Raw genomic sequence first — 52,191 nt, 5'->3', positions numbered from 1 at the left:
GGCACATCGAGAACCTGCAACACTGGGTGCTTGACGTCACTTTTAGGGAAGACTGTTCAAGGATTGGTGACCGTGAAAACGCGAAGAAGATGGCGCTATTTCGTCGTATCGTGCTGAACCTTTTAGAGCAGCATCCGCTAAAAGCCAGCAAACCAACCAAGATAAGAAAAGCTGCATGGAATGGCGATTTTAGGAGCGATATTTTCTTTGGTTAAGAGATTTAACAAAGCTTAATCCCGCCCTGCCCCCTAAGAGGTATATTTTTAGCAGGGTTAAATCACTAAGTTTGACCATGGAGATGTCGTGATTTACAACAATAATGCAACACGGAGATGAGATGATGAAGAAGATGACAGGTAAGTCCTTTGCACTGAGTGCACTGGTTGCCGCCAGCTTCATGGCAGCGGGCGCAATGGCGAGTGATAAAACAGAGCCTCGCAACGAAGTTTATAAAGATAAATTTAAGAATCAATATAATAGCTGGCATGATACCGCAAAGAGTGAAGAACTTGTCGATGCGATTGGGCAGGATCCTAATATGGTGATCTTGTGGGCTGGCTATGCATTCGCAAAAGATTACAACGCTCCTCGCGGCCATATGTATGCCGTGACCGACGTGCGTAATACCCTACGTACTGGTGCGCCGAAAAATGCGGAAGATGGTCCATTGCCTATGGCATGTTGGAGCTGTAAGAGCCCTGATGTACCTCGCTTAATTGAAGAGCAAGGTGAAGATGGCTACTTCAAAGGTAAATGGGCTAAGGGTGGCCCTGAAGTCACTAACACCATTGGCTGTGGTGATTGTCATGAAAAAGGCTCACCAAAACTGCGGATCTCTCGTCCTTATGTAGACCGTGCAATGGATGCTATCGGTACGCCATTTGATAAAGCTTCGAAGAAAGACAAGCAATCTATGGTGTGCGGTCAGTGCCACGTTGAATACTATTTTGAGAAAAAAGAAGACAAAAAAGGTTTCGTCAAATTCCCTTGGGATATGGGCATAACTGTTGACCAGATGGAAGTTTACTACGACGGTATCGAGTTCTCCGATTGGACTCATGCGCTGTCTAAAACACCTATGTTAAAAGCGCAACATCCAGAGTATGAAACTTGGAAACTGGGTATTCATGGTAAAAATAATGTCAGTTGTGTTGACTGCCATATGCCAAAAGTGACTAGCCCTGAAGGTAAGAAATTTACCGATCATAAAGTGGGTAATCCATTTGACCGTTTCGAAGAAACCTGTGCAACTTGCCATAGCCAAACGAAAGAATTCTTAGTTGGCGTCACTAATGAACGTAAAGCTAAAGTTAAAGAAATGAAACTGAAAGCGGAAGAGCAATTAGTGAAAGCGCACTTCGAAGCTGCTAAAGCGTGGGAATTGGGTGCAACTGAAGCTGAAATGAAGCCTATCCTGACCGATATCCGTCATGCTCAATGGCGCTGGGATTTAGCGATTGCTTCCCATGGTGTTGCTGCTCATGCTCCTGAAGAAGCCCTACGTGTTTTAGGTACTTCAGTGAATAAAGCGGCCGATGCCCGAGTTAAGTTAGCACAGTTATTAGCGAAAAAAGGCATCACAGATCCAATCGCTATTCCTGATATCTCTACCAAAGCTAAGGCACAAGCAGCATTAGGTATGGACATGGATAAAATGAATGCAGAGAAAGAAGCATTCAAGAAAGACATGTTACCTAAGTGGGATGAAGAAGCGAAAAAACGCGAAGCCACTTATAAATAATACTTAAGTAGACTTCAAAATAATAAAAAGCTCCTATATAAGGAGCTTTTTTATATCCTTTATTAAAGTGTAAATATTAAATTTTTATTTCAATTCTATATTTTTTGCATTAAGGTGTGCGCCGCTAGGAGAGCAGGTTCGTTTAAATTTAAATGGATATTAATGATAATGGAATAAGCAACACTGAGATTGTTTCTTCGTTATCTTCATCTTTTACTCCTAGCTTATAATCATATAAGGGAATACTTTGATGAAAAAAATTACCGCGCTAGCAATATTATTAGGTTTCGTAAGTGTTAATGCCGCTGCTGCACAAGATAATCCATATCAGCATGAAGCAGGCCTAAAATATAGCGCAAATTCTGAAGAGTTCAGCGATGGTCTGTGGAACGCGAATTATCGTTACTACATTAGCCCAGTTGACCAAACTAAAGGTCCTTATGCGCTTAATGGATTTTTAGCTCAAACGTCTAATGTTGGCGTTAATTACAGCAATTATGATGAATCAGATTTAGATACCATTGGTGTTGATGGCACTTATGTATTTGCTTCTAAATGGTTTATTGCTGCTAACTATCAACGTTCTGAAATCGGCAGTTTTGACTGGAACACTTACGGTGCAGAAGTCGGTTATTACTTCAATGATAGCTCTGCAGTATCTGCTTTCTATAACGATGGCAGCGATAGCATCGAAGAGTCATACGGTTTAAAAGTGCGTAGCTTTATTGCACTGCAATCAACTACAGGTGTTGATTTGAGCGCAAACTGGACACATCAAGATTCTGACGACACATTCAATTTAGGTGCTGATTGGTATGTGACTAAGTCATGGTCTGTTGGTCTAGGCTATACCGATGATGGTCATGACGATACTTTCGTATTGAAAACCGCTTATTGGTTACGTCTGTCTGATAGCTTCTCTGCAAACTTTGAGTTAGCTAGAGAATTAGATTCAGATGCTGATGGTGTATTTATTGGTTTAGGTTTGACTGGTCGTTTCTAATTTAATGTATTTAACGATTTTTTAATATAAAGGTCACAAGTTAATGTGACCTTTATTATTTTACCCTAAATAAATTTAAGACTATTTTATCAGTTTTAATAATGCCCTAAAGCGCTCGCCTTGGGCTTGATGTTGTAATTCAAATAATAGCGATTCCACGTTAGTTAATAAGGCGCCTCTGGCCGTCATCATCTGAATACCCAGTTTTTTATTATCGGCACTGCGTGACGAGACGCCATCTGCGACGAGATGCACCGAATATTGCTGTTCGATAAGGTCACAACAGGTTTGGTAAACACACACATGGGTTTCAATACCCGCCAGTATGACGTGTTTGCGATTCGTCTTAGTTAATGCCTTTGCAAACGTGTCACAGTGCCAGCCGCTAAAATGCTGCTTGGCAATGGGTGAGCTGGTTTTCGCAAGTAAGGTTTGTAGCTCAGGGCTAGTTGCTCCGAGTTTATCGGGTAGCTGTTCTAACCATAGTATTGGAATTTCAAATAATTGTGCGCCTTGGATTAAGGTCTGTAGTTGTTGATGCAGCTTGTCACTGTTATCCATGATTTGTGCAAGTTTTCCCTGCACATCGACGATAACGAGAACACATTCTTCTGGTTTTAACATCGGGCCTTCCTTTTGCGCTTGGTGATTGTCTTAGTGATGATCTTCGCTTTTGTCTAAGAGCTTGTGTTGTGATGCTCGAGATTTCATCTCGATTTACGCTTCCCCCAGTAGACCCTAATTTAACCTTGTTACCAATAGGCCTAAGGTCGAATAGCTGTCGCACTTAAACTGCTCACTAAAAGAGTGCATCGCACCAGTTAGTGCTCGATTATGGTGCGTTTTTAACCTTAAAAAATAGTGTTAAACAATTTAAACCAATAATAATCAATAGATTAAATTGTTGGCCTAATGATTGAATTACCTTTGATACAAGTTAATAACAATTGCGTTTTTTTGGAGGTCAGGATGAAACTAGTCAGCGCTATCATCAAGCCGTTTAAGTTGGATGATGTCCGTGAAGCTATCGCCGGAATTGGTATTGAGGGCATGACGGTGACCGAAGTGAAAGGTTTTGGCCGTCAGAAAGGGCATACAGAGTTGTATCGCGGCGCCGAGTATCAGGTGGATTTTTTGCCAAAAGTAAAACTAGAAATTGCCACTAAGGCTGAAAATCTCGACATGTTGATTGAGGCCATTACCACTGCGGCCCATACGGGGAAAATTGGTGACGGTAAGATCTTCGTCGTTGATTTAGAACATGCTATCCGTATCCGTACGGGTGAACTTGATACTGAAGCGCTATAAGGGGCTGACAATGGAAGAATTAACGAAATTAGGCGGCACAGTCACTGAACTACGCTTTGCACTCGATACCTTTTACTTTTTGATTTCTGGCGCTTTAGTCATGTGGATGGCGGCGGGATTCGCTATGTTAGAAGCGGGTTTAGTTCGCTCTAAAAATACCACTGAAATTTTAACTAAGAACGTTGTGCTGTACGCGATTGCCTGTGTGATGTATCTGTTGGTTGGCTACAACATCATGTATGTGGATAACACTGAAGGTGGCTGGTTACCGTCAATTGGCACCTTAATTGGTTCGCAATCAGCAGATGCGAGCCATGCATTAGAATCTGACTTCTTCTTCCAAGTTGTATTTGTGGCAACGGCGATGTCAATTGTCTCTGGTGCTGTGGCGGAACGGATGAAGTTGTGGGCTTTCTTGTTCTTCTCTGTGGTGATGACAGCGGTTATCTATCCAGTAGAAGGTTATTGGACTTGGGGCCAAGGTTTTATCGCTAAACTGGGCTTTGTAGACTTTGCTGGTAGCGGTATTGTGCATATGACGGGGGCGACCGCGGCGATTGCTGGCGTGATATTGCTCGGTGCGCGTAAGGGTAAATACGGGCCTAATGGCCAAGTGAATCCTATTCCAGGCTCTAACTTGCCAATGGCAACCTTAGGTATGTTTATTCTGTGGATGGGCTGGTTTGGCTTTAACGGCGGCTCGCAATTAATGGTGTCGGATGCGGCGAATGCAAGCTCAGTGGCGAAAGTGTTTGTGAATACCAATACTGCAGCGGCTTTTGGTGCCATCTCAGCTCTTATCGTGTGTAAGATGATTTGGGGCAAAGCGGATTTGACCATGATCCTTAACGGTATTTTGGCTGGATTAGTGGCGATTACGGCAGATCCTCTCTCGCCTTCATTGTTAATGGCGGGTGTGATTGGTTTAGTGGCGGGCGGTGTGGTGGTGTTCTCGATTGTGGGCTTAGATCGCATTAAGATTGACGATCCCGTCGGTGCGATTTCAGTACACGGTGTGGCTGGTTTCCTCGGCTTAATGTGTGTGCCATTATCCAATGCTAATGCAACTCTTACCGGACAGTTGACGGGCGCAGCGATCATTTTCACTTGGGTATTCTGCTCATCATTTGCAGTCTGGTATGTGATTAAGATAACCATGGGGATCCGTGTTACTGAGGAAGAAGAATACAACGGTATGGATGCTTCTGACTGTGGTATTGATGCTTATCCTGAGTTTGTTACGGTCAAAAATGCGGGCTGATTAAACTTGCACATTAATGCGTGATTCACCTTGATGCTTAGCTTGGATCGAGTGATAGTGAAGCAGAGCCTAGGCTCTGCTTTTTTATGGGTAATCACTGTGATTGAAGTTTAAGCACAGGGTCATAAGCTTAATTACTGAGCAATTCTGTTTTCTTGCATAAATTAAGGAGTGTTCTATGAGCTTGAATATAAAAACAATAGGTCAATTTTCGCGACTAAGTCTTATCGTCATTTCTGGCTGGATATCGGTTTCTGCCTTTGCAGGAGAAGTGATCGTTAATCGCTCAAGTGAGCCTGTCGATGCCTTTGCCGTGCGTGATCAAGTGCTCAAGGATTTTGAATGGCAGGAGTCGCTTCGTCGCCAGCAGCAAATCCAAATTCTGCAGGCTTTACCCTCAGGTTGCGTTACGGTCATGAAACCCTATCGACATTTTACCTGTGGAGAGCATAACTATCGGCCGTATCATTATCAGCAGCGTGAGTTATACATAGAAGTTGACCGACCTTCACAATAGTTAATTCGTTAAATTATTTGCAATTATTTTTAATCGATCGCGATTATCATTTTTTGTAACCATTTTATGTCGTCTTTTTCGCCATTTGTAATAAGCTCAAATAGGAGCTAATGGTGTGGGAGGGCGTATGTCGAAACTATTCCGAGCCGTATACTTGAGTACGATCTTGAGCGTTGTATTCAGTCAATTGTTTGCTTGTAGCTCGACGACCATTGAGCCTAATCCGTCGGATCTTGAGTCGTTACTTGCCGATTCACTGTTTACTCCTGTGGCCGATATTCCTTCTGTTGCTGATATCTTTTATCTGCCCCCCGAGGTTGTGACAGACGTAAAACGTCGCTATGGGATATACACTTTGTCACACAATAACAACATGTTAGCCAATGAATGGTTAGCTAGTTATATCAATGCGAGTCAAACCAATAGCGCTAACATTGATTTTCGATATCAAAATAATCTGACCCAAATTGCCCGTGAAACCTACGCCCAAAGGGCGGGTAATTGCATGTCTTTAGTGGTCATGACTTCTGCGTTAGCGGACATATTGAATGTGAGTGCTGAGTATCAAGATATCGCGATAGAACCCGTATGGGATAAGCAAGGTGATTTCTATTTAATCAATGGGCATGTGAATTTACGTTTATTTCCACCTGAAAACGCACATTCAGTTTATGTGTCATCTGCAGCTGTTTTAGTGGACTTTATGCCGGAGCGAGCTCTACGGGGATACGGTAAAACCCAAGTGGATCGGCAGACCTTAATCAGTATGTTTTACAACAACATGGCGGCAGAGTCTTTGGTGAACGGTGATTTAGACAGGGCCTATGCCTTGATCAAAGCGGGTTTAAAAGTCGGCCAGTTTGTTCCTTCACTCAACACGCTCGCCATTATTTACCGGCATAAAGGTGATGAAAAGCGGGCCGAACAGGTTTATCGCTATGCACTCAAGTTTGATGCGAAAAATCTGACAACGCTTTATAACTTAGCCTTGATTTTAGGGGAGCAGGGGCGGCTTGATGAATGGGCCGAAATTAATAAAGTGCTTGAATTAGCGCGAATACGTAATCCCTATTATTACTATGATATGGGGCAGCAAGCCTATGATGAGCATCAATACAACGAGGCCTTGGCTTGGTATCAAAGGGCGTTGGCAAAAGCGGATTATCGTCATGAGTTCTTCTTCGGTTTATCTAAAACCTACTGGGCGCTGGGGGACGAAAAGCGTGCCAAACTGAATATGGATAAAGCCTTGGCTTTGAGCCGAGATGAGTCAGAGCGTCAACGCTATCAGAGCAAGATACAAGTCATGTTACAGCATTAGCATTTGCCCGCTTTTTTCTATGGAGAGCTGGTCATCAATTATGCTTATTACGGGTAAACATCTTTGCTTGCTAACATAGGGCACCTAAATACACTTGCAGCAAATATGTTTATTCCTTTTTATCCGCCATATTCGATTTTGTTCATCAAGGCTGTGAGTTAGCTGGCATATTTGAATTTTGATTTTTTTAAAATATATTAAAACAATAAGTTATATTTGATTTTTTGAAATGGAGACAACTTGGTTGCATTGGCGCCTGAGACTCGATAAATTGAACCCAGTATTGCAGTTGAGATCCCTTATCGCAGCGATAGAAATAGCCTAAAACACCAGCGTTGGAGCAGTAAAATTATGTATTACCAAAATGATGACGTTCGCATTAAAGAAGTAAAAGAGTTACTTCCACCTATCGCGATTCTTGAACGATTTCCTGCTTCCGAAAAAGCCTCTGCGACTGTGTTTAATGCGCGTAATAGTATCCATAATATTCTGGCTAAGTCTGATGATCGTCTCTTAGTGGTGATTGGCCCTTGTTCTATCCACGATCCCAAAGCTGCGTTGGAATATGGACAGCGTTTGGTCTCACTGCGTGAACGTTATAAAGATCAACTCGAAATTGTGATGCGAGTGTATTTTGAAAAACCAAGAACCACAGTGGGTTGGAAGGGGCTGATTAACGATCCTTACATGGATAACAGCTTTAAACTCAATGATGGTTTACGCACCGCCCGTAAATTATTAGTGGATTTGAACGACAGCGGTATGCCAACCGCGGGTGAGTTTCTTGACATGATCACCCCACAATATATGGCTGATTTAATGTGCTGGGGAGCCATTGGCGCCCGTACGACAGAATCTCAGGTACACAGAGAGTTAGCCTCGGGTCTTTCTTGTCCGGTCGGCTTTAAAAATGGTACTGATGGCACGATCAAAGTTGCTATTGATGCGATAGGTGCTGCCAATGCACCACACCATTTTTTATCTGTGACTAAGTTGGGCCATTCGGCGATCGTTTCGACTAAGGGCAATCCTGATTGCCACATTATTTTACGGGGTGGCCGCGAGCCCAATTATAGCGCGCCGCATGTCACTGAGATTAGCCAGCAATTGTTAAAAGCAAAGCTTGCCGACAACATCATGATCGACTTTAGCCATGCGAATAGTAGTAAAGAGTATCAACGTCAGTTAGTGGTTGCTAAAGATGTAGCTGGTCAAGTGGCGGCGGGAAATACTGCTATTTTTGGTGTTATGGTAGAAAGCCATTTAGTGGAAGGTCGTCAAGATCTTATTGAAGGTCAAGAGTTATGCTATGGGCAGAGTATTACCGATGCGTGTATTGGTTGGGATGATACCGAGCGTCTGTTAGCCATTTTGAATCAAAGCATTATCGAACGCCGTCAGGTTTAATTATCTGCTCGAGCGAACATAAACCGCAACTATACCTGAGTTAGCCGTTAACGATTGCGGGTTAAGTAAAAACAAAGGCGCTATCCCGGCGCCTTTGTTTTATCTATTTATTGCTTATTTCAACAATGTATTCATTTGCTTTGGCTAAGCTACCAAAGGCGGCAATAAGGTTGTTTCTACCTTTATCTTGTATCTCTGGATTGCCTGATTCGATCATCATCCACACCCAAGTTTGGATCAGTGGTAATGGCGGGTATTGAACTTTAGCGGAATCCAACATAAAGCTTCCTTTGATCTTAATTTAATTTGTTTATCTTAATTCTCGCTAGAACTTGGGCGTATGAATCGCAAAATCTAGCGCGTAGAGGTTAACAAATTCTATTGATTTGTATAACCGCCTCCATGGCATTTTGGGCAAAACGGCAAAAATAATCAACAGCAGCAACTTTGTGCCAAGCCTTCTTCCATTGCACTCTTATCCTCTTACATACGGCTCTGAGGTTAAGTAAAACGGTACATGCCTGAACACAAATTAGTATAAATTCATTTATTGTGAATACGCCAGTGTAATGCGTAAGTATGATGTTTTGGCTTTAAATGCAATCAAAATAGCAGATGAGTATGTCGTGAATAAGTCTATTTGTCTGTCAGGAAAATCTGATTGATTTTATTCAGACTTTGCTAGTTTCGCTTAGCTTATGTCCGGTGTGAACTGTTACAATTGGCATAACTCATTCAAGGTTATGTCCTATGCGCCCAACGTTATATTTTGAAGGTCCAGTCGATAAATTAAACTGGCACGTCATGAAACTGCTTTGGCCTTACTTATTGGAATACAAAGGCCGTATTACGTTGGCGATGTCATGCCTCATCATCGCTAAGCTGACCAGCGTGGCTCTGCCTTTTATTCTGAAGCATTTGGTCGACACCTTAGATGCCGATAAAACTGCGCAAGCCCTCAGTGTGCCCGTAGGATTAGTGTTGGCCTATGGCGCGGTACGTCTACTAACGGCGATTACGGGGGAGATCCGCGATACCTTGTTTGGCCGCGTAACAGAGCGGGCGATCCGCCGTTTAGGCTTAGCGGTATTCGACCATTTACACCGACTTGACCTCGATTTTCATCTAGAGCGCAAAACTGGTGGCCTATCCCGTGATATTGAACGCGGCACCAGCGGCGTGAGTTTCCTCATGCGTTTTATGGTGTTCAACATAGTGCCGACCTTGCTCGAAATTGTCATGGTGATTGGCATTTTCTTTTATAACTACGGCATTGCGTTTGCTGCAATCACTTTTGTTGCTGTGCTGGCTTATATTATTTTTTCTGTGGTCGCGACCGAATGGCGTACTGAGTATGTTCGTGATGCGGCCAAGGCTGACTCGTTATCGAATACCCGCGCCATTGACAGCTTGCTGAACTATGAAACGGTAAAGTATTTTAATAATGAAAAGTATGAGTCGCAGCGCTATGACCAAGCGCTTGAACAGTGGGAGATAGCTAAGCGTAAAAACCGCTTATCTTTGTTTGCGCTCAATGGTGGACAAGCTGTCATTATCGCTTTGGCTATGACGGCTATGATGGCGCTGGCGGCATACAGAGTTACCTATGGCGATATGACCTTAGGTGATTTTGTGTTGATTAATGCGTTTATGATGCAGCTCTTTTTACCCCTTAACTTCTTAGGTTTTGTGTATCGCGAAATTCGCGGCGCGTTAGCCAATATTGAGCGCATGTTTAGCCTGCTCGATAAACATCCTATGATAGTCGACTTACCCCAAGCACTCGATTTTCAACCCACTAAGGGTGAGTTGATATTTGAAAATGTTAATTTTAGCTACGATGAGCGGCAAATTCTGCGGGACGTGAGTTTTAAGGTTGAAGCTGGTAAAAAGGTGGCTGTTGTAGGTGATAGTGGTGCAGGTAAATCGACCCTGATTAAACTGCTATTTCGATTTTACGATGTGGACCAAGGTGCGATTAAAATCGATGGACAAGATATCCGCCATCTCACCCAAGATGCGCTGCGGCGTGCCATTGCCATAGTGCCGCAGGATACCGTTCTGTTTAACGATTCATTAGTCGAAAACATACGTTATGGTCGTCCGAGCGCGACGGATGAAGAAGTGCGTAACGCGATTAAACTGGCGCACTTAGAGCAATTTATTGCATCACTTGCCCTTGGTTGGGACACAAAGGTGGGTGAGCGCGGCTTAAAGCTATCTGGCGGAGAAAAACAGCGGGTCGCGATAGCAAGGGCCATTTTGAAGGGCTCGCCAGTGCTGGTGTTTGATGAGGCGACATCTTCACTCGATAGTCGCTCCGAGCAAGCTATTTTGTCGGCACTGCGGGAAGTTGCTAAGGGGCACACTAGCCTAGTGGTGGCTCATAGGCTATCGACCATAGTCGATGCCGATCAAATTGTGGTATTAAGCCAAGGAGAAATAGTTGAGCAAGGTAATCATCAGACTTTGCTGTTGGCAAATGGTCTCTATGCCAAATTATGGCGGATACAAAATGAGCAACAACATACTCCTCTGAGCAGTTAATAGCGCAATACAGTTCAGTCTTTATTCAGCTTCGGCTCTCTATACTCAATGCCAACACATCAATCGGAAGAGATCTGGCATGGAAAATATTACACTGAGAGCTAATATTGAAGGCAAAGAAGAAAAAGTCGCCACTGATTGGTATGCCATCATGGCGACATTGAAAAAACGTGGTGTTGATTATGATTCATTGCAACGCATTCATGCTGAGTTGAACGCGGGCCTGTTGGTGACCACTCGGCGACTTACCTTGGCTAAAGTCAATCCTGAAATGGTGCTGGCAGGTGTCATCCGCGATATGAACGCGCCGACAAGTGACTTTATGGGTATGCGTTAGGTGTGTTCGCTAGTGCTTTAGTACAGTTTAGGTGATAACGTCCGAGAATAGAGGTGAGCCTCTATTCTTGATGGCTCTAGAGAGACTCCAGAGATAAAATATGGCTGAATTAAGCTACGCCGTTCAGCTTCCCCGCTTTCCAACCTTCACATAAAAGATTCAATTTAGGTACTGACTCATCTATCAAAGTGAGTCGAATGATCTGCCCTTCGCGAAAACACACCAGTTCACCTTCGATCTCGGTCAGGCGATTACAGCTCTTACAGCTAGTGCTTACAGTTTTACTGGCGGGCAGTTGGCTTACGAAGCTAGATTTCAAAGTGTTTCCTTAAGTTCAATTGTGGGTAAGACATTTGAATAATGTCTCACGTCACGGATCTTACCTCTTTTGTGATACGCATTCAAATATACCTTATGTAAACCCTATATAGACGAAAGTTGTATTCGCCATTAACCGCGAGGGTTCGTGGCTACTTATCCATATGTGCATAGTATTTATCGAGTGAAATGGATAAACCGCTATCGAGCACAATTCGGACATGTGAGGGTTTGAGTTGTCTTGGTTCTGTCACTCCGCAAGAGTGCGCAATTAAGGCTAAGTCATGGTGTAAATTATGATTATAGCTAGCAACACGAGCCGATTTATCCCTAGGATCGAGTCCTTGTTGTAGTTTGGGATTGTGCGTTGTGATGCCCGTTGGGCAGGTATCTCTATTGCACTGTAAGGCTTGAATACAACCGAGGGCGAACATATTGCCACGGGCCGATGCGATGAAGTCTGCACCTAATGCCAAAGCCCAAGCAACTCTTGATGGCACAATAAGTTTACCCGAAGCGATGACTTTGATGCGTTTACGTAAGCCTCGTTGGATCAAGACATTAACTAGGATAGGTAAGCTTTCCTTCAGTGGTAATCCGACATAATCCATTAAAGGTTGTGGTGCAGCGCCTGTGCCACCATCGGCACTGTCTAAGGTAAAGAAGTCGGGGGCAGAGTCTTCGCCACGACGTTCGATTTCATCACATAAATCTTCGAGCCACTGTACGTCACCGAGTACGGCCTTAATGCCCGTTGGTTTACCTGTAACTTCACGTACTCGTTCAACCATATCCAAAATATCGTTCACGGATTTGAATTCAATATGACCATTAGGGCTAATAGAGTCATAACCCTGAGGAATACCGCGAATATGGGCAATTTCAGCCGTGACTTTGATCCCTGGTAAAATGCCACCTTTGCCCGGTTTAGCTCCTTGACTCATTTTAATTTCGAACATTTTGACTTCGGGATGAATGGCTATCGACTTGAGCTTTTCATCGTCTAAATGTCCTTGCTCATTACGTACACCGTATTTGGCCGTTCCAATTTGAAAGACGATATCGCAGCCACCTTTTAGATGATAAGGGCTCAAGCCGCCTTCACCTGTGTTAAGCCAGCAACCCGCCTGCGCCGCACCGTGGGAAAGGGCGGTAATTGCTGGGCGCGATAGAGCCCCAAAGCTCATGGCTGAAATATGACAAATGGCTTGAGTCGTATAGGGTTGGCGGCAATTTGTGCCAATTGTCAGTGGATGAATGGGTGTGATCTCTTCATCTTGGGTTGGGAAGGCGGTATTCATAAACATAATAGTACCGGCGTTATCTAAGGGGCGAGTCGAACCAAAGGCGATAGTTCTATCAACATTTTTAGCCGCGCGGTACACCCAGCTGCGTTCAGCACGGTTGAAGGGCAATTCTTCCCTGTCTTGGGCGAAAAAGTATTGTCTGAAAAACTCACCTTGTTTTTCAAACAGATATCGAAAGCGACCAATTACAGGATAGTTATGTCTTACCGCTTGTTTGGTCTGCATTTTATCTGCGATATACATGTAAATAACCGCGAGTACTGCGAGTCCTATCACAATCAAAAACAGCCCTGAAAATAGATCGAGTCCCCACATAAACCAATTGAGTTCACTCATGTTATTTATCCTTATTCTTGTCCGTAACGGGTGGCGATCAAGCTCGCAGGTTGGTCATCATTAAGAGAGAGTAAAAACAGCTGGCTATAGTCATCTTCACTGATCGCTTGGATCTCTGGTCCGCCAAGGGCTTTAATGATCAGTGGGACAGTGTTTGAATGCCCAACGATGAGTGTATTGCCCTTTACAGCATGCACTTGTTCAACAATGTGTTGGATATGTCCTTCGATAGGTTTGGCTGCTTCTACTATCGTCACAGGTAAATGGCGATCCTCGGCGATGGGCGCGAGTGTTTGTTGGGTTCTTAGGTATTGAGTCGCAATAAGTTGCGAAAGCGGCGTGCGGCTCAAGGCAGTGATCAGTGATGCTGCGCGTATTTCTCCCTTGGGTGATAACTGCGGGTTATTGGCTGGCGTGTCGGCTTTTTCCGCATGTCTGACTAAAATAATTAGTCTGCTTTCAGCATGAGCTTGGCTAATGGGAGTAAAGCCGAGGCAAGTGAATATGACGAGGCTTGTTAGCAGGCTAAAGCGTTTTATATTGATACCCAGATTATGCTTAAAATAGTGCTTAAGGATTAGTGTAAACCCGTGAAAGCGGAAATGACTCAAACTGCGGCCTGCTGCCATGGTGTAACATCCTTTTCTATTGGCTTATGTCTAAGCTCAGCGATAGTAATGATCTGCATTGCGGTGGGTTGGCGCTTTATGCACCTTATTTAAGAATGAACCCACTTAATTTATGTGGGCCTTATCATGGCCTTGTGGTCAGATGGTACTTCAATTCTAAAAATTACTAAAGCTGGTTAAATTTTGGTCGATAATTAAGTCGACCCGAATTGAATGGATAGTCATCATGGAAATCAATAAACCCCCTCAAGTGCAAAGTACCCCTTTGCCACAGAAAAAATATGCTGAAAACGCGGCGTCTAAGGGCACCGAAGTGAGTGATTCGAAGGACGCGAAAGCCACAGAAGTAACCTCGAAGCAAACCGCGCAGCAAACGAGCAAGCAGCTGATGAATCAAGCGATTTTATCGGCACAGCAAGATGTGAATATCAAGTCAGGCGATCAGTCTATGGCCTTGCTTTATCGCGCAGCGATAGAGTCGATTAATAAAGAATTAGCGCCCACTATGGGCGAGAACGCGATTCAGACGGCTTACGATAATGGCGTAGATACTTCTCCAGAAGCGACTGCAGATCGTATCGTGAGTTTTGCGACGCAGTTTTTTAGCATTCACCAACAACAAAATTCGGGAATGAGTCTAAGTGATCAACTCGATAGCTTTATGGGGATTATTGGCGGTGCTATCGACAATGGCTTTAAAGAGGCTAAAGATATTCTGTCCGGCCTTAAAGTATTGCAGGGTGATATTGCCGATGGTGTCGATAAAACCTACAGCTTAGTGCAAGAGGGGCTGCAAGCCTTTAGAGATAGCTTTAACAAGAAGACTGATGAGACAGTATCGAGTCCGAGTTAATACCTCAGTATTTTCAGTTCTATATTCAGCGTTATAGTCATAAGCCCCTTATATAAGGGGTTTTTGTTGTGCAGAAAAAAGTCTATGCTGGAAGCCTATTTAACGTTTCGCTTGAGGGCAAGTTATGTGGATTAGGGGACAAGTGATAGAACGTATTGATTGGAGTGATAAGTTATTCTCATTGCGCATTGCTGCCGAGTTAGCTCCATTTATTCCTGGTCAGTTTATCAAGTTAAGTCAAATGCAAGATGATAAGCGTGTGGCTAGAGCCTACTCCTTAGTAAATTCTCCCGATAAACCCTATGCCGAGGTGCTCGCCGTTGCAGTAGAGGATGGCCTGTTATCGCCTCAATTACACAACCTTGCAATAGGCGATGAAATTGAAATTACCTCAACCGCGACCGGTTTTATGACCTTAGCTGAAATTCCTAAGGGTGAACTCCAAGGGAAGCATTTGTGGTTTTTAGCCACAGGAACAGCAGTAGGGCCATTTTTGTCTATGCTCGACACCGATGAACCTTGGGAGCGTTTTGAAAAAGTCGTGCTTGTGTATGGCGTGCGCGAGGCACAGGATTTGGCATATCTTGATAAGCTGCGTAATTTAGAACGCAAATACCCTGAACAATTTACATTAGTCTTGAGTGTGACCCGTAAACCCTTTGCCGATGCTTTGCAGTGCCGCATTCCCGAGGGAATAGTCTCGGGTGAAATCGAAAAAAAGGCAGGATTAACCTTAAACGCAGCTGACTCTCAAGTTATGATCTGCGGCAATCCGGGTATGATTAATGGTGCGCAAGCCGCTTTACTCGATAAAGGGTTAGTGAAGAATTTACGCCGTGCTCCTGGGCAAATTACCGTTGAAAAATACTGGTAATCTCAATTTTACATAGAAGGCGAGAGTAAACTTGTTGCCGTTCTTGCCCCTAAAAAGCCATAGCGTTTAATGCAAACAAAAGGAAATTTTTGATGAAGTTGTTAAGTTCTCAAGCTTCGCCCTATGCCCGTTGTGTAAGAGCCTTAATCCAGTATCTAGGGATTAACAATATTGAAGAGCAGTTAGTTAATCCCTTTGAAAACAGCGCAGAATTACTCGATGCTAACCCGTTAGGACAGATCCCGTGTCTTATTACCAACGATGGTGTAGCACTATTCGATAGTGAAGTGATCATGCGTTACCTAGATGCAGAGCTTGGCGATCGTAAGATGTTTGGGATCTCAAATAATAACTGGGTGCTGGAGTGTCAGTATTCTTTAGTCAAAGGCTTAATCGATAGCGCGGTGAAATTACGCCAAGAGCAAATGCGTGAAGAAGAAGGCGTGAGATCAGTATTTTGGACTGCACGTTTTGAACAAGCACTGCTGCGCGGCCTTATGCAGATTGAGCTTCAAACTGTGATCACCCAAACCACGATTCAAGCACCGCAATTAGCCTTGATTTGCTTACTCGATTATGTGGATTTTAGACATCCAGAGCTAGATTGGCGTAAGGTTGCACCTGCGACAGCACTTTGGTTCAGTGAAATGCGTGATTTACCTGCATTTATTCAAACTCGTCCCCAATAATCCGCAGAGGATGCTCAACCGTCGGTTGCGCGTCTTCCTTTTGGCCTATCACGGCGATTTTGTTCACCAAAAGCGCCGAATAATTCACGAGTAACCCCATATTCTACTCTGCGATCATTGCCTAGTTGGCGCCTGTCTTCATGGTGTTGATAGCGGCATTGGCAGTTTGCCATAGTGCATTCTTCCATCGGAATTTCGGGCGCATCTTTCGATAAAAATCGTTTTCCAGAAAGCGCTTCAATCTGCACACAGCAACTGCCGTTATTCACTATGCTCACACTGTGAAAACTGTGAGTCTTATTAATACTGGGATCTGCAGCTTGAGAAGAGTGTTTATGTCTTTTGGGACTAGTATTGAGTTTGAATAAGCCAAATAGCGCAATTGCGGCTACGCCTAGTAGCAAAACAGTTAACATAACGCCTCCTGAAAGCATTTTAATCAAATTAAGGTTCAGTTTAGTTTGATTTGAGATAATCTCAAATTTTCAGATTAATACCATTAAAAACATAAAGTTAATTAGCTGCTTGCTCTCAAGTTCTGTATCTATTACTCTTGCGAAACTGATAAGCATTATCATTAATGCGTTAGTGTTCAAATTTTACTGAACACGTCATCACTTTGGGGAGAATTCGGTAATGAAATGGGTAACTTGCGCGGCTGTTGTTGGGTTAATGTCGGTTGGGCATTCAGCGAATGCAGATGATAAATTAACCGTTTATTCTTATCGTCAAGCTTTCTTGGTGGAGCCTATCCTGACGCGTTTCACCGAAGAAACTGGCATAGGTGTGAATTTGGTATTTGCTAAAGACGGTATTGCCGAGCGTCTCGTCCGTGAAGGCCGTTTATCCCCAGCGGATCTTGTGCTGACGTCTGATTTTTCACGTTTAGTTGAATTAGTGGATAAAGATCTAACCTCTCCAGTCAAAAATCCCCTGCTAGAGAGCAATATTCCTGCGCAGTATCGCGATCCCGACGGCCAGTGGTATGCCCTGACTATGCGGGTGCGAAATCTCTATACAGCCAAGGATCGTTTAGGCCAGCAACCATTGACCTATGAAGAATTAGCCGATCCCAAATATAAAGGAAAGATTTGTACTCGCAGTGGTAAGCATCCATACAACATAGCGTTAGTCGCATCTATGATTGCTCATCACGGTGAAGCTGAGGCAAAAACTTGGTTACAAGGCGTGAAAACTAATTTAGCCCGCAAACCTCAGGGGAACGACAGGGGGCAAATTGCCGCAGTAAAAGAAGGTGTGTGTGAGATCGCCATTGGTAATAGCTACTATTACGGCAATATGTTGCAGGATCCTGAGCAAAAGGCGATCGCCGAAGCTGTGACGCTCAACTTCCCGAACCAAGCTGACCGCGGTGCCCATGTGAATGTGTCTGGTATGGTACTAACTCGCCATGCGCCTAATAAAGCCAATGCGATCAAATTGATGGAGTTCTTATCCGCCGATGTGGCTCAGAAGGCCTATGCTGATGTGAATATGGAATATCCAGTGAAAGCCGATGTGGCACCTTCATCTTTAGTGGCTTCATGGGGTAAGTTTAAGTCAGATCAATTGCCCATTTTTAAGTTGGCAGAATATCACCAAGCGGCGGTTAAGTTATTAGATGAAGTGCAGTTTGATCTCTAGCTCCAGTGCTAGCGACAAAATGCAGATTTAGGTTATCAGCGCCAGTGATTGGCGCTGTGACGTTTTAAGGATTGACATGATTTTAGGATTAGCCAGAAGCTGGTCGCTTGCTGGTTATGCCGTGGCCGCCTTGCTGGTATTGCCACTATTTGCGTTGATATTTCAAGCTTTTCAGCCTGACGAAGCCGTGTTTGGGCACTTGATGGCAACGGTTCTGCCGACATATATCATTAATAGTTTATTGCTGATTTTCTGGGTGAGTCTGGGGGCGTTATTACTCGCGTTACCTTGCGCTTGGTTGATGGCTCGTTGTGACTTTGTAGGCAGGCGATATTTGCAATGGGCGCTATTATTGCCCCTCGCTATGCCTGCGTATATTGTTGCCTACGTCTATACCGATTTACTCGATTATGCGGGACCAGTGCAGCGCGGTCTTCGTTCGATATTTGGTTGGGATTCACCGCAGGATTATTTCTTCCCCGATATTCGTACCTTAGGCGGCGCGGCGTGTATGTTGTCGCTGGTATTGTTTCCCTATATTTATCTCTTGGCGCGTACCGCTTTTATGGAGCAATCCTTAAGTTTGGCGCATGCTTCGCGCATTATGGGCTGTTCACCGTGGCAAAGTTTTTGGCGTTTATCTTTGCCTATGGCAAGGCCTGCGCTCGCCGTTGGGGTGGCTTTAGTGGCGATGGAGACGGCCGCTGATTTTGCAACGGTTAACTATTTTGCCGTGCCCACCTTAACGACAGCCGTGTATGACACTTGGTTGGGTTATGGCAATTTGACCGCCGCCGCTAAGTTATCGGCGATTATCTTGCTGGTGGTATTTAGTCTGATTGGATTTGAGCGTTTTGCCCGTCGTAAACAGCAGTTATTCCAAAAACAATCACGTATACAAGCCACTGACTTGTATCTACTCTCGATGACTCAAACCTTGGTCGCACTCAGCTTTTGCGGCATGCTATTGCTATTAGCCTTTCTGTTACCTTTCGGGATTTTATTATCCTATGCGATTGGTTACTTTGAACAAAGCTGGGATAAGAGTTTTTGGCAATTGAGTCTTAACAGCCTCAGTCTTGCGCTGATCACCAGTTTACTCTGTTGCTTAATCGCCTTACTGCTTATGTTCGTTCGCCGGATAAGCCCAAGACAGAGTGATGCTTTGCCCTCACGGTTAGCTTCGACGGGCTATGCCTTACCAGGCACTGTGCTGGCTATTGGGGTATTAGTGCCTTTAACTATGTTAGATTTTGCGATTAACGATCTGGCGGATCTTGTCGGCATAGCAGGCCCTGGTCTTATCCTGACAGGCAGTGTGATGGCATTGATTTTTGCTTTTTGTGTGCGTTTCGTGGCAATAGCGATTGGCAGTGTTGAAAGCAGTTATAAACGCATCTCGCCATCGCTAGACATGGTGAGCCTGACCATGGGGCAAACTCCTAGGCAACTTTTGCGGCGGGTGCATTTGCCTTTACTTGCCAAGGGATTGTTTGCGGGCGCTTTATTGGTGTTTATCGAAAGCATGAAGGAACTGCCCGCTGCGTTATTGCTGCGGCCTATCGGCTTTGAGAATCTTGCAACTTATGTATTCCAGTTTGCGTCCGATGAAAAACTCGAGCACGGCGCATTAGCTGCTATTGTGATTGTACTGGTGGGTTTAGTGCCGCTTATTTATTTAAACCGTTCATTGGAGCATCACAGCTGATGACAAGTACGCTCAAGCTTAAGCAAATTCATAGCGATTATCAGGGCCAGCAAGTACTTAAAGGTTTGAGTTTAACGCTCGCTCAAGGGGAAATCCTGGCGTTGTTAGGCCCAAGCGGTTGTGGCAAGACGACCTTATTACGTGCGGTTGCTGGATTACAGGCCATAAGCCAAGGTGAAATCCAGATTAATGGCCGCATAGTGAGTGGCGATAGCCAGTTTGTACCTAGCGAGCAGCGCGGCATCGGCATGATTTTTCAAGACTATGCGCTTTTCCCTCATTTGACTGTGGCGGAAAATATCCTCTTTGGGGTGGCTAGATTGTCGGGCGCAGAACGTCAGGCACGTTTGGATGAAATGCTAGCCTTGGTCAAACTTGAAGGGTTGGCACAGCGTTATCCCCATGAATTATCTGGCGGTCAGCAGCAGCGAGTTTCGATTGCGCGGGCACTTGCCTATGAGCCGCAGTTATTGCTGCTCGATGAGCCTTTTTCCAATATTGATGCCCAAGTGCGCTACGAGATGATGGCGGAAATTCGCAGCATCTTAAAACAGCGTAATGTCAGCGCGGTGTTTGTTACTCATAGCAAGGATGAAGCCTTTGTATTTGCAGATACTTTAGCCATCTTTAATCAAGGCATCATAGTGCAGCATGGTAGTGCCGAAGCCTTATATGCCGCCCCAAACAGCCGCTATGTGGCGGACTTTTTAGGTAGCGGTAATTACTTACCTGCAGCAGTGTTTGATGGGCACAGTGTTGTCACTCCCATAGGTCATTTAACGAGCCTCACGCCATTAAATTTGCCGAGCGAGTTCAGCGGAACAGTATTCTTGCGACCACAGCAATTGACGCTCAGCGCAGATGAACAGGGCGTTGGTACTATCACTGAGCGACGTTTCTTAGGCGCCTTTTGTCATTATTGGGTCAAAATTGAGGCCGCTTCCCATGCTTATTATGTGGAGGTGCGTAGCCAAATGATGCAGCTAAGTATCGGTCAAAAGGTTGGGGTAACGACAGAGCCGCATTCGCTTGTGCTGTTTGAATCTTCAGCATATTCAAACTGTGGGGACCCAATCTAAGCGATGAGTATTTATTCAATGCTGATATAGCATAGCCAACTAAAGTACGACATTTTTGCTTACGTTTAACTTGGGTCTATGCGGTATTGGTTGGTGATATTTTCGACCATCCTTGCTACTTTTATCCTCCGGTTTTGGAGGAATTATGATAAAAACAATAAATTCAATTTGCACCCTCGTTATTGTAGCAACGGCAATATCGTCTTCAGGAGTGATGGCCATGGATAGGATCACAGGTAAAGCCTTCGCAACGCGATCAGAAGTGTATGCAACCCAAGGGATGGCGGCGACCAGTCAGCCTTTAGCCACGCAAGTCGCTATTGATATACTCAAACAGGGCGGCAGTGCGGTCGATGCAGCGATTGCCGCTAACGCCATGTTAGGGTTAGTCGAGCCAACGGGCTCGGGTGTCGGCGGGGACTTATTTGCTATCGTTTGGAGCGCAAAAGATAAACGCCTCTATGGTCTAAATGCATCGGGGCGCAGTCCCAAATCCTTAAGTTTAGAAAAGCTTAAATCCCTCGGATTAGACTATTTACCGCCGCTTGGACCTTTGCCGGTTTCTGTACCGGGCACTGTGGACGGTTGGTATGAGCTGCATAATAAGTTTGGTAAATTAGCTATGGCTGATAACCTCGCGCCTGCCATTCATTACGCCCGTGATGGTTTCCCTGTGTCAGAGTTGATTGCCTATTACCTTGATGGTAGTGGTAAAAAACTGGCTAAATTCCCCGGTTTTAAAGAAACCTATATGCCTAATGGTAAGATGCCTGCCGTAGGGGAAATCTTTAAAAATCCCGCGCTTGCTAACACCTATGAGAAAATTGCCAAGGGCGGCCGAGATGCTTTCTATAAAGGTGATATTGCCAAAAGTATCGATAAGTACATGAAATCCCAAGGTGGTTATTTAAGTTATGATGACTTAGCGAGCCATACTAGCGACTGGATAGATCCCGTTTCGGTGAACTACCGTGGTTACGATGTGTGGGAACTGCCACCTAATGGTCAAGGCATTGCGGCGCTACAAATCTTAAAAACTATGGAGCCCTTTAATGTGGCTGCCATGGGCTTTAATAGTCCTGAATATGTTCATTTATTTGTCGAAGCAAAGAAACTCGCCTTTGCCGACAGAGCTAAGTTTTATGCCGACATGGCCTTTAATAAAGTGCCCGTTACCGAGCTTATCTCACAGAAATATAACTATGATCGCGCTAAGTTGATTGACCTTACAAAAGCAGCCAAGAGTGTCGATGCGGGTAATCCAGCGTTGCAACATGGCGATACTGTGTACCTGACTACCGCCGACAAAGATGGCAACATGGTGTCACTCATTCAGAGTAATTACCGTGGTATGGGGTCAGGGATGACACCGCCGGATCTCGGCTTTGTGCTGCAAGACCGCGGGCAAATGTTTGATTTAACGGAAGGGCGTTTTAATACCTACGCACCGGGCAAGCGTCCATTCCATACCATTATTCCGGCTTTTGTGACCAAAGACGGTAAACCTTGGCTGAGCTTTGGGGTGATGGGCGGCGCGACTCAGCCACAAATGCACGCGCAGATTGTAATGAATCTGATTGATTTTAAAATGAACTTGCAAGAAGCGGGCGATGCCCCCAGAATTTTGCATATGGGTTCAACCGAGCCCACAGGCGAAGTGATGAAGGATGGTGGCTACGTCAGTCTGGAATCAGGTTTTCCGGTAGAAACCCGTCGTGAGTTGATTAAGAAAGGCCATGTGCTACGTGATGGACTTGGGGAGTTTGGTGGCTATCAAGCCATTGGATTCAATGCCGAAACCGGCGTATATCGTGCGGCCTCTGAGAGTCGCAAGGATGGTCACGCCGCAGGTTATTAACACTAAGATAAATGCTAAGTTAAGCTCAACACTGAGTGAACCTGACGTCATTGATTCGATTTAACAGATTGGCGAGACTTTAATGGTCTCGTCAATTTTTATGTTTAAGGGTCTGGGGTAGGATAATGCTCCGCTATTGGCATTATCATAAACAGATCAGAGCAAACTGTGCGTTAGTTAATGTCATTTTTAGGTAAAGTTGCGGATAATATTGCCGAAAATGAATTTAGAAAAAGGGTGATAACCAAATGGATATTCAAAATATGCCGCGTGAACAGTTGGGTGTGTGTGCTGAGGGGAACTTACACAGTGTCTATTTGATGTTTAATGCCAATGACAATGTCGAGTCGCAATTACGTCCCTGTCTTGCCAACGTTGCGCAGTATATTTATGAGCTGACAGATCAATATTCCGACAGTGCATTCAATGGTTTTGTTGGTATTGGTGCTAATTATTGGGATAGCCTCTATCCTACTGCTCGCCCAGAACTGCTTAAACCTTTCCCTGCGATGCAAGTGGGCAGTCGTGAAGCACCTGCAATTGAATATGATTTATTCGTGCATATTCGCAGTGATCGTTACGATATTCTGCATTTAGTGGCTAATGAAATCAGCCAAATGTTTGAAGATTTAGTGGAGTTAGTTGAAGAAGAGCGTGGCTTTAGATTTATGGATAGCCGTGATTTGACTGGTTTTGTCGATGGCACCGAAAACCCTAAGGGGCGCCACCGCCAGGAAGTGGCACTTGTGGGTGATGAGGATCCTGAGTTTAAGGGTGGCAGTTATATTCATGTGCAAAAATATGCCCATAACTTAAGTAAGTGGCATAGGTTACCAGTTAAAAAACAAGAAGATATTATCGGCCGTACTAAGCAAGATAATATCGAGTATGAATCTGAAGATAAGCCACTGACCAGCCATATCAAGCGCGTTAATCTTAAAGATGCCGATGGTAAGTCAATGGAGATCCTGCGTCAGAGTATGCCCTATGGTTCGCTGAAGGAGCAGGGATTAATGTTTATCTCTAACTGCCGCACGCCAGAACATTTTGAAAAGATGCTGCATAGCATGATGTTTGGTGATGGCGAAGGCAATCATGATCACTTGATGCATTTTACTAAGGCGATGACAGGTTCATCTTTCTTTGCCCCCGCACTGGATTTTATGCTGCAGTTCGACGAATAAGCTTTCTATAATCAAGCCGAATTAGCATCAATCGAGACGCACTTAAGCTAACGCCTAAGTGCGTTTTTTTATGCTAATGCGCGGGAACCCATTTTTTGATATCGAGCTGCCATTGCAGGGCGGTGAAATCGATAAAGGCGCGCACTAGATTTTGCTGATAACTGCGGGACAAATATACCGCCCACAGGGTTTGGCCTGGTGTCGTAAATTCGGGTAAGACTTCTTTGAGCTGACCACTGGCAAGGTATTGGTTAGCCAAGTCACAGGGTAAACGCACTATGCCATGTCCACGTAGCGCCGCACTGACCAACACTCCCATATCGTTAGCCCTAAGATTCCCTATAACTTTGACATGCTCGGCTTGCAGTTCTTTTAGAAAAGGCCAGTTTTGTTGCGCTGAGTGTATAAGGCAGTTGTGGGCCAGCAGATCAATGGGTTCGAGGAGTGGCGTTGCGCTATCAAGATAGCTCGGCGCCGCGCAAAGTACCGCATCTATGGTCATCAAACGCCGAGCTATGAGATTCTCATCGGGCTGCTCGGTATAACGTAGCGCCACGTCGACTCTTTCATCTACCAATTGCGCAAAACTGTCCGACATCACCAGTTGAATGTTGACCTTAGGATGAATTTTAATAAAGCGATCGACGACATCAAACAGACTGTGCTGCCCAAGGCCAATAGGCGTAGCGATACGAATACTGCCTACCAGTTCACTGTTATGGCTGTGGGCACGGCTCTCCATGGCCGCAACTTCACTTAAGATCCGCTGGCAAAATTGTAGCGCTTCCTCACCCTGCAAAGTCAAGCTGGCGCTGCGCGTGGTGCGGTGTAATAAGCGTAAACTCAACCACTGCTCCACTTCTTGAATATGACGGGAAACCTGCAGGCGGCTGAGGTCTAAATGTTCGGCAGCTTTGGTAAAGCTGCCACAGTTTGCGACTTCGACGAAACTGCGTATTGCGGCAATTTTATCCACATTAGTATCCTATATTGAAACAATCATGCTCAATTATTGATGTTTATTAGGTGAAAAACTGCAAGTAAACTGGATCCAATGTAAATCATCTGAGTGAGACAATGAAATGAAAATCGCAATTTTAGGTGCAACGGGTTGGATCGGTGGTGCAATTTTAAAAGAAGCACAGAGTCGCGGGCATCAAGTGATAGCGTTAGTGCGTGACCCAAGCAAGTTATCCGTGGCTGACGTGGCAATACGTGCCGTGGATTTAGAGCAGCCATTGGTCGCCGATACCTTTGCTGACGTAGATGTCGTGATTGCCGCCGTTGGTGGCCGCGCCCAACAAAATCATGGTCTAGTGGCGAGTACGGTTCAGCATTTACTGGATGTGCTGCCTAACGCTAACGTGCCACGTTTATTGTGGGTCGGTGGTGCTGGGAGTTTAGAAGTGGCGCCGGGTGTGACGCTGGTCTCTAGCCCAGATTTCCCCGCAGCATATAAAGATGAGGCGTTAGCTCAGGGTGAAGCCTTGAAGGTATTCCGTGCGGCGCAAACGGCAATCAATTGGACCTTTGTGAGCCCAGCCGCTGAGATTTATCCCGGTGAGAGTGAAAGCCCGTACCGTCTTGGTGGCGACAGTTTCTTTACCGATGCTAATGGTCAAAGCCGTATCTCTGTAACCGATTACGCAAAAGCCATGGTAGATGAAGCCGAAAAGGGCGCTCACCCAAACCAGCGCATCAGTGTGGCTTACTGATATCGTTATAGTTGAGTTAGATATTATGAGTTAGATATTGTGCTGGAATGTGTAACGTAATCGGGACAATGGCCAAATAACCAGCGCGGTATTGCACTTCAAAATGTACAGGTAAAATAGAACAGGTCAGCTCACTGACCTGTTTTTTTATTCTGCATAATTGAATAAAGATTTGATGGTTTCTAAGGTATCGGCGATATCTTGGATGCTCGATGGGCAAATAAAGATAGTGTCATCACCGGCAATCGTACCCAAAATGCCTTCTGGTTTACCGATAGAATCCAACAAGCGGGCAATCAGCTGCGCGGCACCTGGGCTAGTTCGCACGACGATCATAGCTTGGTTGTGATCGACGTCGAGTACCAAATTCTTCAGTGGGCTACCCGCGGTGGGTACGCCTAATTCGGCTGGTAAGCAATACACCATCTCTTGCTTAGCGTTGCGAGTCCGCACTGCGCCGAACTTGCTGAGCATGCGTGACACTTTCGATTGGTTAATATTACCAAAGCCTTCAGCTTGCAAGGCGGTGACGATTTCACTCTGAGAGCCAAAGCGCTCTTCTTTTAAAATCGACTTAAAAATTCTAACAAGGTCATCCTGATTCTTGGTCGTTTGCATAATATTATTATTCGTTATTCAAAAAAACAGGCCCATTTTGAATATTTTTAGAAAAATTGTCAACAAATAACCAGATTGGTTGAATAAAAATTCACTAAGCCCCAGTGGTTAAGCGTTTGTAGGGGGCGTAAAAATCCCAATTTGAGTAATTGTTCTACATTGCTTCTACGTTATCCAGGAATTCTTTTGTCCCACGACTAAGGGATAATTGAAATTGTTGTGACATTCCAGTAATGTGACGCCAACGCAAATTAGATCCATGTCACACATATCCGAGAAATAACGGAGATAACTATGAAAGTTGCTGTACTTGGTGCTGCTGGTGGTATCGGCCAGGCTCTTGCCCTACTGTTAAAAACTCAATTGCCTGCGGGTTCACAATTGTCTCTATATGATATCGCACCGGTAACTCCGGGTGTTGCGGTTGACTTGAGCCACATTCCAACTGCTGTTGAAATCAAAGGTTTTGCTGGTGAAGATCCAACGCCTGCCCTAGTGGGTGCTGACGTTGTTCTAATTTCTGCTGGTGTTGCGCGTAAGCCTGGTATGGATCGTTCTGATCTGTTCAATATCAATGCGGGTATCGTTCGCAACCTGATCGAAAAAGTAGCGGCAACTTGCCCTACGGCTTTGGTTGGCATTATCACTAACCCAGTCAACACGACTGTGGCTATCGCTGCAGAAGTGATGAAAAAAGCGGGTGTTTACGATAAAAACCGTTTGTTCGGTATCACGACTCTAGACGTGATCCGTTCTGAAACTTTCATCGCCGAATTAAAAGGCCTGAACGTTGCTGACGTTAAAGTCAATGTGATCGGCGGCCACAGCGGCGTGACCATTCTGCCATTACTGTCTCAAGTTGAAGGCGCGACTTTCACTGACGAAGAAGTGGCAAGTCTGACGACTCGCATCCAAAACGCGGGTACAGAAGTGGTTGAAGCTAAAGCCGGTGGCGGAAGCGCGACTCTGTCTATGGGTCAAGCGGCTTGCCGTTTCGGTCTGTCTCTGGTTCGTGGTCTGCAAGGCGAAGCTAACATCGTTGAATGCGCCTATGTTGACGGCGGCAGCGAGCATGCTGAATTCTTCGCACAACCTGTGCTGTTAGGCAAAAACGGTATTGAAAAAGTACTGCCTTACGGTGAAGTGAGTGCATTCGAAGCTAACGCTCGTGATTCTATGTTAGATACGCTGAAAGGCGATATCAAACTAGGCGTTGATTTCGTTAAATAATCTTTCGGATAATCTTTTTAGATTATGACGAATTAAAAACGGAGCCATTGAGCTCCGTTTTTTTATGCCTGCGTTTTACTCTTTCTAAAGCTCATTCAGCGGCGCTTAGTGGGAATTTGGCAGTTATCGTCGCAGCGGGCTTTGCCCGTCAGTAAATAGGAGATGCGGTATCTGTGTTTTGCGAATCTGAGATAGCACCAATCGGCGACAGTTTTAATCACGGGCAGGCGTAATAGTTGGATCCAAGCGCGCGTCCCTGTCAGTGCCCACGCTTTACAGGTGACATCTAACCCGAGTAACACTTCGCCCGTTGCGGTTTCACCGTGAAGAATAGTATTGGCGTAGTCTCTATCTATATGGCTGAAACGCTCGCTAAAGTCGGGCGCATTTAAATCCTCTAGCGCAATCAAGTTCTTAGGATCGCGTGCTTTCAGTTGACGCATTTCGGCGCTACATAATGGGCAGTTACCATCATAAAAAATCCGCAGTTCCATCGGGTCCACCTCTGATGACTTGATCACAATACTTGGTCTAAGCTCTTGGCTTGTGCACTTAAGCTTGGTTTCTTCTAGCCTATACGCAGAATAAAGGGTTTTAGATCGCAGCTGATTTTTAATCGACGCTGATTTTAAATTGAATCCGCGCCTCATTTGGCTTTTTGTTAGGTTAAATTCAAACGAGTACAGTAACATCTTGGTTATTCATCAGGTTAACTTGATTGCTTACCTTTAAGTGAACAAGGTAAAGCCTGACAAATAACGACTCAAAAGGATAGGTATGACATCTCCCATCATAATCACAGGCGTGGGTAAACGCATCGGTTACGCCTTAGCCAAGCATTTTCTTGCCCAAGGTCAGCAGGTGATTGGTACTTATCGTAGCCACTACGATAGCATTGATGAGCTGAACGCTTTAGGTGCGACTCTGTATCCCTGCGATTTTTATGACGATGCCCAAGTGCAAGCCTTAATTGATGAGTTAACTCAACTGCCTCAAATTCGTGCCATTATTCACAATGCTTCGGACTGGCTGCCTGATCCTGTTCTTACAAAGAATGAGCCTTTAAAGAGTACCACTTTTACGTCGAGCCAAGTGCTGCAGCAGATGATGCAAGTGCATGTGAGCGTGCCCTATCAGTTGAACTTGGCCTTAGAGGCGCAGCTACGTGCCGCTGCTGGCGATGAAATCGGCGGCAGTGATGTGATTCATATTACCGATTACGTGGCAGAGAAGGGCAGTCAGAAGCACATAGCCTATGCCGCCAGTAAAGCCGCGCTGCACAATATGACGCTATCCTTTGCCGCCAAATTTGCGCCCGAGGTGAAAGTGAATTCGATTGCGCCGGCGATGATCCTCTTTAATACCGGTGATGACGCCGCCTATCAGCAAAAAACCTTAGCCAAAGCGTTATTACCTAAAGAGGCGGGGAATGAGGAGATAATCGAACTCGTGGACTACCTGCTTAATAGCCGTTACGTCACCGGTCGTTGCCATAATGTCGACGGCGGCCGCCAGTTAAAATAGTCATTTGATTTTTCGAGCAACAGCTAATGGCTTAAAACGTCAGTAAGCGACTTGGGGTGATAATAAACGGCAAAGGCACATCCCAATGCTCGCAGGGTAAACTCACCACTTGCTGGCAGTCGTGGGCGTAACCCATAGGCAAAGGTTTACCTTTAAGCTGCCAGTTTGCCAGCGTCCTATCGTAATAACCGCCGCCCATGCCCATGCGATTCCCCATTAAATCAAACGCCACCAAGGGCGTGATAACCACATCTAGCTCTGTTACTGGGATAATGGCGCGCACATCTAACTTAGGTTCTAAGATGCCGAATTGATTCGCCTGCATCGGGGTATCAGCACTGTAATGCAGGAATAACAGTTGCCCAGCATTGAAGGGATGCAACCTTGGCAGATAGGTGTGAATACCCAATTGCCACAGCGCAGCGATCAGCGGCGGCGTGGCGAGTTCGCCATCGTGGGTGAGATATAATGCCACATGTTGCGCTTTGTTGGTCTGCAATGCATCGAGCATTCGTTGGCTGGCGCTTAAGCTTGCTTGGGTTTGCTCGGTTTCTGAAAGGGATTTGCGGGCGGTACGAATGCTTTTGCGTAACTGATTGCGGCTTTCTTTTGTATGGAGTGCGATATTTGCCGCATAGTTTGTGACATCTACGGCATCAGCGACTTCTACGGCAAGTTGCGCCGTGTCGCTTTGGGGATTCAAATGAGAAAGTTTGGAAGATGTAGACATAGAATTAAGATGCTCCCCAGAATGCCGCTACCGGTGTAGCCCTTGAACCGTAGGTTCAAGGCGGGTAAATGATTACCTCCTAAGGCTTCTCGGTACAAGCCGAGCATGCACAATGTCAGTAAAGCATTCACCCTGAGATAAAAATTATCGGCACAGGGACATTACCAGTTGGCATGCATCCCAGGGAGCAAAACGGTATTGAATCGCTAAAGCATTGGTTTATGTTGATAATCCAGTTTAGCCATTCACTGTGCGTCAGTTGGTTTAACTCAATGAGTGTTAAATCACTAAGGTGCACAGTTTAAATCTATTTAGTTGAACGCTCAACTAAGGCACTTTCGAGGGTCGACTGCAGCAAGCTGATCCTGTCGTCCATCTGTTGCATGTAGTGCTTATTTTTTTGCTTTTCTTGGAACAACTCGTGTCCAATATTCAGCGCCGCCATGATCGCAATTTCTTCACGGCTTAGGCTATTGGTTCGGGTTTTTAACGCACTGAGTTGTTGTTCAACTCCCAACGCTACCGTACGTAAGGCATCCTCTTGACCTTTCGGGCAAGCGATAGAGTAGGTGCGCCCAAGTAGGGTAATTTCAACAGCACTGTTACTCATGTCGCGGGTGATCCTTTCGTTAGCCTCTTAGGGCGGACTATATAGGGCTGATCTTAAAAGTGCAAGGTAAGCCGCAAATGGATTGGTCTTTGACGGTTTTGTTTGCTGTTTGTGTGAGCAGTTGGATAGTTTTTTATCAGGGCGTGGCCGATTTCGCCATTATTGGGATTCAGTATTGGTTCAAGTCTTTATCTCTGCTAGCATTGCTGCTGGAAAAATCTTATTGGGATCTGATATGGCAACCCCTCCTTCGTTACGTATCGACAGCTTAAAACTCGCCTTAGATGCGGCTGAAATCGGCCAGCATCCGGTAGAAGTTCACGGTGCTTTAGTCGGTTTAATCTGCGGTGGTGTAGAGCAAACTGGCGACACTTGGATCAAGCCTTTATTCGACCTGATGAACGATGGTCAACCTTTGCCAGCGCAGTTGCACCAATTAGTGTGTGATTTGTTTAACGATTCAGTGACGCGTTTAGTGGATTTTGAATTTGGTTTCATGCCGCTGTTGCCCGAAGAAGAAGAGCCGCTCAGCCAACGTGTTGAAGCCTTGTCCCTGTGGACCCAGAGTTTTTTGACTGGCATGGCGATTATTCAGCCGAAACTGAATCAAGCCTCGGCAGAAGTACGTGAAGTGATCAAAGACTTGGCGGAAATTGCCCAAGTGGAATTTGATGTTGCCGACGATGAAGAATCCGAAGCCGCTTACACTGAATTACTCGAGTTTGTACGTATTGCAGCCATCATGTGTTACTCGGAGTTTGGTCCTGAGCTTCCCCATGGCGAGGCTGACGATACTGCGGTGGTGCATTAATTTACCGCGGTTGTTTAATGTTCAATAAGTTAACACAGTAGTGGCTTCATTAGATGTCAAAGGTGGGCAAACCTGCCTTTGAGTCCATAGCACTGGTGTTTTTGAGTGCATAGCATTGATGTTTACATCTTTTATGTTTACATGCCTTAGTGTTATGCCAAAGCTTGAATGAGATCCCCATGACGGCCACAAATCACATGGATACTTCAGTTCAACACGTCGACATCGCGATTGTAGGCGGTGCGATGGCGGGGGCGACGCTCGCGTTGGCTCTCGCGCGTCTTTCTTTATCCGCAGCTAGGCCGCTTTCCATCGCCTTAATCGAGGCGCACCTTCCTGATAAACAACACCCCGGATTCGATGCTCGCTCCATCGCTATCGCCCACGGTTCTATTTTCGAATTATCCCGTTTAGGTTTATGGCAAAAGCTCGCCCATTTGGGCACGGCGATTGAAAATATCCATGTGTCGGATCGCGGCCACTTTGGCATGACAGAACTCAATGCGGCGCAGTTTCATTTAGATGCCCTAGGCCAAGTGGTTGAGCTTGAACGGGTTGGCCAAGTGCTGTTTAACGAGTTGAATAAGAGTAGTGTCAAACTCTATTGCCCCGCCAAGCTTGCCCAAGTAGAACCCGCCGTTGAAGGTCACACCTTAGTGCTCGATACGGGCGAGCGAATTAAAGCCAAACTTGTGGTTGCCGCAGATGGTTTGCAATCCAAAGTGCGCAGCAGTTTTAATTTGCCTGTGACCCAAGTGGCCTTTGAGCAAACGGCCATTATTGCTAATATTCAAACTGCCGATTTGCCAACCAATAGGCCTCACAAACATTGGGCCTATGAGCGCTTTACCCAAACGGGTCCCTTAGCGTTATTGCCTATGGCCGATATTCAAGGTCAACCTCGATTATCTCTCGTTTGGGCGCTCGATGATGCGCGGGCTAAACAGATGCAAACCGCGCCGAAAGCGGAATTTTTAGCGGCGCTGCAACAGGCCTTTGGTTATCGTGCGGGCACGTTTATCGATGTCAGCACGCGCCATGCGTATCCGCTTAATTTGTCTTATATGCCAAGGCCAATTCATCACAGATGTGTGTTTATCGGCAATGCGGCGCAGACACTGCATCCGATTGCGGGGCAAGGGTTTAACTTAGGGTTGAGAGATGTGGTGAGTTTGCTCGAGATAATCCAAACGGCGCTCGCACAGGGTGACGATATCGGCTCCGCCGCTGTGACCCATGCGTACCTTAATGCCCGCGAGCACGACAGAAACAGCACTATCCGAAATATCGAATTTTTAGTCCGTGGCTTTTCAAACCAATATTGGCCGATGGCGCTGGGGCGTAACTTAGGATTACGGCTTTTGTCTTGGTTTCCGCCACTGAAAACCCCCGTCGCTCAAAAGGCAATGGGCTGGAAATAACTCAGTAATTTACTGGTATCGCAACGCGAAAAGGATGTACCCATGTTAAGTTCACAAGCCTATGACATCGCCATTGTGGGTGGCGGCATGGTGGGACTCGCCACCGCGATTGGATTGGCGCAGGCCGATCTGAATGTCGTCGTTATCGATGCGGGCCACACTGAGGCCGTGAGCGGCGAGCCGCGTTTACGGGTGAGCGCCATCAATAAGGCGAGCCAGCGCTTGTTAGAAAACTTAGGGGCATGGAGTTATTTAGATACTTCCCGCGCTACGCCTTATCAAAAAATGGCGGTGTGGGATAAAGACGGTTTCGGTAAAATTGCCTTTGATGCCAACAGCATCAGCGAAACCAGTCTCGGCGCGATTATCGAAAACGATGCCATTAGCTTTGCCCTCGCGAAACGCGCCAGTGAGTTTGACAATATCACCCATATTCAAAACCAACGCATAGAGCGCATTGCTTTTGGTGAGCGCGAAGCTTGGTTGACCCTTGCCAATGGCGCCGATTCTGAAATAGAAAGTGTCAGTGCCGCACTTGTGATAGCCGCTGATGGCGCCAACTCTTGGGTGCGCGAGCAATGCAAGATCCCGCTGACATTCTGGGATTACGGCCACCACGCAATCGTCGCAACTATTCGTACCGAAATGCCACACCTTGCCACCGCCCGCCAAGTGTTTTTGCAGGACGGCCCGCTAGCATTTTTACCTCTGTATGAAGACAATCTCTGCTCTATCGTCTGGTCGGTGCCGCCCGAGCGCGCCACTGAGTTATTGGCAATGGATAAAGTGCAATTTGAGCGCAACTTAACCGCGGCTTTCGACGGTCGTTTGGGGATCTGTCAGCTGGAAAGCGAGCGCCAAGCTTTCCCATTACGGATGCGCTACGCCCGCCATTTTGCCCGCCACCGTTTAGTGTTGGCAGGCGACGCTGCCCATACTATTCATCCGCTGGCTGGCCAAGGGGTGAACCTCGGCTTTTTAGATGCGGCCAGCATCATCGAAGTCATCAGCGAATTACAGCAAGCGGGTAAAGATATCGGCGATTATGCGCAGCTGCGTGCACTTGAACGTTGGCGCAAAGCCGATGCAATGGAGATGATCGCGGCGATGGAGGGCTTTAAACGCCTATTCGAAGGTTCAAACCCAGTCAAAAAGGCGATTCGCGATCTGGGCTTAAATCTGGTTGATAATGTCGCTGGGCTGAAAACAGTGTTCATACAACAGGCCATGGGCAATAAGTCGGCACTGCCTAAGTTGTGCCGTTAGCCTAGGTTGCGCTAATGTGATCAGAATTGCCGACAATATTAGCAATTTGACTGCAAGCTGCGCAAATCTGGCCTTCGCATGTAAAAAAATTACATGTTGAAGATGAGAAAATCTAATGGCAATGGCTTCGGATTAGAAAAATCTCCTGTATACAAATTTGTGACGCAAGGTATAATTTCGCCGCATTTTAGACCCTAGTATCTACACCCTACACTAGGCAGAGACCTGAAAAAGGCCGCAAAAAGGGATAACAATGGCTAACAAAACTATTCTGTTTAACAAGCACTTAGAATCAAACGCTAAGATGGTCGACTTCCACGGTTGGGATATGCCCCTCAACTATGGTTCACAAATCGAAGAACACAACGCTGTGCGTCAAGACGCGGGTATGTTCGACGTATCCCACATGACTGTGGTTGATGTGATAGGTAGCGACGCTTGTGCATTTCTACGTAAGTTGCTGGCGAACGATGTGGCTAGACTTAAAGTGCCAGGTAAAGCCTTATACAGCGGCATGTTAGATGACAATGCCGGTATCATCGACGACCTCATCACTTACTACCTCACTGACACTAACTACCGCGTGGTAGTGAACTCAGCGACCCGCGAAAAAGATCTCGCTTGGATCGCCAAGCAATCCCAAGGTTTTGATGTCACTGTAACTGAGCGTCCTGAGCTGGCGATGATTGCCGTTCAAGGTCCTAACGCAAAAGCGAAAGCCGCTGCCGTGTTCAGTGCCGAGCAAAACGCCGCCATCGAAGGCATGAAACCTTTCTTCGGTAAGCAAGCTGGCTCACTGTTTATTGCGACTACGGGCTACACAGGTGAAGCGGGCTACGAAATTATCGTCCCAGAAGATGAAGCCCAAGCCTTGTGGCAAGCATTGTTAGAGCAAGGGGTTAAACCTTGTGGTCTCGGTGCCCGTGACACGCTGCGTCTCGAAGCTGGTATGAACCTTTACGGTTTAGACATGGACGAAACCATCAACCCATTGGCCGCCAACATGGGCTGGACTATTGCATGGGAACCAAACGACCGTGACTTCATCGGCCGTAAAGCCCTCGAAACACTTCGCGATGCCGGAACCAGCAAACTTGTTGGTCTAGTGATGGAAGAAAAGGGCGTGTTACGCCATGATATGCCAGTATTTTTCACCGACGCAGCCGGTGTAGAGCAACAAGGCGTGATCACCAGCGGGACTTTCTCGCCAACATTGGGCTATTCTATTGCGATGGCACGTGTTCCTAGTTCGATTGGGGATACTGCGGAAGTCGAAATGCGTAAAAAACGTGTGGCTGTTAGAGTAGTGGCGCCAAACTTTGTGCGCAACGGTAAACAAGCATTTTAAAAAAACGGAACAAGGAACAAGAACAATGAGCAATATTCCGACAGAACTGAAATACGCCTCTTCACACGAATGGATCCGCAAGGAAGAAGACGGTAGCTACACAGTAGGTATCACTGAGCACGCCCAAGAGCTGTTAGGTGACATGGTTTTCGTTGAACTCCCAGAAGTTGGCGACACTGTGACTGCGGGTGAAGACTGTGCTGTAGCTGAATCAGTAAAAGCGGCGTCTGACATTTATGCCCCTATTTCTGGCGAAGTGATTGCCGTGAACGAAGCGCTGGAAGATTCGCCAGAACTCGTTAACAGCAGTGCTTACGGCGAAGGCTGGTTCTTCCGCGTAATGCCTTCTGACGAATCAGAAGTCGACGCTCTGCTGGATGCTGAAGGCTACCAAGCTGTCATCGACGAAGAATAATCGTCGACGCTAACGAAGCCCTAAGGGGCTTCGTTTGTTTTAGCGCAAGATTGACATAACAACAGTCCGTTAATCAGTACCCTACAGTTCTGAATTTCGGCAAATCTGGAACAAGGTTTATCATGACCAAGCAAACCCTCACTCAGTTAGAACAGCACGATTTATTCCTACGTCGTCATATCGGCCCAGATAGCAGCCAACAGCAAGCCATGCTGAACTATGTTGGTGCTGAGTCTCTGGACGATCTGACCGCGCAAATTGTGCCTGAGTCGATCCGTTTAAGCCAAGACCTGAGCATTGGTGATTCCTGCGGCGAAGCCGAAGGCATTGCTTACATTCGTGGTTTAGCGAAACAAAACCAAGTATTTAAGAGCTATATCGGTATGGGTTACTACGGCACTCAAGTGCCAAACGTGATCCTGCGTAACGTATTTGAAAACCCAGGTTGGTACACGGCTTATACGCCATATCAGCCAGAAATCGCCCAAGGCCGTTTAGAAGCCATTCTAAACTTCCAACAAGTGTCGATGGACTTAACGGGTTTAGATTTGGCTTCTGCTTCTTTGTTAGATGAAGCAACTGCTGCTGCCGAAGCGATGGCGCTGGCAAAGCGCGTTTCTAAAGCGAAAAAAGCCAATATCTTCTTCGTTGCCGATGATGTGTTCCCGCAAACCTTAGACGTAGTGAAAACCCGCGCTGAGTGTTTTGGTTTTGAAGTGGTGGTTGGCCCAGCATCTGAGGCCGTTAACCATGAGCTGTTTGGTGCTTTGTTCCAATATACTAACCGTTTCGGTCAAATCACTGACTTCAGCGAATTATTCGCAACTCTGCGTGCGAAGAATGTGGTTGTGACTGTCGCCGCCGACATTATGTCCTTGGTATTACTGAAATCACCGGGCGCTATGGGCGCCGATGTGGTATTTGGTAGTGCGCAGCGTTTTGGCGTGCCAATGGGCTTTGGTGGTCCACACGCGGCCTTCTTCGTTGCCCGTGACGAGCACAAACGTTCTATGCCTGGCCGTATCATTGGTGTGTCAAAAGACGCCCGTGGTAACCGCGCACTGCGTATGGCAATGCAAACTCGTGAGCAACATATCCGCCGCGAAAAAGCCAACTCAAACATTTGTACTGCACAAATTCTGTTGGCGAATATGGCGTCTTTCTACGCCGTATTCCACGGTCCAGATGGCCTGAAAACTATCGCATCACGCATCCACCGTTTCGCCGACATTTTAGCGGCAGGCTTAAAAGCGAAGGGCGTGAACTTAGTCAACAGCACTTGGTTTGATACTGTTAGCATCAAAGGCTTAGATGTTGCTGCCGTCAATGCACGCGCACTGGCTGCTGAAATGAATCTACGTTTCGATGCCGATGGTATTGTGGGCGTGAGCTTAGACGAAACCACATTACGCACAGATATCGAAGCCCTGTTCGATGTGATCTTAGGTGCCGGCCATGGTTTAGATGTTGCCGCGTTAGACGCGCAAATCGTGAGCCAAGGTAGCCAATCGATTCCGGCGGCACTTGTGCGCCAAGATGCGATTTTAAGCCACCCAACCTTCAATCGCTATCAAAGCGAAACCGAGATGATGCGTTATATCAAACGTCTCGAAAGCAAAGACTTAGCACTTAACTACTCGATGATTTCACTGGGCTCTTGCACCATGAAGTTAAACGCAGCGGTTGAAATGCTCCCGGTGAGCTGGCCAGAATTTGCTAACATGCACCCATTCAGCCCACTGGATCAAGCCAAAGGCTTTACTCAGTTGATTGAAGAGTTGTCGACTTGGTTAGTGAACATCACAGGCTACGACGCTGTGTGTATCCAGCCAAACTCAGGCGCTCAAGGTGAATACGCTGGCTTGTTAGCCATCAAGAAATACCATGAGTCACGCGGCGATGCGCACAGAAACATCTGTTTGATCCCGCAATCTGCCCACGGTACTAACCCTGCATCGGCGCAATTAGCCGGTATGCAAGTGGTGGTGACGGCGTGTGATAAGCAAGGTAACGTCGATTTAGAAGATCTGAAGACGAAAGCTGCCGAAGTGGCTGAAAACCTGTCTTGCATCATGATCACTTACCCATCGACCCACGGTGTGTATGAAGAATCTATCCGCGAAATCTGCAACATAGTGCATCAGCACGGCGGTCAAGTGTACTTAGATGGCGCCAACATGAACGCTCAGGTCGGCTTAACGTCTCCTGGCTTTATCGGTGCCGACGTATCACACCTAAACCTGCACAAAACCTTCGCGATTCCACACGGCGGTGGTGGTCCAGGTATGGGCCCAATCGGCGTGAAATCACACTTAGCCCCATTTGTTGCGGGTCACGTTGTGGTTAAACCGGGCCGCGTGAGCGACAACAACGGCGCCGTATCGGCTGCACCTTACGGTAGCGCTGGCATTCTGCCGATCAGCTGGATGTACATTAAGCTGCTTGGTTCAAAGGGCCTGAAAAAGTCGACCCAAACTGCGCTGCTAAACGCTAACTATGTGATGAAGAAGCTGTCAGAACACTACCCAGTATTGTTCCGTGGCCGTAACGATCGCGTCGCGCACGAATGTATTATCGACCTACGTCCACTGAAAGAAGCTTCAGGCGTGACCGAAATGGATATCGCTAAGCGTTTGAATGACTATGGTTTCCACGCGCCAACCATGAGCTTCCCTGTTGCGGGAACTCTGATGATTGAGCCTACGGAATCTGAGTCTAAGGTGGAACTCGATCGTTTCATCGACGCTATGGTGTCAATCCGCGCCGAAATCGCCAAAGTGGAATCGGGCGAATGGCCAGTGGACAACAACCCGCTGCACAACGCACCGCACACTATGGCAGATATCATGGACCCAGAGTTTGATACGCGTCCATACAGCCGCGAAGTGGCCGTGTTCCCAAGTGCAGCAGTGCGTACTAACAAGTTCTGGCCAACCGTGAATCGTATTGATGATGTTTACGGCGACCGTAACTTGATGTGTTCATGCGCACCATTATCAGACTACGAATAATTAATAATGGCTACTTGGCCTAGATAATTCGGCGTCAGCCAACACTTTTCGCTACTCATTGACACCAGTCAACTCCGTGGCGAAAAGCATCGGCTTCCTTGCCTTATCGTCGGCAGTAACGCCATTATTATTCTTCGGCTTCAGTGAATTTGAAGCATGAAAAAGCGAACCGATTGGTTCGCTTTTTTATTGGTGGATTTCTATTTATTCAATTACTAAACAAGCGTTTAATTGCTGATTCTGCTCGAGAAATTGATGAAGTTTGCTCACCCATTTCAACTTTAAAACAGTTGAAACTAGGTCCAGTCTTAGGTGACCAATCCTCAAACTGAATGACTCTCATGCTTCTACCTTGTGGTGGCAGTAAAAAATCCAATAAGCGGTTGGTAAGGTCTTCATGGTGACTAGTAACAATCACTTGTCGTTTCCACTTATCTCCATCGTTAGCATATGCCATCTTTCTGAGTAATACTGCAGCGGGGATCAATTGGTTCATATCTAACGATGTAGTGAAGTCATCAAAACCTATTACTTGATGGTTTAACGTATCTGCGAGCGCTAGATTAAGATTGATGGTCCAACAAATAGCAAGTTGGGTTTTTTGCCCTGTCGATAAGTCGGAAAATTTAACCTCATTTTGTGTTTCAAAAGTCCATGCTGGTTTTTTATCGGTACCAGTATTACTAAGTTTGATTGGGAGGAAGCCTTTAGGAAAATGAAATTTATCAAGTAATGAATTCATGTTTTCAGTCAAACTTTGTAGTTCAACAGCTGGAATCTCGCTCATAAGGTTTAGTAATTGGCTGTTTATTCCAGACTCCTGTTTACAAATTTTTATTGCACTAGATAGTAAGGTTTCCGCGTTTTCAATACTCTCAGGTTGACTAATATTTTTTTCATCAACTTGTTTTTCATACTCAATACTTGACCAATCCCGAAATGTACCAATCAAAATTTTAAGTGAGTAAATATCGTTATTTTCAAATTGAGCTTTTGGCAATTTGGCAAGTTTGTTTTTTGCGTAACTAAGTGCTTCACCGACCGTAAAAGTTGTTTCTTGGAATTTTTCTTTTAACTCAAACTTGAAACGATTGAATTGATCTGCCGCAGTACTATATAAGTTTAATCGTTGGATTTCTGATGAAATTCGTTTACCTTGAACTTCAATGTTTATACGTTGCTGGTATAGTTCTTTAAGCTTTTTCTGGCTCATAACTTTTAATTTATCAAGGTTGTCAGTCAAATCTTCAATAATTTTGGCTAAACTAACGCTTTCAGCATCATTATCAAAAGCACTTAGCCATTGGTCGATATTTTCATGAAAACTATTTAACCAGTTTTCAAGACTATCACTGTCTATAAGCTTTCTTATTGCATCAGATACTTTTTGATATTCTATTCGAAGTTCTTCTTGTTCAGGTAAAAGTTTTTTTATCTCAAGTAAATACTTATTCTCATCAACATCAACAATGAGCAGATCTAACGATGAGGGTGATAAATTATTTCCTTTGCTTCCATCGAACCATTTTACTTCTAATTCAGCAGGTAACTGTTCCAGTCTATCGAAGAGGGCAGGATCAAACTCTGGCTTTTTTTCTTGCTCAGGTTTATCTGCCATTATTTTGAACTCAACATCTCTGAGGCACTTTTCAATATGTGCTAAATATTCAGGAATACTCTCACCTATTACCTGGTTATTACTTGTTAATTCACTTAGTCCTTTAGACAGATTTCTTATTTGTGAGTCCCATTTGCTCTGCAAATTTCCATTGTTTATTGTGAGCGTAGATGACTTTAACAATGCTTTAATAGGATTGTCATTGTTAAGAGATTCTGTTTTTTCAGTGATTATTCCTGCAAATTTCTTCCGTTCTGTTTCATAATCTTTTCGGTATTTACTCTGCTGTAATTGTTGTTGCAATTTTTCTAATTCTATTTGCAGTGATTTAAGGCTCGCTTTCATTGCGTGCGCGGGCTTGTTATCCGGTTCAAGTAGCTGTATGACTTCATTGCAGGCTAGCTCTTTAATATGTTCCTGAAAGAAAAAAGTCGATACAGTCTTTAAAAAATCCCCCCCATGATTTTTTTCACCTATGTCGAACTTATTGCCATTTACCACGACTAACCCAGTTTTTTCATCTTGATTAAGATATTTATTAGGGATGCCGTCTTGGTTCATCGTCCAGTCTAAGGCTTCTAATAATGATGTTTTTCCTACACCATTTTTTCCTGTAATCAGAATTAAATCAGCATTGTCAAAATCAAAACGATTATTTTTTTGACCTTGGTTATACCTATATCCTTTAAAGTTTTGAAGCTCAATTGAACTGATAGTTTTATTAAGCGTCATTTTTTGTTCCTTCAAAGAATTGTGTACCTAACAGGTTATTTAAATCATCAACAATCTCTTGTTGCCAATTTCGAGCCATTTTATCTACTTGTCCATGCTCCAAAGCTTGAAGCACATTATCTGTATATCGCCAAAAAAGCTGTGGTTCAGTACCTGTTGGAATTTTTGCAGAAGGAATAGTCTCAAGTAAAAGTTCCTTAAAACGTTTGTTATCAATACGTTTGGGTGAATACGGCTTAACTTGTAATGCTCCAGTCCATTTATCTACAAGCTCTTTTACACTAGGATACTCTTCAGTATTTGCTATTTGGACAATAAAACGTCCACGATGCCAGTCCTGATCACCTGTTATATTAACCCATTGATTTAATATGTTTTGTTTGTTGATGGCATCAAGGTCAATGATCGCAATTAATGGTGAGAAATAATGAAGGTCGCGAAGTAAATCTGCCAATTGGTCCATTTTCTGCGCGATGTCAAAACGCATATCAGTCCAATTTATTTTGTCAGCATTAATTGCTGGCGATAACCATATAACTAAATTGCAAGCTGATGAGCAATGGACTGAGATAGGCATTACTGATAATGTTTGATCAGTTCTTTTATCTAGCTCGATGCTAAAGTAGTCATTTTTTTCCAATTGTCACTTCCTTTAGACTTGTATTAAGTAAGAGCGCTTATTTAAGCTTGGCTGGTTCGCATAGTAATAATGAGTAGGTGATTGAACTGCATTCATCAGTCTTTTATTTATAGACGAAATACTATTCAAGCGGCCATCATAGAAAATATGCTTCCATCCCAAAGCAATTATGGTGCTAGGTTGCAAGGTGCTTTTGTCCATGATTTTTGATAAACGATGTATTTGTGGTCTAGTACAACTCCCCGCATTTCCTATTAGAAGAATCAACTCTGCGGCACCAGTTATTTCATTTGATATATTTGAATCGGTTAAGAATGATGGGCTGGCTGAAACGTACAGAGATTTCACTTCATCTTTTAGCGAAATCCCAATACCTCTTTTTTGGCAAAAGCTAATCTGTTCTTTACGATTTCTATGCAAAATAAATAGCAACAGCATCAGCTCGGACATCAGCGCTTTATTTTCATTAACGGGTACGTAGTGAGCAGCTTCGTCTTGCTCATTAAAATGACCGTTTAACATCTGAAGACACGTACTAAACGCTTGATAAATATTTTCTGGTAATATTGTCCTAGCACATATCTGTTTTATCGAGCTCAACCAGTCAGGCACACTTGTTATTTGCGATGTTTCATTATCTTGAAGTTTGTCATCTTCAAGAGTCTTTTCAAAGGTCGATAAAATCTCGCCAAGTATTGTAGAAGCATAGGGAACAATTGCAGTAAAACTTGCATTTGCAGCAACAATACTATGCTTAAGCGCATTGATTAACAGCTGGCGATAGATACGCTCAAAAATAGCCTTCCATAGTTCGTCAGCAGATAAAGAACAACCAATCTTAGGGTTCCGTATAATTAACTGATCGCCATCCAGCGCGTTGAAACTATGCTGAAAAGCATATGTTTTAACAATTTGCTGTTGGTGAAAACTAGGATGTGGTGCATAAATTGCTACTATTGGTGCAGATGGTGTATAAAATAAAGTTCCTTTTTCCTTTTTGGGCGAATAGTCGGAATATTCATCCAATACTGTTTGTAATGTATGATGAATTTGTGGTTCGTCGCTACCAAACCCATTAAAAAATAATGTATTAGAACGTAGTCTGTCTTTAAATATATCTGCTGCCCATTGTCGATTACGCCATTGTTGCAGTTGACGTTCAGTAAGTAAGATTCGCTCACATTGATCTGCATTACTACCATCGCCTAGTTCTTCAGCACAACCGTTTATTTTGAAAATTTTAAGATGATTAACGACTCCATTAGACGCAGCACCGAGTTCTCGATATTTATCCAGGTTTGCGATTACATCAGCATACCCCTTGCCTGCAACTTTTTCGTAAGCTTTTTCAAAATTACAATCATAGTTGGTCGTGATAACTTCACTGATTAAGGACTCTCTAGCCAGTTTAGCTATAATTTTATGAGCAGGAGTTGGTTCGAGTTTTGTGTATTCGACAATTCTTAATAACTCAACAAGTCGTTTGTAAGGTGTTTTAGAATTATTCGATTCATCGTATTGGCTATTGGTTTCCCACAGGAAAAGTTCAGCCAAATTTCCTAGTTTAAGGTTTTTTGCTGCCGAAATTACGTCACAAAAGAAGCAGCCAGAATTAATTTTGCCAACCGATACAATTGAATGCCCTAGCTGTTGCAGTCTTATTTGGCATCCTTGTTGAACATTTATTCCGTTAATAGTTGTAATCTGGGTGCAAATTGGGCCATGAAGATTGTTATCAAAACGAGCTACTCGTTTTGATAACAAAGCACATTCTAGGGTTGATACCATCCAAGGCACAGTATGATATCTAAGCCCTTCAGGGTGTTCACTATATAGTGAAATACCAGCACCAGCGACAGGAACACATCGTCTATTTAGAATTTGTCGAACGACATATTCGAAAGAATTATTAGGGGTCATGACCACAGCCTTAATTTGACTTTATCTATTCTCAAAAGTTGAGTCAGATTTAGTTTATCTAAAATCACTTTAACACCTCGCTTTTACTTAGGCATCTTTGTGCGACTTGATAAATAATTTGTTCTACTTGTTGCTGGGTAAGTGCTTGGGTTCTGAGTGTTGGGATAGTGCCGACTAATTGTTTGTGGTTAAGGATCGGGAACGGTGGCTTGGTCTGACAGGTGACATACCAGCCGGGGAATACGAGTACTGGGGTTGAAGATACTGGTGCCCCTGTAGCCTTGGTTAACCATTGGCTGACCCATTGGGCTTGGCGCTGCGCTTGTTCAATTGGTTTGGTTTCTGTCCACGAGGGGAAGTTTAATCGCCCGTCTTTGTAAAATACTTGATAGCCTTTTTTACCAGAGACTGGGCCAGTTCCATTGGTTTGGAGTAGGTCTTTATTGCGCTTATGGCGGCCTTTGGTTTCAATGGCGAATACGCCATTTTTGCCTACGACAAGATGGTCGATGTTAAAGCCGTCAGCTTGTACATCGTGAAACACTTGATAACCCAATGCTTGTAAGCCTATGAGTTCATTGGCTGTGGCAATTTCAGCGGTATGACCGAGGCGTAACTTGGTGAGCTTTGAAAAGTTTTTCCATGTTTTAAAGCCGCAATAGGTTAAGCCCATTAATGCTGTGATGCTTAATAACCAAGGGAATTTACCTACGGCGATATGTGCTTGAATGCTGTTGAGTGCAAAGGGGAAGCAAAAAATCACGGCTCCCATCATCATGTAGCCCATTAAATCTAATTGCAGATCTTGGATTTGCTGTTGTAATCCATAGGCGGGGATGCGGATCAACTGCTCACGATCAACGGGTAGGGTTAGCGTTGCATCGCGGTATTTAAGAAACACATGCAACACTCCAGCGCCGACAAACAGACTGGATAGAATAATTACAACGGATAATAGATTGCTGCCGAAGTCTGCCATTTACGTCCCTGAAATAAAGCGGGTCAACAGCCAATCTAATGACATAACCCGCTAATAAAATGTACTTATAATTTTGGAAAGTGGTGGCCGAGTTGTCTGCTTAGAGTTTGGGCGCATATTGCTGATTTGCTTCTTCTTCCCTAAATGGCGTGCTCGATGATTGAGTTCGAGTTTGCCCTGCATTTTCCTGAGTGGTCACACTTTTTACTTTGTGGTCACACTTTAACCCGCTCTATACGGTTTAATCAATGCGCTTTATCACAATTACAGGCTGGGCCTATGTTTTATGCACTTTAGTTTTCGATTTTTTGAGTTATGCTAAATGCAACATATAAATTCGCGGGCATCTCTATGTATTTTAAAAGTATCCTTGTTTCGTTGCCTTCTGTTTACGCAATTTTGTGTGTGCTTGGTTGTGGTTTTTTCTCGGGCATCATTGTCGCCGCTGAGGTGCAATCGGCTACTTTTTCTAAAGTGTTGCGTGCCGATTTTCGGCATCGTCCTCCTGAGATGGTGCTTGATGAGCGAACTAATACTATGACGAGTCCGTTAAAGGATATTCTTGAGGAAGCGGCGGCTAAGGTCGGTTATCGCGTCGAATGGAGCGCGCGTCCTTTTGCACGCAGCATTCATGAGTTGCGGGTAGGAACGGTCGACATTGTGCCGCGCACGATACGAGACGAAGAGCGAGAGGCATTTGTACGGTTTCTTGGTCCTATCGGCACTCAGACTCGCGATATTTTGTTTCTCGTAAAAGCCGGCGAGGAAGGACGGATTAAGTCCTATGAGGATTTGTATCAGCTTACTGTAGGGGTTAAACGGGGCACAGTTTATTTTGAGCGTTTTAATACGGATCCCGCGCTACGTAAAATTGAGTCTACCGATGATGAAAACATGGCTCGCATGTTTATCATGGGGCGTTTTGACACTATGGTGGTGCTCGATCGTGCCGCCATTGAGAATGCCTTCAAGCAGCTCGGTTACGATCGTTTTAGCTATGCCGATTACCGTCAGTCGAATCGGATCGAACATTATTTTGGTATGTCCCGTAACTCTACCCATGCTGCTATTTTCGATGAACTTAATCGGGCGCTGCTTGATATGGCTGCATCGGGCCGTGTAAAACAGATTTACCAGGCCTATGGTTTAGCCGCAGAAGTAGAATAGGCAAACAAAAACGGCCAATATTAATTGGCCGTTTTTATGATCTAGCTCTTTGCAAGCTTAACGATAAAAGGCTTCAACTGTGTCTTTTACTGTGAGCAAAAGAGGTTGGCCGCGACGGTCTAATAATTCATTATGGATGGCCATTTATTTTGTCTTTATTTTGTCTGCCATTTATTTTTTTATAAACAAAATGCTTGCTGCGATAGGGATGATTTGTTATTACTGGCGCATGAAAAAAATATACGTAAGCGCAATTAACACCACCACTACCACCACGAGAATTCTCGGGGGGTAGTTTTTTGCGTCTTTAAAAAAACCCTCTGAGCGACATCGCCAGAGGGTTTTTTTATACCTTGGTTTTGTATTTCGCTCAGATTTTACTCAGGAGAGAATGATGAAAACACATCGCGAAATTGCAGAACAACTTGACCTATTTCACTCTGAACCACAGGCGCCGGGCATGATTTTTTGGCACCCGAATGGCTGGGTGTTATTCCGAGATATTCAAGAGCACATGAGGCGCGTGTATCGCCGCAATGGTTTTGAGGAAGTGAACACGCCTGTTTTTATGAAGAAGGAGTTATGGCAAACGTCTGGGCATATGGACATGTTTGCAGAGAACATGTTTTTCGGTGGCGGAAAGGAAAACATCGATGAATATGTTTTAAAACCTATGTCTTGTCCTGCCCATATTTTGCTGTTTAAGCGCGGGGTACATAGCCATAGAGATTTGCCACTGCGACTATTTGAGTTTGGCTTGGTGCACCGTAATGAATCCTCAGGCTCGTTAAATGGTTGCCTGCGCGCACGCCAGTTCACTCAGGATGATGCCCATGTTTTTTGCTGTTGGTCTCAGGCAGAGGAGGAGATACGTGGTTTTCTCCAGCGTGCAAAGCAGGTTTATGGTGATTACGGCTACCATAATTTAGACGTAAAAATATCGACTAAACCTGAGAAGGCATTAGGCAGCGATGAGCAATGGTGCCGAGCACAAAAGCTATTGGATTCAGCCTGCCAGATTGAGGGCTTTGATGCCGAGTATCAAGCTGGCGAAGGGGCTTTTTATGGTCCCAAAATTGAATTGTCACTGACAGATTCTATGGGAAGACGCTGGCAGTGTGGCACTATCCAGTTTGATTTCAATTTGCCTGAAAGATTCGATGTTCACTACACAAATGAGCAAGGTGAATTCGAACGGCCAGTAATTATGCACCAAGCTATGTATGGCTCTATCGAGCGTTGGTTGGGGATTCTCTTGGAAGTCTCACAGGGTAACCTTCCTGTTTGGTTACATCCTGTACCTGTTGCTATTGCCTCTGTAAATGAGTCAAACAGCCAATTTGTCCGTCAGTTAGCCGCATTATGTTTAGCACGAGACATGCGAGTGTTGGTTGATATCAGTCAAAACTCAGTTGCCCGCAAAATGAAACGCTTTCACAAGCAAAAAGTGCCTTACATCCTAACGGTTGGGGATAAAGAAGAGGCCGAGAAGTGTGTGTCAGTTAAGTGCCGCAAAGATGGTGTGATGACTCATATCCCTCTTGCTGAATTAGCTGACTATCTTGCCGATAAACTAGTGCGCAAACAATAACCTAAGGAAGGCGGTGTTTGTTATCTAAGGCTAGGGTTCCCACGGCTAGCCTTTACTCATTTTATGATCCGGCTCTTTGCGCTAAGGCTTAACGATAAAAGGCTTCAACTGTGCCTTTTACTGTGAGCAAAAGAGGTTGGCCGTGGCGGTCCATGATTTATTGCGGATGACCATTTATTTTTTGTTTAAATTTTTTCAAAGGTAACATTTTTAGGAGGGAAACTATTAGGTAATGATCCTGATCTTATTTTTCTTAACAATAAACCAGTCAATAGAGAGGTTATATTTTCATCAAAATATTCTACATCTGGCGATCTAGATGCGATTATTGCAGTGCCCCATGTCTCACTGTCTTTCAGATCGGAAACAACCCAAAATATGCAATCACCATTATCCGTTACGCCTATTGGTAAAAGGCCATTAATTTTTGGATAGAGATTATATTTAAAATACTCTGGGTCTTCATTATTAAGGTAATTGAAGTATTCAATGATTGATTTCTTCTGCTCAAAAAAATCAAGGTCATAATTTTTAGTAAATGGATTGAATATCGCAATAAAATCGGCAATTCTTCCTGTGCCATAACGATTAATAAACGCAATGTAATCCCTGGGAAAACTAAGACCTTCATCTATAGAAGGCCAAACGTTACTAATCCCAGATTCATTAGGGAAGTTAGGGGGAGTTAAAATGCTATTTAATACAGATAGGGTCATGATCTACATTCCACGAGGATTAAGAAGAGCAATGCTTTCAAAGAAACCACCACTACCTTGAGCATTCACTGTTATACCTGCCGGTATTCTGGAAGGACCTTTATATATTGGAGTTACCGAGACATCAACTATTTCTCCTCTCTCTAACGCTTTCTCTAGCGAATCTCCAAATAAACTTGATGATATTCAAATAAGTAGGCATGCATAATGCTATTTGATTTAATCCATTTCGCCAAAAATCGACTAAATAGCTGTTCCGAATAGTAGGTCAGTACACTGGTGCAGTTTCAGCAAGTAGTATTGAGTTAGTATCATTTGCTGCTGGGCAAACAAAAACGGCCAATTAGATTGGCCGTTGTTATGATCCTGCTCTTTGCGCTAAAGCTTAACGATAAAAGGCTTCAACTGTGCCTTTTACTGTGAGCAAAAGAGGTTGGCCGCGACGGTCTAAGGATTTGCTTGGCACTTTTACCCAACCTTCACTGATGCAATATTCTTCGACATCAAAACGCTCTTTGCCGTTGAGCTTAATACCGATATCGTGCTCGAAAATTTCTGCCACATGGTGTGGGCTGCGTGGGTTAACGGAAAGGCGATCCGGTAAAGCAGGTAATGATGTTGTGTCGGTCATGGTCGTGATCTGTCGTTGTCTATAGTGAAAAAGCGTGCGCTATTGTAGGCAATCCCAGCGCAACGCTCAAGACTTTAACTGTGACTGATTACGCGCCTTGCGTTACAAGGTTAGGTTGTCCTGTTAGGACGCTGCTGTTAGGACACTGTGCCGCAGCTGGAAAAGGCTTTCAGCACTCGGCCATTTTCTCTGCCCATGACTGAGCGCAAGTAAACCTTGGCTAATGTGTCGGCATTGATTGCACTAAAACCGGGAAAATAGTCCTGATAGCTCGCTAATGACTCGCTTAATACCGTTGGGCTGACAATGTTTATCCGCTGCTGCGCAGGTAATTCACCCGCGACGGCGGTAACAAAATGCTCAAGTGCGCCATTGATTGTGGCTGCACTGATGCCATCTTTTACTGGGACATCGGCAATAATGCCACTGGTCAGTGTAAAACTCCCCCCAGCGTTGAGGTATTGGCTACCTATTTGCACTAACTGTATTTGCCCCAATAACTTACTTTGGAGCCCTGTATACCAGTCTGCTTGGGTCATAGCGTTGAAGGGTTTAAACACAACATCACCCATGGCTGAAATCATTGCATCGACTTTACCGATTTTTTCTAGCCCTTGATGGAGTGAATTTTCATCCCGAATGTCTATCAGGACATCCCCCGTTGTTCGCCCTACCTGAATCACTTCATGCTGAGTTGAATGAAATAAGCGGACTATAGCTTGTCCGATTGTGCCTGATGCACCCACTACGACTATTTTCATGACATGCTCCTAAATTGAATACGAATTGAGGATAGTCTGGTTAATTAAATAGAAAAAGCGCATATAATCACCACATTGTTTCGTTAATGGATTTAATTGATGAATCTCACCCATCTGCAGTCATTTATGCTGGTTGCCAAAATGCACAGTTTTAGCGCTGCGTCTGAACAACTCGGGGCTTCTAAAGGTTTAGTATCGCGCCATGTTAAATCCCTTGAAGATGAAATGGGTTGTCAATTACTCCACCGAACCACGCGGCGAGTATCAATGACCGAAGCAGGGCAAGCGTTATATGGTAAAGCCTGCGAAATCGAGAGGCTGGCCAATGAAGCTGGGCGTTTAGTGCAGGATTTAACACAGGACTCCTGTGGCACTTTAAAATTCACCGCTCCAACGGAACTGGGCAAAAAATTGCTGAGTCCTATGCTGCTTCAGTTTATTGCTGAGTATCCTCAAGTGAAACTCGAACTGTGTTTTGAGCAGAATATTCAAGATGTTGAGTTCGGCAAGTTTGATCTCGCCTTAAGAACAAGCATTGCGCACAGCGATAATCTGATCGCCAGATATCTTGGCAGAATTCGCCATGTCTTAGTGGTTGCGCCCACACATCCCGCAGCCGCAGAAGTTCATCACCCTGATGATTTACGCCATTATCGTCTATTGTCTTCGGGCGAAACTCAGTGGGTGTTTGAACCGCTCGCAGGGGACAGTCTCACGCTCACTTTTGAGCCTGCACTGTGTAGTTCAAACTATGCCACTACACATCTGCTTACTTTGAGTGGTACAGGTATCGCTAGCCTGCCTTATTATTTGGTAGAGGAGGATATCGCTCAACACAAACTCACTTTGCTCGTTCCCCAATGGCTATGCTATCCACATGAGTTGTATATGGTTTATGCCAAGCAGAGCCATTACCCAAAGAAGCTGCGCGATTTACAACATAAGCTACAAACTTGGTGCGAAACTCACTCAAAATATGTGGGTTAATGAGTAAAAGCATAATCGCATCAAATCTTATCCGGCGGAGGGCGGAGCTTTTAGAATAAAGTGAGGCAGAGTACACTGCCGCGCATTGAATTTTTGTATTTGAATGTAAAGTCGAGCAGGCTTTTACCCATGCAGGCATAAAAAGAGCGGCGATTAACCAAGCGTTATGAACGATGACATTAGTATCTCGCTGCCCTCGCTGATTCATCGAATTGGGCGGGAGGCGGTTAAACAAGCTCAAGCGATTGCAGCTCAATATGATTGCGAGCTTAAGCGTGTGCGGCGTTCGAGAAATTGGTGCATTGTTGGCGCGGCGATCAAGATCCAATCCTGCACCGCTCGTTTACAAGCCGAGCAGCTACTGATGACCGATGGAGCATTTCGTTATCTTATTCAAAAGCTTGAGTCAGCGTTACTGCAGCATGCAGACAAACTTGAACCATTAGACGCTAAGCTGATTCGGCTTATCACAGACAATCCTGCGATTACCTTAGGTGAGTTGATGCAATTGACTCAATGCACAGTCACAGAGGCCAGATTGGCACGTTTTCAAGCTGACTCTTGGTAGTTTGTCTGCTGAGTGTTTTTGCTTTGAAGGTTTATTTATGGCTTGTTGTTTCTAACACTTTTATTTGATTTTCGATTTGCTCGGCTTCAGTGGTCAGCATTGAGTAGGATCTAATATCGCCTTTTCTCTGGGCATGCATAGCTTGTTCAAGCTTGGCGTTATATTGCTGAGTTAATTTTTTTAAGGGATTTTTCTTAAATATTGAGAACATGGCCATTTCTATTGGATTGGGTATTTGGACTTATATACGTAGGCAATGGGATTTAAGTTTTACTTTTTGAAATTAAAAAATCCCACAATCCTTCAATTCCACTGCCATCGGCCTCAGCAAGGCTGAGACCTTATCTTACATTTTCAGCAAACCAATGGGTTGCGATGTCTTATTTAGCTTACAACCCATTGAAAATATTTTAAATCTTAAACTGACCGACGAGCTTACCTAAGTTAATTCCTTCCTGCGACACGGTCTGGCTGACTCTGGCAGCATCTTCGCTGGAATGGAGTAACTCATTCACAATCTCTTGGATGGCGAACACATTACGGTTGATTTCTTCGGTCACAGAGCTTTGTTCCGTGGCCGCCGTCGCAATTTGGGTGCTCATGTCGTTAATTGCCGTGACCGCCGATGTCACTGAGCCTAGGCTTTCAGAAATTGCACGGGAAGAGTCTACCGAGCGTACGCAGCTTTGCTGACTTTCTTCCATCGTTTTTACTGCCAGTGCGACAAGCTTGTGCAGTTCAGATAGCATCTCATTGATTTCTAAAGTGCTTGATTGCGTTCGGCTCGCTAAGTTACGCACTTCATCGGCCACCACGGCAAAGCCTCGGCCCTGTTCTCCGGCGCGGGCAGCTTCGATGGCTGCATTTAATGCCAATAGGTTAGTTTGCTCAGCAATACCGCCAATCACTGACAGCACGTTGTTGATTTTTTTAGACTGTTCGCTCAAAGATTGAATACTGCCCGCCGCATTGTTGATTTGCGCCATGAGTGCCGAAATTTCTTCTAAAGAAGCATCGACGCAGCGCTGGGCATTGGCTACATCGCCAGTGGCAGCGTGAGTCGCTTCAGCCACTTGCGTGGTATTTTGCGCTACTTCGCTGGCGGTGGCTGACATTTCAGTAATAGCGGTAACCACTTGATCGGTTTCATTGTTATGGCTGATGAGTTGGCTCGACATGACTTTGGTTTGATCGTGAATCGCGTTGGCGGCGGTTTTAACTTTAGCCGTCGCGTTTGCCACATCGCCTATAATGGTTTGGA

50 protein-coding genes, 1 other RNA gene and 2 pseudogenes (1 of these 53 running past the window's edge) are annotated in these 52,191 nt (G+C 44.9%); 31 read left to right on the top strand and 22 right to left on the bottom strand.

Annotated features, from left to right (window positions below; genetic code table 11):
* The 3 genes and pseudogenes from L5M49_RS14120 to L5M49_RS14110 all read left to right on the top strand — a co-directional run.
* Positions 1-215 (top strand): annotated as a pseudogene (locus L5M49_RS14120) (ISAs1 family transposase); the annotation flags it as partial.
* Between the two features lie 122 nt (positions 216-337).
* Positions 338-1,741, top strand: coding sequence for an ammonia-forming nitrite reductase cytochrome c552 subunit (nrfA, locus tag L5M49_RS14115; protein ID WP_113939112.1), 1,404 nt, complete (start codon positions 338-340; stop codon positions 1,739-1,741).
* Positions 1,742-1,991: 250 nt separating this feature from the next.
* Complete coding sequence (locus L5M49_RS14110; RefSeq protein WP_006080141.1) at positions 1,992-2,744, top strand: putative porin; 753 nt, start codon at positions 1,992-1,994, stop codon at positions 2,742-2,744.
* A gap of 81 nt (positions 2,745-2,825) precedes the next feature.
* Here the strand turns inward: L5M49_RS14110 and L5M49_RS14105 are convergent, their stop codons facing one another.
* Positions 2,826-3,368, bottom strand: coding sequence for a hydrolase (locus tag L5M49_RS14105; RefSeq protein WP_263266307.1), 543 nt, complete (start codon positions 3,366-3,368; stop codon positions 2,826-2,828).
* A 345-nt stretch (positions 3,369-3,713) separates the two neighbouring features.
* Between L5M49_RS14105 and L5M49_RS14100 the strand changes: the two genes are divergently transcribed.
* The 5 genes from L5M49_RS14100 to aroG all read left to right on the top strand — a co-directional run bounded on the left by L5M49_RS14100 (position 3,714) and on the right by aroG (position 8,558).
* Entirely contained in the window at positions 3,714-4,052 is a 339-nt protein-coding gene (locus tag L5M49_RS14100; protein WP_028761800.1) for a P-II family nitrogen regulator, read from the top strand.
* A 10-nt stretch (positions 4,053-4,062) separates the two neighbouring features.
* On the top strand, positions 4,063-5,313 hold the full coding sequence (locus L5M49_RS14095; RefSeq protein ID WP_263204107.1) for an ammonium transporter: 1,251 nt from the start codon (positions 4,063-4,065) through the stop codon (positions 5,311-5,313).
* Positions 5,314-5,491: 178 nt separating this feature from the next.
* The gene (locus L5M49_RS14090; RefSeq protein ID WP_028761802.1) at positions 5,492-5,830 is read left to right on the top strand and encodes a hypothetical protein; all 339 of its coding nucleotides are present in this window, start codon (positions 5,492-5,494) and stop codon (positions 5,828-5,830) included.
* 127 nt (positions 5,831-5,957) lie between these two features.
* Positions 5,958-7,151, top strand: coding sequence for a tetratricopeptide repeat protein (locus tag L5M49_RS14085; protein WP_263266306.1), 1,194 nt, complete (start codon positions 5,958-5,960; stop codon positions 7,149-7,151).
* A 351-nt stretch (positions 7,152-7,502) separates the two neighbouring features.
* The gene (aroG, locus tag L5M49_RS14080) at positions 7,503-8,558 is read left to right on the top strand and encodes a 3-deoxy-7-phosphoheptulonate synthase AroG (RefSeq protein ID WP_263266305.1); all 1,056 of its coding nucleotides are present in this window, start codon (positions 7,503-7,505) and stop codon (positions 8,556-8,558) included.
* 103 nt (positions 8,559-8,661) lie between these two features.
* Here the strand turns inward: aroG and L5M49_RS14075 are convergent, their stop codons facing one another.
* Positions 8,662-8,838 (bottom strand): hypothetical protein, encoded by a 177-nt coding sequence (locus L5M49_RS14075; RefSeq protein WP_105250227.1) that lies wholly within the window; start codon positions 8,836-8,838, stop codon positions 8,662-8,664.
* A 470-nt stretch (positions 8,839-9,308) separates the two neighbouring features.
* Here L5M49_RS14075 and L5M49_RS14070 point away from each other — a divergent pair, with 470 nt between their 5' ends.
* Positions 9,309-11,105, top strand: coding sequence for an ABCB family ABC transporter ATP-binding protein/permease (locus L5M49_RS14070; RefSeq protein ID WP_263266304.1), 1,797 nt, complete (start codon positions 9,309-9,311; stop codon positions 11,103-11,105).
* Between the two features lie 79 nt (positions 11,106-11,184).
* Positions 11,185-11,442, top strand: a complete 258-nt coding sequence (locus tag L5M49_RS14065; RefSeq protein WP_105250225.1) for a hypothetical protein — start codon at positions 11,185-11,187, stop codon at positions 11,440-11,442.
* A 109-nt stretch (positions 11,443-11,551) separates the two neighbouring features.
* Here L5M49_RS14065 and L5M49_RS14060 read toward each other — a convergent pair whose 3' ends face one another.
* The 3 genes from L5M49_RS14060 to L5M49_RS14050 all read right to left on the bottom strand — a co-directional run bounded on the left by L5M49_RS14060 (position 11,552) and on the right by L5M49_RS14050 (position 14,032).
* On the bottom strand, positions 11,552-11,761 hold the full coding sequence (locus tag L5M49_RS14060; RefSeq protein WP_105250224.1) for a hypothetical protein: 210 nt from the start codon (positions 11,759-11,761) through the stop codon (positions 11,552-11,554).
* 151 nt (positions 11,762-11,912) lie between these two features.
* Positions 11,913-13,403, bottom strand: coding sequence for an FMN-binding glutamate synthase family protein (locus L5M49_RS14055; RefSeq protein ID WP_263266303.1), 1,491 nt, complete (start codon positions 13,401-13,403; stop codon positions 11,913-11,915).
* Positions 13,404-13,414: 11 nt separating this feature from the next.
* Entirely contained in the window at positions 13,415-14,032 is a 618-nt protein-coding gene (locus L5M49_RS14050; RefSeq protein ID WP_263266302.1) for a SixA phosphatase family protein, read from the bottom strand.
* A gap of 226 nt (positions 14,033-14,258) precedes the next feature.
* Here L5M49_RS14050 and L5M49_RS14045 point away from each other — a divergent pair, with 226 nt between their 5' ends.
* The 3 genes from L5M49_RS14045 (at position 14,259) to L5M49_RS14035 (ending at position 16,448) form a co-directional block, all read left to right on the top strand.
* On the top strand, positions 14,259-14,885 hold the full coding sequence (locus L5M49_RS14045) for a DUF5610 domain-containing protein (protein ID WP_105250221.1): 627 nt from the start codon (positions 14,259-14,261) through the stop codon (positions 14,883-14,885).
* 124 nt (positions 14,886-15,009) lie between these two features.
* On the top strand, positions 15,010-15,759 hold the full coding sequence (locus tag L5M49_RS14040) for a ferredoxin--NADP reductase (protein ID WP_105250220.1): 750 nt from the start codon (positions 15,010-15,012) through the stop codon (positions 15,757-15,759).
* Positions 15,760-15,851: 92 nt separating this feature from the next.
* Positions 15,852-16,448: a glutathione S-transferase N-terminal domain-containing protein gene (locus L5M49_RS14035; RefSeq protein ID WP_131525196.1), complete on the top strand. Its 597-nt coding sequence runs from the start codon at positions 15,852-15,854 to the stop codon at positions 16,446-16,448.
* A 14-nt stretch (positions 16,449-16,462) separates the two neighbouring features.
* Here the strand turns inward: L5M49_RS14035 and L5M49_RS14030 are convergent, their stop codons facing one another.
* Positions 16,463-16,864, bottom strand: a complete 402-nt coding sequence (locus L5M49_RS14030) for a hypothetical protein (protein ID WP_219250431.1) — start codon at positions 16,862-16,864, stop codon at positions 16,463-16,465.
* Positions 16,865-17,084: 220 nt separating this feature from the next.
* Here L5M49_RS14030 and L5M49_RS14025 point away from each other — a divergent pair, with 220 nt between their 5' ends.
* The 5 genes from L5M49_RS14025 (at position 17,085) to L5M49_RS14005 (ending at position 23,921) form a co-directional block, all read left to right on the top strand.
* A complete protein-coding gene (locus L5M49_RS14025; RefSeq protein WP_263266301.1) occupies positions 17,085-18,092 on the top strand; it encodes a Fe(3+) ABC transporter substrate-binding protein in 1,008 nt (335 codons plus the stop codon).
* Between the two features lie 76 nt (positions 18,093-18,168).
* Entirely contained in the window at positions 18,169-19,800 is a 1,632-nt protein-coding gene (locus tag L5M49_RS14020) for an ABC transporter permease (RefSeq protein WP_263266300.1), read from the top strand.
* On the top strand, positions 19,800-20,879 hold the full coding sequence (locus L5M49_RS14015) for an ABC transporter ATP-binding protein (protein WP_028759403.1): 1,080 nt from the start codon (positions 19,800-19,802) through the stop codon (positions 20,877-20,879). Before L5M49_RS14020 ends, L5M49_RS14015 begins: the two co-directional genes overlap by 1 nt.
* Positions 20,880-21,024: 145 nt before the next feature.
* On the top strand, positions 21,025-22,737 hold the full coding sequence (ggt, locus tag L5M49_RS14010; RefSeq protein WP_263266299.1) for a gamma-glutamyltransferase: 1,713 nt from the start codon (positions 21,025-21,027) through the stop codon (positions 22,735-22,737).
* A 248-nt stretch (positions 22,738-22,985) separates the two neighbouring features.
* Positions 22,986-23,921: a Dyp-type peroxidase gene (locus tag L5M49_RS14005; protein WP_113939098.1), complete on the top strand. Its 936-nt coding sequence runs from the start codon at positions 22,986-22,988 to the stop codon at positions 23,919-23,921.
* A 73-nt stretch (positions 23,922-23,994) separates the two neighbouring features.
* Here the strand turns inward: L5M49_RS14005 and L5M49_RS14000 are convergent, their stop codons facing one another.
* On the bottom strand, positions 23,995-24,897 hold the full coding sequence (locus L5M49_RS14000) for a LysR family transcriptional regulator (RefSeq protein WP_263266298.1): 903 nt from the start codon (positions 24,895-24,897) through the stop codon (positions 23,995-23,997).
* Positions 24,898-25,003: 106 nt separating this feature from the next.
* Between L5M49_RS14000 and L5M49_RS13995 the strand changes: the two genes are divergently transcribed.
* Positions 25,004-25,636 (top strand): NAD(P)-dependent oxidoreductase, encoded by a 633-nt coding sequence (locus L5M49_RS13995; RefSeq protein ID WP_263266297.1) that lies wholly within the window; start codon positions 25,004-25,006, stop codon positions 25,634-25,636.
* A gap of 147 nt (positions 25,637-25,783) precedes the next feature.
* On the opposite strand, the gene argR is transcribed toward L5M49_RS13995, so the two are convergent.
* Positions 25,784-26,254 (bottom strand): transcriptional regulator ArgR, encoded by a 471-nt coding sequence (gene argR, locus L5M49_RS13990; RefSeq protein WP_006080175.1) that lies wholly within the window; start codon positions 26,252-26,254, stop codon positions 25,784-25,786.
* 294 nt (positions 26,255-26,548) lie between these two features.
* Between argR and mdh the strand changes: the two genes are divergently transcribed.
* The gene (gene mdh / locus L5M49_RS13985) at positions 26,549-27,484 is read left to right on the top strand and encodes a malate dehydrogenase (RefSeq protein ID WP_105250210.1); all 936 of its coding nucleotides are present in this window, start codon (positions 26,549-26,551) and stop codon (positions 27,482-27,484) included.
* 95 nt (positions 27,485-27,579) lie between these two features.
* On the opposite strand, the gene L5M49_RS13980 is transcribed toward mdh, so the two are convergent.
* Positions 27,580-27,978: a thiol-disulfide oxidoreductase DCC family protein gene (locus tag L5M49_RS13980; protein WP_173247430.1), complete on the bottom strand. Its 399-nt coding sequence runs from the start codon at positions 27,976-27,978 to the stop codon at positions 27,580-27,582.
* A gap of 283 nt (positions 27,979-28,261) precedes the next feature.
* Here L5M49_RS13980 and folM point away from each other — a divergent pair, with 283 nt between their 5' ends.
* Positions 28,262-29,008 (top strand): dihydromonapterin reductase, encoded by a 747-nt coding sequence (gene folM / locus L5M49_RS13975; protein ID WP_263266296.1) that lies wholly within the window; start codon positions 28,262-28,264, stop codon positions 29,006-29,008.
* A 31-nt stretch (positions 29,009-29,039) separates the two neighbouring features.
* On the opposite strand, the gene L5M49_RS13970 is transcribed toward folM, so the two are convergent.
* From L5M49_RS13970 to L5M49_RS13960, 3 genes are all read right to left on the bottom strand, one after another.
* Positions 29,040-29,738, bottom strand: coding sequence for a 5-formyltetrahydrofolate cyclo-ligase (locus tag L5M49_RS13970; protein WP_263266295.1), 699 nt, complete (start codon positions 29,736-29,738; stop codon positions 29,040-29,042).
* A gap of 9 nt (positions 29,739-29,747) precedes the next feature.
* Positions 29,748-29,928: non-coding RNA, 6S RNA (ssrS, locus tag L5M49_RS13965), on the bottom strand.
* A 117-nt stretch (positions 29,929-30,045) separates the two neighbouring features.
* On the bottom strand, positions 30,046-30,348 hold the full coding sequence (locus L5M49_RS13960) for a cell division protein ZapA (RefSeq protein WP_105250206.1): 303 nt from the start codon (positions 30,346-30,348) through the stop codon (positions 30,046-30,048).
* Positions 30,349-30,583: 235 nt separating this feature from the next.
* Between L5M49_RS13960 and L5M49_RS13955 the strand changes: the two genes are divergently transcribed.
* The 6 genes from L5M49_RS13955 (at position 30,584) to gcvP (ending at position 38,620) form a co-directional block, all read left to right on the top strand.
* A complete protein-coding gene (locus tag L5M49_RS13955; protein ID WP_105252998.1) occupies positions 30,584-31,159 on the top strand; it encodes a UPF0149 family protein in 576 nt (191 codons plus the stop codon).
* 179 nt (positions 31,160-31,338) lie between these two features.
* Positions 31,339-32,580: a 2-octaprenyl-6-methoxyphenyl hydroxylase gene (gene ubiH / locus L5M49_RS13950; protein WP_263266294.1), complete on the top strand. Its 1,242-nt coding sequence runs from the start codon at positions 31,339-31,341 to the stop codon at positions 32,578-32,580.
* 42 nt (positions 32,581-32,622) lie between these two features.
* Complete coding sequence (locus L5M49_RS13945; protein ID WP_263163560.1) at positions 32,623-33,846, top strand: FAD-dependent monooxygenase; 1,224 nt, start codon at positions 32,623-32,625, stop codon at positions 33,844-33,846.
* Positions 33,847-34,099: 253 nt separating this feature from the next.
* Positions 34,100-35,194 (top strand): glycine cleavage system aminomethyltransferase GcvT, encoded by a 1,095-nt coding sequence (gcvT, locus tag L5M49_RS13940; protein WP_263266293.1) that lies wholly within the window; start codon positions 34,100-34,102, stop codon positions 35,192-35,194.
* A 25-nt stretch (positions 35,195-35,219) separates the two neighbouring features.
* Positions 35,220-35,609 (top strand): glycine cleavage system protein GcvH, encoded by a 390-nt coding sequence (gcvH, locus tag L5M49_RS13935; RefSeq protein WP_011845766.1) that lies wholly within the window; start codon positions 35,220-35,222, stop codon positions 35,607-35,609.
* 122 nt (positions 35,610-35,731) lie between these two features.
* Positions 35,732-38,620 carry an aminomethyl-transferring glycine dehydrogenase gene (gene gcvP, locus L5M49_RS13930; protein ID WP_263139663.1) on the top strand — a complete coding sequence of 963 codons (2,889 nt, stop codon included), beginning with the start codon at positions 35,732-35,734 and terminating at the stop codon, positions 38,618-38,620.
* 208 nt (positions 38,621-38,828) lie between these two features.
* Here the strand turns inward: gcvP and L5M49_RS13925 are convergent, their stop codons facing one another.
* From L5M49_RS13925 to L5M49_RS13910, 4 genes are all read right to left on the bottom strand, one after another.
* The gene (locus L5M49_RS13925) at positions 38,829-40,970 is read right to left on the bottom strand and encodes an AAA family ATPase (RefSeq protein ID WP_263266292.1); all 2,142 of its coding nucleotides are present in this window, start codon (positions 40,968-40,970) and stop codon (positions 38,829-38,831) included.
* Positions 40,960-41,610, bottom strand: a complete 651-nt coding sequence (locus tag L5M49_RS13920) for a hypothetical protein (RefSeq protein ID WP_263167779.1) — start codon at positions 41,608-41,610, stop codon at positions 40,960-40,962. The genes L5M49_RS13925 and L5M49_RS13920 overlap by 11 nt, the downstream gene beginning before the upstream one ends.
* A gap of 12 nt (positions 41,611-41,622) precedes the next feature.
* Positions 41,623-43,530 carry an SIR2 family NAD-dependent protein deacylase gene (locus L5M49_RS13915; protein ID WP_263266291.1) on the bottom strand — a complete coding sequence of 636 codons (1,908 nt, stop codon included), beginning with the start codon at positions 43,528-43,530 and terminating at the stop codon, positions 41,623-41,625.
* A 64-nt stretch (positions 43,531-43,594) separates the two neighbouring features.
* On the bottom strand, positions 43,595-44,509 hold the full coding sequence (locus L5M49_RS13910; RefSeq protein ID WP_263266290.1) for a nuclease-related domain-containing protein: 915 nt from the start codon (positions 44,507-44,509) through the stop codon (positions 43,595-43,597).
* Positions 44,510-44,860: 351 nt separating this feature from the next.
* Here L5M49_RS13910 and L5M49_RS13905 point away from each other — a divergent pair, with 351 nt between their 5' ends.
* On the top strand, positions 44,861-45,676 hold the full coding sequence (locus L5M49_RS13905) for a substrate-binding periplasmic protein (protein ID WP_263266289.1): 816 nt from the start codon (positions 44,861-44,863) through the stop codon (positions 45,674-45,676).
* Between the two features lie 57 nt (positions 45,677-45,733).
* Here the strand turns inward: L5M49_RS13905 and L5M49_RS13900 are convergent.
* Positions 45,734-45,802: pseudogene (locus L5M49_RS13900) on the bottom strand (DUF3297 domain-containing protein); the annotation flags it as partial.
* A 265-nt stretch (positions 45,803-46,067) separates the two neighbouring features.
* Here L5M49_RS13900 and thrS point away from each other — a divergent pair.
* Complete coding sequence (thrS, locus tag L5M49_RS13895; RefSeq protein WP_263266288.1) at positions 46,068-47,267, top strand: threonine--tRNA ligase; 1,200 nt, start codon at positions 46,068-46,070, stop codon at positions 47,265-47,267.
* A gap of 185 nt (positions 47,268-47,452) precedes the next feature.
* On the opposite strand, the gene L5M49_RS13890 is transcribed toward thrS, so the two are convergent.
* The 3 genes from L5M49_RS13890 to L5M49_RS13880 all read right to left on the bottom strand — a co-directional run bounded on the left by L5M49_RS13890 (position 47,453) and on the right by L5M49_RS13880 (position 49,375).
* The gene (locus L5M49_RS13890; RefSeq protein ID WP_263266287.1) at positions 47,453-47,983 is read right to left on the bottom strand and encodes an SMI1/KNR4 family protein; all 531 of its coding nucleotides are present in this window, start codon (positions 47,981-47,983) and stop codon (positions 47,453-47,455) included.
* Positions 47,984-48,368: 385 nt separating this feature from the next.
* A complete protein-coding gene (locus L5M49_RS13885; protein ID WP_006080205.1) occupies positions 48,369-48,614 on the bottom strand; it encodes a DUF3297 family protein in 246 nt (81 codons plus the stop codon).
* Positions 48,615-48,751: 137 nt separating this feature from the next.
* A complete protein-coding gene (locus tag L5M49_RS13880; protein WP_263266286.1) occupies positions 48,752-49,375 on the bottom strand; it encodes a short chain dehydrogenase in 624 nt (207 codons plus the stop codon).
* Positions 49,376-49,474: 99 nt separating this feature from the next.
* Between L5M49_RS13880 and L5M49_RS13875 the strand changes: the two genes are divergently transcribed.
* Both L5M49_RS13875 and L5M49_RS13870 read left to right on the top strand, forming a co-directional pair.
* Positions 49,475-50,362, top strand: coding sequence for a LysR family transcriptional regulator (locus tag L5M49_RS13875; RefSeq protein ID WP_263266285.1), 888 nt, complete (start codon positions 49,475-49,477; stop codon positions 50,360-50,362).
* Between the two features lie 166 nt (positions 50,363-50,528).
* A complete protein-coding gene (locus tag L5M49_RS13870) occupies positions 50,529-50,930 on the top strand; it encodes a ribosome recycling factor family protein (RefSeq protein ID WP_263266284.1) in 402 nt (133 codons plus the stop codon).
* A gap of 31 nt (positions 50,931-50,961) precedes the next feature.
* Here L5M49_RS13870 and L5M49_RS13865 read toward each other — a convergent pair whose 3' ends face one another.
* Both L5M49_RS13865 and L5M49_RS13860 read right to left on the bottom strand, forming a co-directional pair.
* A complete protein-coding gene (locus L5M49_RS13865) occupies positions 50,962-51,141 on the bottom strand; it encodes a DUF6435 family protein (protein WP_263266283.1) in 180 nt (59 codons plus the stop codon).
* Between the two features lie 199 nt (positions 51,142-51,340).
* Positions 51,341-52,191, bottom strand: the 3' portion of a protein-coding gene (locus L5M49_RS13860; protein ID WP_263266282.1) for a methyl-accepting chemotaxis protein. It continues 814 nt past the right edge of the window; only the last 851 of its 1,665 coding nucleotides appear in the window; its start codon lies off the right edge, out of view — the gene reads right to left on this strand; it ends in the stop codon at positions 51,341-51,343.

Source organism: Shewanella sp. SM74 (genome assembly GCF_025653725.1).
GTDB lineage: Bacteria > Pseudomonadota > Gammaproteobacteria > Enterobacterales > Shewanellaceae > Shewanella > Shewanella oncorhynchi.
The sequence above is the reverse complement of the archived record's forward strand: the minus strand, read 5'-3'. Positions and strand labels throughout refer to the sequence as shown.

Coding starts and splice junctions, on each gene's coding strand:
- nrfA (WP_113939112.1), top strand. CDS start 338: ATGATGAAGAAGATGACAGGTAAGTCCTTTGCACTGAGTGCACTGGTT.
- L5M49_RS14110 (WP_006080141.1), top strand. CDS start 1,992: ATGAAAAAAATTACCGCGCTAGCAATATTATTAGGTTTCGTAAGTGTT.
- L5M49_RS14105 (WP_263266307.1), bottom strand. CDS start 3,368: ATGTTAAAACCAGAAGAATGTGTTCTCGTTATCGTCGATGTGCAGGGA.
- L5M49_RS14100 (WP_028761800.1), top strand. CDS start 3,714: ATGAAACTAGTCAGCGCTATCATCAAGCCGTTTAAGTTGGATGATGTC.
- L5M49_RS14095 (WP_263204107.1), top strand. CDS start 4,063: ATGGAAGAATTAACGAAATTAGGCGGCACAGTCACTGAACTACGCTTT.
- L5M49_RS14090 (WP_028761802.1), top strand. CDS start 5,492: ATGAGCTTGAATATAAAAACAATAGGTCAATTTTCGCGACTAAGTCTT.
- L5M49_RS14085 (WP_263266306.1), top strand. CDS start 5,958: ATGTCGAAACTATTCCGAGCCGTATACTTGAGTACGATCTTGAGCGTT.
- aroG (WP_263266305.1), top strand. CDS start 7,503: ATGTATTACCAAAATGATGACGTTCGCATTAAAGAAGTAAAAGAGTTA.
- L5M49_RS14075 (WP_105250227.1), bottom strand. CDS start 8,838: ATGTTGGATTCCGCTAAAGTTCAATACCCGCCATTACCACTGATCCAA.
- L5M49_RS14070 (WP_263266304.1), top strand. CDS start 9,309: ATGCGCCCAACGTTATATTTTGAAGGTCCAGTCGATAAATTAAACTGG.
- L5M49_RS14065 (WP_105250225.1), top strand. CDS start 11,185: ATGGAAAATATTACACTGAGAGCTAATATTGAAGGCAAAGAAGAAAAA.
- L5M49_RS14055 (WP_263266303.1), bottom strand. CDS start 13,403: ATGAGTGAACTCAATTGGTTTATGTGGGGACTCGATCTATTTTCAGGG.
- L5M49_RS14050 (WP_263266302.1), bottom strand. CDS start 14,032: ATGGCAGCAGGCCGCAGTTTGAGTCATTTCCGCTTTCACGGGTTTACA.
- L5M49_RS14045 (WP_105250221.1), top strand. CDS start 14,259: ATGGAAATCAATAAACCCCCTCAAGTGCAAAGTACCCCTTTGCCACAG.
- L5M49_RS14040 (WP_105250220.1), top strand. CDS start 15,010: ATGTGGATTAGGGGACAAGTGATAGAACGTATTGATTGGAGTGATAAG.
- L5M49_RS14035 (WP_131525196.1), top strand. CDS start 15,852: ATGAAGTTGTTAAGTTCTCAAGCTTCGCCCTATGCCCGTTGTGTAAGA.
- L5M49_RS14030 (WP_219250431.1), bottom strand. CDS start 16,864: ATGTTAACTGTTTTGCTACTAGGCGTAGCCGCAATTGCGCTATTTGGC.
- L5M49_RS14025 (WP_263266301.1), top strand. CDS start 17,085: ATGAAATGGGTAACTTGCGCGGCTGTTGTTGGGTTAATGTCGGTTGGG.
- L5M49_RS14020 (WP_263266300.1), top strand. CDS start 18,169: ATGATTTTAGGATTAGCCAGAAGCTGGTCGCTTGCTGGTTATGCCGTG.
- L5M49_RS14015 (WP_028759403.1), top strand. CDS start 19,800: ATGACAAGTACGCTCAAGCTTAAGCAAATTCATAGCGATTATCAGGGC.
- ggt (WP_263266299.1), top strand. CDS start 21,025: ATGATAAAAACAATAAATTCAATTTGCACCCTCGTTATTGTAGCAACG.
- L5M49_RS14005 (WP_113939098.1), top strand. CDS start 22,986: ATGGATATTCAAAATATGCCGCGTGAACAGTTGGGTGTGTGTGCTGAG.
- L5M49_RS13995 (WP_263266297.1), top strand. CDS start 25,004: ATGAAAATCGCAATTTTAGGTGCAACGGGTTGGATCGGTGGTGCAATT.
- argR (WP_006080175.1), bottom strand. CDS start 26,254: ATGCAAACGACCAAGAATCAGGATGACCTTGTTAGAATTTTTAAGTCG.
- mdh (WP_105250210.1), top strand. CDS start 26,549: ATGAAAGTTGCTGTACTTGGTGCTGCTGGTGGTATCGGCCAGGCTCTT.
- L5M49_RS13980 (WP_173247430.1), bottom strand. CDS start 27,978: ATGGAACTGCGGATTTTTTATGATGGTAACTGCCCATTATGTAGCGCC.
- folM (WP_263266296.1), top strand. CDS start 28,262: ATGACATCTCCCATCATAATCACAGGCGTGGGTAAACGCATCGGTTAC.
- L5M49_RS13970 (WP_263266295.1), bottom strand. CDS start 29,738: ATGTCTACATCTTCCAAACTTTCTCATTTGAATCCCCAAAGCGACACG.
- L5M49_RS13960 (WP_105250206.1), bottom strand. CDS start 30,348: ATGAGTAACAGTGCTGTTGAAATTACCCTACTTGGGCGCACCTACTCT.
- L5M49_RS13955 (WP_105252998.1), top strand. CDS start 30,584: ATGGCAACCCCTCCTTCGTTACGTATCGACAGCTTAAAACTCGCCTTA.
- ubiH (WP_263266294.1), top strand. CDS start 31,339: ATGACGGCCACAAATCACATGGATACTTCAGTTCAACACGTCGACATC.
- L5M49_RS13945 (WP_263163560.1), top strand. CDS start 32,623: ATGTTAAGTTCACAAGCCTATGACATCGCCATTGTGGGTGGCGGCATG.
- gcvT (WP_263266293.1), top strand. CDS start 34,100: ATGGCTAACAAAACTATTCTGTTTAACAAGCACTTAGAATCAAACGCT.
- gcvH (WP_011845766.1), top strand. CDS start 35,220: ATGAGCAATATTCCGACAGAACTGAAATACGCCTCTTCACACGAATGG.
- gcvP (WP_263139663.1), top strand. CDS start 35,732: ATGACCAAGCAAACCCTCACTCAGTTAGAACAGCACGATTTATTCCTA.
- L5M49_RS13925 (WP_263266292.1), bottom strand. CDS start 40,970: ATGACGCTTAATAAAACTATCAGTTCAATTGAGCTTCAAAACTTTAAA.
- L5M49_RS13915 (WP_263266291.1), bottom strand. CDS start 43,530: ATGACCCCTAATAATTCTTTCGAATATGTCGTTCGACAAATTCTAAAT.
- L5M49_RS13910 (WP_263266290.1), bottom strand. CDS start 44,509: ATGGCAGACTTCGGCAGCAATCTATTATCCGTTGTAATTATTCTATCC.
- L5M49_RS13905 (WP_263266289.1), top strand. CDS start 44,861: ATGTATTTTAAAAGTATCCTTGTTTCGTTGCCTTCTGTTTACGCAATT.
- thrS (WP_263266288.1), top strand. CDS start 46,068: ATGATGAAAACACATCGCGAAATTGCAGAACAACTTGACCTATTTCAC.
- L5M49_RS13890 (WP_263266287.1), bottom strand. CDS start 47,983: ATGACCCTATCTGTATTAAATAGCATTTTAACTCCCCCTAACTTCCCT.
- L5M49_RS13885 (WP_006080205.1), bottom strand. CDS start 48,614: ATGACCGACACAACATCATTACCTGCTTTACCGGATCGCCTTTCCGTT.
- L5M49_RS13880 (WP_263266286.1), bottom strand. CDS start 49,375: ATGAAAATAGTCGTAGTGGGTGCATCAGGCACAATCGGACAAGCTATA.
- L5M49_RS13875 (WP_263266285.1), top strand. CDS start 49,475: ATGAATCTCACCCATCTGCAGTCATTTATGCTGGTTGCCAAAATGCAC.
- L5M49_RS13870 (WP_263266284.1), top strand. CDS start 50,529: ATGAACGATGACATTAGTATCTCGCTGCCCTCGCTGATTCATCGAATT.
- L5M49_RS13865 (WP_263266283.1), bottom strand. CDS start 51,141: ATGTTCTCAATATTTAAGAAAAATCCCTTAAAAAAATTAACTCAGCAA.